A 53,776-nucleotide genomic window follows, 5' to 3' on the forward strand; every position below is an offset into this window, starting at 1 on the left:
CGCTCGCCGATGCGAACGATATCAACGCGCCCGCCGTGCGCCGGCTCTTCAGCCAGTTGATGGTGGTGAACCCGAGCGTCGAAGTCTATCTGCTCGACAACACGGGACGCGTGCGCGCCGACGATGCGCCGCCTGGACATCTGAAGCGCGATCACGTCGATCTTGCGCCGGTGCGCCAGTTTCTTGACGGCGCGCCGTTGCCCATTCTCGGCGACGATCCGCGCAGCGACGACAAGCGCAAGGTCTTCAGCGCCGCGCCGCTCGCCGCGCCCGGCAAGCCACCGTTCGGCTATGTGTACATCGTGCTGCTCGGCGAGGAGCACGATGCACTCGCCGCGAAGGCATCGGCGAGCGCGGTGTTGCGCACCACGCTCGCATCGATGGGGCTCGTCACGTTGCTCGGGCTTGTTGCCGGCGTCTTCGCGTTCGGGCTCGTCACGCGGCCCTTGCGCCGGCTCGCCGAAGCCATGCGCAAGTTCGACGCGCGCGGCGTGCCGGCAGAACCGCCGACTCGTGCCGGAAGCGATACACCCGACGCGCGCGCGACCGAACACGACGAGATCGCGGTGCTCGAAAGCGCGTTCGCGCAGATGGCCGAGCGCATCGGTGAGCAGTGGCGCGCGCTCGGTCAGCAGGATCGCGAACGTCGCGAGATGGTGGCGAATATCTCGCACGATTTGCGCACGCCGCTTTCGTCGCTGCATGGCTATCTGGAGACGCTCTCGCTCAAATCCGACACGCTGCCCGATACGGACCGGCGTCGCTATCTGTCGATCGCGCTTGCGCAGAGTGCAAAGGTGGGCCACCTCGCGCAGTCCTTGTTCGAACTCGCGAAGCTCGAACACGGCATGGTTGCGCCCGAAGCCGAGCCTTTTTCTCTGGCCGATCTCGTGCAGGACGTCTTCGAGAAATTCGAGCTGCCCGCGCAATCGCGAGGCGTGCGCCTGAATGCGCAGATCGCGCCGCGCCTGCCGAACGTAGTGGCGGACCTGGGCATGATCGAGCGTGTGCTGACGAATCTGCTCGACAACGCGATCCGTCATACGCCTGAGAAAGGCATTGTGGAAGTCACGCTGGCACTTGCCAGCGAGCAAACCGACAGAGTCGAAGTCACGATCAGCGATACGGGGCCGGGCATACCGCCCGCCATGCGACAAGCGCTTTTTCTGCGTCCGTTCGCATCGGGCAGCGCGCATCGCGGCGGGCTGGGACTTCTCATCGTTCAGCGCATGCTGCAATTGCACGGTAGCCAGATTCGCCTGATCGATACGCAGGGCACAGGTACTACGTTTCGATTCGACTTGCCCGCCGCCATTGCGCAGGCCGGCAATGGCGCGCAGCACGCGCGCGGCTACCGTGAATAAAAAAAAGCCCGGCATTCCTGCCGGGCTGAATGGGATGGTCGTCGCCTGCGCCTGATCGCGCTGTTGGGATGCGCTTGAGACGTTGCCCGGTCAGACCATCCGCGTGGACGTTCGAATGAAAGCCAATAAGCGACAAACTGGCAGGAGCGGCATTGAGCCGTCATCCTGTCTGTCTATGATGACGTTTTAGTCTCTCAGGCTTAAAACAATCTTAAGGACCGGCTCGCGCATGATGCGGCACGCGCAACCGAGCCAGAACGGGCGAATCTTCGCGCATTCCGTTTAGCGTCATTGCTTAAGCACATTTAGTCGCTTCTTTAGCGCTTGCTTATCATTTGCATCGAACAAAGCGATGATGATAAGGCGGTTCATCCGCCGTGGAAAAATATGCCGAATGACAGCGGCGTGAAAGCGGCGGCACGTCACCGAGTGGAAACTTTTCTTGGTTTCCAGCAATATGTTTGCTAGCATGTAATCGAGTCACAGTCGCCGCTTTACGTTTCAGTCTAAAGAGTCGGCACCGTGGCGTGGCATTCAAACGGACCCTTCGAGGTCGATAATAAACGAAAGCGCACGCACGTCGCGCTTCGCGCTGCATCGCTCGTATCAAGTGTATTTCGCAAGTCATCGCTGCGCTGGCCGCGGTGTAGCTTCGTGCGTCATGTCGCCGGGGCATCGTGCAAGATGCGATAAGCATAGACGTTTTACGCATTTCGTGTTCTTCGCTATTCGCGCTCTTTCTTTCGGCGCGGGAAATACAAATACGTGATTTTCATAAAACCAGTTCAGCCCAGTCTTTGAAGATAGTTCGCTTTAGCGTAGCTGCTTTGCGTGATAGCTTTTAAAGATGCGAGCAAATCGACGTAGCGCCGCGGCGCGCGTCGCGCATAACGCTGGCGTTGCAGGTGATTTCTTTATTGCACCGGTTTCCGTCGTCGATCTTCGAATGACGGTGGGATTGTCACACGCATATGATCCGCGCACCATGCGGGAGGAAACGTGGAAACGGAACTCAGTCAACGGCTTGCGAAAGCAATATGGCGATGTGCGTCACACGGGCAGGTGCTGACCTACCAGCGCTTTCATGCATTATGTGACAAGGGTGTGCCGCTTCCCGAGCGCTATGCCGCACTCGAATCCGCGATCAAGACACTCGGCGACGTGCGCGATATCGACTACGGCGTGCTCATGGCGCTCGACAGCGGCTTGCCCGGCGCGGAGTTTTTCCAGCGCTACTTGCGGCATCGGCATGGTGAATACGTGATGCAGATGGGCGATCCGAAATATCATCGTCAGACACTTGCACGCAAGCGCACGCTCGTCCAGCGCGAGCGGGACCGCGTGTATGCCCATGCACGCATGCTCGAAGAGCAAAGGGCGCAACAGGCAGCGTAATACAGGCCCGGGCTCTAAGCTTCGTTCGCTTCGTCGAGCCCAGCCTTTGCAAGCACCCAGGCACAGAAGCATTTCACTTTCTCGACATCGCGTTCATTCTCGCGATAGCAGAGAAAGTGCGTCTCCCTCGCGAGCGGCGCGAATACACCCGCGCCCAGCTCGATCAGATCACCGCGCGCAAGCTCACGCTCCGCAAGGCGCGTCGTTTCCAGCGCGACGCCCATGCCATCCACTGCCGCCGATATCGCGAGCGCCGCCCGGTCGAATGAAGGGCGCGGCCCGCGCGGCATTTCGAGTCCGTTGAGCGCGAACCAGCCGGGCCACGTCACGCGGCTCAATTGGGAGTCGATCAGGGTCATGTGCCCGATCTGATCCGATGCCGGTACACCTTTTTGCAACAGCAACGGCGAACACATCGGGATGATGCGCTCCATACCCAATGCTCGCGACACGACGCCCGGACGATCATGCGCGAATCCATATGAAATGGCGACATCGACTTCGCGCGCGCGTGCAAGGTCGGCAGGCTCGGCATCCGATGACAGACGTATCGTCACGTTCGGATGCGCCTGCATGAATTCGGGCAGACGCGGCCCGAGCCATTTCGCGGCGAAGCTCGGCGCACAGTGCACCGCAAGCACTTGTGCAAGCGGATCGAGCGTGACCTCGGCGCAGGCGGCCTCGATTACATCGAACACGCGGCCCAGGCTCTCGTGCAGGCGCCGGCCTTCGGAAGTCGTCTCCACGCGCCGGTTGCGCCGATGAAAGAGCGGTCTGCCGAAATACTGTTCGAGCTCCTTGACTTGATGACTGATCGCCGATTGCGTGAGGTGAAGCTCGCTGGCGGCGAGCGTGAAGCTCTCGAGACGCGCAGCCGCTTCGAATGCGCGTAGGAGTACGAAGTTTGGGATGCGCCTCATGGAAACACCTTATGCATGAACGCCTGTCATGGTTGGATGAACAAGCATCGTTTGTCTTTCTCGTTTGAGGTGACGAACATGTGAGCGATCACGATGCATGACATAACCAGGAGACAGAGCATGAGTTCCCACAGTCCGGTCGCTTATCTGGCAGGCGATGAATCGTCCACGTATGCGAAGGTCACATGGCGTCTGTTGCCATTTCTCTTCGTGTGCTATCTCTGCGCGTATCTCGATCGCATCAACGTGAGCTTTGCGAAGCTGCAGATGCTCAACGATCTTCACTTCAGCGAAGCCGTCTATGGCGCGGGTGCGGGCGTGTTCTTCATCGGCTATCTCCTGTTCGAGGTGCCGAGCAATCTCATTCTGCTTCGCGTCGGCGCGCGGCGCTGGATCGCCCGCATCATGGTGACATGGGGCATCATCTCCGCAGGCATGATGTTCGTCACCACACCGACGAGCTTTTACATCATGCGTTTCATGCTCGGCGTGGCCGAAGCGGGCTTCATTCCCGCGATCCTGCTGTATCTCACATACTGGTTTCCCGCGTCGCGCAGAAGCAAGGTCACCGCGCTCTTCATGACCGGCATTCCGATGTCGGGCGTCATCGGCGGGCCGCTCTCGGGATGGATCATGACGCATATGAACGGCGCGCACGGAATCGCAGGCTGGCAATGGCTCTTTCTGCTCGAAGGTATTCCGACGGCAATCTTCGGCGCAATCGCTTACTTCTATCTCGACGATAAAGTCGCCGACGCGAAGTGGCTCAATGATTCGCAGAAGGCCATGCTCGAAGCCAATCTGCTCGACGAAAAGCCCACGCATGCGCTGCATTCCGTGAAGGACGGCTTGCTGCACCCGAAGGTGCTGCTGCTTTCCGTAACTTACTTCTTCTTCACGATGGGCCTCTACGGCGTGAGTTTCTGGCTGCCGACGCTCGTGAAGGCGAGCGGCGTGACTGATCCGCTCGATATAGGCCTGCTTTCGGCCATTCCCTATGCGGCGGGCGCGATCGCGATGCTCGCGGTCAGCCACAGCTCGGACAAGCATGGCGAACGGCGCTGGCATCTGGCGGGCGCGGGTTTCGTCGGCGCGATCGGCCTGTATCTGAGCGTGGTCTATGCGCACTCGACGCTCTTCGGCATGATCGGACTCACGCTCGCGACGATGGGCGTCGTCACGACCATCTCGCAGTTCTGGGTTCTGCCGCCCGCGATTCTCAGCGGCGGTGCGGCCGCCGCGGGTCTCGCACTCGCGAACTCCGTGGGCAGCATCTCGGGCGTCGTGAGTCCGTGGCTCATCGGCGTGATCCAGACGCATTCTGGCTCGACGGGCAGCGGCGTGCTGGGCCTCGCAGCAAGTTGCGTGATCGGCAGCCTGCTCGTGTTCGCGGTGCCCGCCGCGCTCGTGAACAGCCGCCGACGTGCCGATTGACGACCAGGCGTCGCGCGAGGTGGCAGATGTCACGTCGCTTCCGATTCGCGATCGCGCTGTTCGTTCAGCACGAGGCCGAGACGTTCGACGAGATTCTTGCGCGCGTTGGCCGTGTGCAGATCGGTGAGTTCCGCGGCGCGCCGGCCGTCGCCTTCGGCGATGGCGGCCGCGATTGCGGCATGTTCGTCCCAGATCGACTTGCGTTGTCCCGATGCCTGAAGCACGGCGCCCATCACGCGGCGCAGATGAACCCAGTGCATCTGCGCGGTCTCGGCGATCAACGGATTGCCCGAGGCCGTATAGATTGCGTGATGGAAGGCCATGTCGGCATCGATCATCGCTTTGACGTCATCGCTCTTCGACACGCGTCTGCCATTCGCGATGATCGTCTTATCGATCTTCGCGCCACGTTCGGCGGCGAGCCGCGCCGCGAGTGAATCAAGTGCGCCGCGAATTTCATAAAGATGGCTGATCCACGCAGGATCGAGCGGGGTGACGAGCAGGCCGCGACCCGGCGCATCGACCACGAGTCCGTCCTTCTTGAGAAGGCGCAGCGCTTGCAGAACGGGCGAGCGCGAAACCGCAAGCTGTTCCGCGATCTCTTCCTGCGTAATGCGTGTTCCCGGCGCGAGCGAACCGGAACTGATGGCGTCGAGCAGCACCTTGTAGACCTCGTCCACATAGTCGGTGCGAGCCTGAAGCTTGAGAAGTTTGGCGGGCATGATTTCGACCGGAATGTCTGGATACAGAATACGGCAAGAGTACAGCGCGCCCGCGCGGGCCGTCAACGCGAAGCTGTTCCGTGCCTGATCCGGCTCGCGTTTACCCATAGAGACAACGCCAGATTGCATCGCTAATCTTTGTATACAGAGTTCCGAGTTCAGTAACCAGAATTCTGTCCTCGGCATCACACCATCAAATCCCACTCGAAACAGGATTTCCCATGACCATCAAATCGGACAAGCTGGAAGGGCAGAAAAGCAGCGGTGGCGCAGCCGCGACGGTCAAGAAGCTCGTGCCCTACGGCGGCTATTACGTGAACAAGGTGCCTGGCCACGATCCGGAATTGACGGAAACCGGCCCGGGCACGCCGATGGGCGAATACATGCGCGCCTTCTGGCATCCGGTCTGCATGTCGATCGAACTGACCGACACGCCGCGCTTTCTGAAGATCCTCAGCGAGGAACTCGTCGTGTTTCGCGATGGCAGCGGGCGCGTCGGTCTGCTGCATGCGCATTGCGCGCATCGCGGTGCGTCGCTCGAATATGGCTCGATTCAGGAGCGCGGCATCATGTGCTGTTACCACGGCATGGTGTTCGACGTGGACGGCGCGTGCCTGCATGTGCCGTTTCCAAAAGGCGAAGAGAAAGAGGCTGAAAAGTACGCATGTTCCATTCGTCAGGGCGCATATAAGGCGGTCGAACGTCATGGCCTCGTATTCGCCTACATGGGACCGCCCGAAAACGAGCCGCCGTTTCCGGAATGGGAAGGCGATTACACCGTGATGCCCGGCGATGAACTCGTGCCCTACAGCAATTTTCAGCATTGCAACTGGCTGCAAGTGCAGGACAACGCCGCCGACAACTTTCATCCGACCGCATTGCACGCCGCAAAAAACGTAGTGAAAGGCCAATTCCAAGGCACGACCTTCGATGAAGTCGGCGCGGCGTCCATGGAAGTGGCGCCCGACATGCACTTTCAACCGGTGCAGCAAGGACGCAGTCTTGCGTGTGCGGGCGCGCGCCGTGTCAACAAGGATCGCCTCTTCGTGCGCGTGCAGCATCAGGTACTACCGAATCTGAGCCTGCATGCGTATACATCGGAAGATGGTTCGAAGAAGAAGCTCTTTTCGCGCTTCCATATCATTCGCTGGACGGTGCCTGTCGACGATGAGAACAGCAAGATGATCGGCTGGCGTGTGATGGGTCCGGGCATCGATACGCGCGGCATCGGCAAGAAAGAACTCGTGGGCTACGAGTCGATCGACTTCCTCGATGGTCAGGTCGCAATGCGCCGTCCCGAGCGCTTCGGCGCATACGGTATCGAGGACATCGTGCCGATTCCGCCGAATCATCGCGAGCGCGCCAACTACAAGCAGGCGCAATACGCGCCCGGCGATTACGAAGCGATCATCAGTCAGCGACCGATCGCCGTGCATTCGCTCGAGAATCCGACGAAGTTCGACGCGGGCGTGTTCCTGTTCCGCAAGATGCTGCGCGATGCATTGCGCGGCGCGAATCCGGCAGCATCGGCACACAACTTCGCGGAATGGTTTCGCGAAAACGCAGGCGCGCCGAATAGTTTTTGCTCGGGCAATGTATTCGAAATTCCGGAAGGCGAAACCGTCGAGGAAGAAGTGGTGCGACGTCGCAAGGTGACGAAGCAGATCGTCGCGATTCTCGCGGAAAGCGAGAAGTTCAAAGGCGAAGCGCGTGCTGCATTCGTGCGTGAGCGTTTCGAGGAACTCGAACACTCGATGAAGCAATAGGGCGGCCAATGCGAGGGCGCATTGCGTCCTCGCTAAAGCGGATCATCGATTCGAGGAATGTCGATCATGTCAACACAACCCATTTCAACCGAAACGCAGGGGCAGACTTTGAACCTGCTCGTGCGTCAGGTCCGGTTCGAAGGCCGGGGCATCAATTCATATGAACTCGTCGATCCTGACGGCGCGCAATTGCCGCCATTTTCAGCGGGCGCGCATATCGACATACATCTTGCGGGCGGCGTCGTGCGGCAGTATTCGATCAGCAATGCGCCGCGCGAACGACATCGCTATGTGATAGCCGTATTGCGCGATGAACGCGGGCGCGGCGGATCGAAAGCGCTTCACGAGCAATTGCGGGTGCAGGATATCGTGCGCGTGAGCCGGCCGCGTAACAACTTTCATCTCGTCGACGGTGCGCGCCGCGTGTTGCTGATCGCGGGCGGCATCGGCGTGACGCCATTAAAAGCGATGGCGCACGAACTCGACGATGCGGGCATCGACTATGAAATGCATTACTGCGCAAAAGATGCCCGGAGCGCCGCATTCGCCGACGAATTCGAGTCGATGCGCGCGAGCGGACGCCTGCATTTTCATTTCGATGGCGGCGATCCTTCTGCCGGACTCGATATTCGCGACTTGCTGAACGCGCCGGGTGAAGGCCAGCACGTCTATTACTGCGGCCCCGGTGGATTCATGAACGCATGCGCGGCCGCCGCGCAGCATTGGCCGCCAGGCACGGTGCACTTCGAGCATTTCAAGGCGCCTGAACGCAGCCCCGGCGAACACGCTGCCAACGATGCGAACGATAGCTTCATCGTGCGCATCGCGAGGACGGGGCAGGAAATCGAGGTGACGAAGGACGAGAGCATCGCCGAAGCATTGGCGGGAGCGGGCGTGGCGATGGAAACATCGTGTTGCGCGGGTTTGTGCGGGACGTGCAAGGTGCGCTATCTCGAGGGCGAGGTCGAGCACAACGACTGCATCATGAACGATGAAGAGAAGTCAGAATATCTGACCGCATGCGTGTCGCGCGCGACGAGCAAATTACTCGTACTGGATCTTTGATCGACGATGGAGTCTCCATAGATATAGAGGGGCAGATAAGGTGACTTGTCTGCCTTTTGTCCTTGTGCCGGCGAATGTCTCACATGGAAATGAGCGGTAGATAACACAGGCTATGCCTTATGCGCCAATAGCTAGTCTGATCGTACACATTCCCCGGATGAAGCGCGTTATACAGGAGGTGCTTAATATAATCGTCTCATAACCTCGCGATCCCGTATTCGACGGGACGTTGACGGCCGGACATGGCAAGGCAAGACTTCGTGTCATCGCTCTTCGCCTGCCACCAAAGACGAGGACGAAACGAAAATGAGACCGGTTGTATTCGGGAATCGCTTCGGATGGCTGCATGCGGGAAGCGGCAAGCGCGGCGTGGTGCTATGCAACACGTATGGACACGAATACGTGTGGACGTATGGCGGAATGCGCTATCTCGCGGATGCGTTGTCCGCGCGCGGCATATCAGTCCTGCGTTTCGACTATCGGGGCACGGGCGATTCTGCGGGCGTCGATCTCGCACCCGATCAATTCCAATCATCGGTCGACGATGTCAACGCGGCCGTCGATTGGCTTAAATCGTCGGCGGGGATCGAACACGTCACGTTATGCGGCTTTCGCGTGGGCGCGGCGTTCGCACTTACAGCGGCGTTGCGCCAAACTGTCGACGAACTCGTTCTGCTGGCGCCCGTCGCGAGCGGTCGCGTGTATATGCGCGAGTTGAGCATCGTGCGCAAGACGTGGCTCGAATTGCTTGCGCCGCCCTTGCGCGAGATGCAGCAAGACGATGCGCCGCTTAACGTGCTCGGCCAGGTCTATAGCGATCAATTCAAAGACTCGCTAGAAGCTATCGATCTCGTCGCGAGGGTGAAAGGCGCTGCAATTGCGCCGGCGCGGCGTGTCCTGATCATGAATCTCAGGGCGGGCGGCAAGGACCCGTTGCGCGATGCACTTGCGGAAAAAGGCGTCGAAGCACAGGCGCGTCCGTTCGAAGATCTCACTGGCTTTCTTCAGGAAACGGCTTTTAACGCATTGCCGCGCGCCGCGTTCGCCGAGGTCGTCGACTGGATCGCGGGCAGTGCTTCTCCGGTGAAGCAAGCGAAGTCCAATGTCAATGCCGTCGACTGGCCGGCGCTTAAGATAGAAACGCCCGAAGCGATTGAACGTCCGGTGCGCATCGGCCAGGAAAAATTATTCGGCATCTTGTGCGAGCCACGCAAGCGCTCCGCGCAAGGTCCGGTGTTTCTGATTACGAATACTTCTGCAAGCGCGCGTGTTGGCGACAGCCGCTTATCAGTACGCATTGCGCGCGAACTCGCTCGGCGCGGCATCGCATCATTGCGTTTCGACGCGCGGGGCCGAGGCGACAGTCCGGCCGCACCGGGTGCAGTGCAATCCGATACGGCTTTCGGCCGCATCTATAACCCGATCGCAACCGAGGATACCGCAACCGCCGCTCGCTGGCTCGCACGACAGGGCTATAAGTCCATCTTCGCGTTCGGCGTGTGCTCGGGCGCTTACCACGCGCTCAAAGCGGCCGTCGTCGAAAATGCGATCACTGGTGTCATCACGGTGAATCTGCCGACGTTCAAACGACCTGCCGACGTCGCGCCCGATGGATTGCGTCAATCGACCCGCAATTCGATGGCGGGCTATGCCATGTCGATGCTCGATCCGCAGAAATGGAAGGCGATTTTGCGCGGTGAAAAGCAGTTGATGCGCGTAGTGCGCTTCGTACTGGAATATGCGGCGACACGCGCGCGTTCGAGGATCGTCGATGTATTGCGGCTCGATCGTCTGAGCAGCACGCCGCCCGAACTGGCAACCGAGCCCGGCGCGATGATCCGCGCGCTCGACACGAAGGGCGTAAAGACCGTGCTCGTCTATGGCGCATACGATGCAGGCATGGATCTTATCGCCGCGCATTTCGGAAAGCAGGGCGCGCGGTTGTCGCGCTTTCCATCGGTGCGGATGGCTATCTTTTCGGACCTGGATCACGCGCTCTTCATGACGTCCGGTTCGGCTCAGGTCATCGCGTTGTGCGAACGCATTGCCAGGCAAGTTGCTTCACCGATTGCCGATCCGGTCTTTCCGGGCAGGGAATCCGTGGCGCTGTGATGAAGGCAGGGCGTTTCGGCGGTTGTGCATGCGTCAGCGAGTTCACGGCGTCTTGAGTATCCTTCCGTATTGGAACGCGCCCGACGCAGGGCGGAGTCCACCGAAAACCCATGTCAGCGGATTTCGTTCGGCGTGTCTGTGCCGCGAGAGCCGCAAGACGCCATGCACAGGAGTCTGGCGATGTCGATCGAGAACGTTCTATACCGTGCGCATGCTCATGTCACCGGCGGGCGCGATGGCCGCGCAACCGTGCCCGAAAGCAATCTGGATCTCAAACTGACGACGCCGGAAGAACTCGGCGGCGGTGGCGGCGACGGCACCAATCCCGAGCAACTCTTTGCCGCGGGTTATAGCGCATGTTTCATCGGCGCCATCAAATTTGTCGCCGCTCGCGACAAGATCACATTGCCGAAAGATGTCGCGGTCGATGGCAGCGTGGGCATCGGTCAGATTCCGAATGGCTTCGGCATCGAAGTGGAACTGAAGATATCGCTGCCGGGCATGGATCGCACCGAGGCGCAGGCGCTCGTCGACAAGGCGCATATCGTGTGTCCCTATTCAAATGCGACACGCAATAACATCGATGTCAAATTGACGCTTGCGTAAGCAGCGTGGACGTTCGAGTGTCGGATTTCATGACGCTCGAACGTTGTTTGCCACATGCGCGGCCGAATCCTTGAAAATACCCGCAAGAAGGCAGAAAGCGCAGTTGTTTTGACGTCGCGCGTGTTCACGCGGAGGAAACGATGCTGACATCTGGAATCGATCACATAGGTCTCACGGTGCGCAATCTCGACGCAACGCGTGACTTTTTCGTTCAATGTCTCGGCTGGCAGGTTGCCGGCGAGCGGCCCGAATATCCGGCGGTGTTCGTATCCGACGGAAAGTTATTGATCACGTTATGGCAGGTGAAGGACGAAGCTGCGCCAATAGCTTTCGATCGGCGCAAAAATATCGGGCTTCATCATCTCGCGTTGCGCGCGACGGATGAAGCCGCGCTTGCGACCATTCTCGAGCGCGTCTCGACATGGCCCGGCGTGACGGTCGAATTCGTGCCGGAGTTGTTAGGAACAGGTCCGAAGCGGCATATGATGATTTATGAGCCGGGCGGCATACGAATCGAATTCGATTTCGATCCTCGCCTTTAGCCTAAAGCGCGAGCGCAAAGAAAAGGCGGAGTCGCGAACGACCTCCGCCGTATATGGATTCGCTATCAGCCGATTAGAAAAGGCGCGCGGTCTTTCACGGATGCGAGCCATGCAGGTGCACGGCCGCGCCCGCTCCACGTTGCGCCGCTTTGCGGATCGCGATAAAGCGCGGGTTGAGGACCGCGCGGTTGTCCCTTGCGCTTGACTGCGGCGCGCGCCTTTTCCTTGGGCTTGGCTCCTCGCGCGCTCGCACCCACCGCGAACTTGCTGCGGTCCTTAGCGTTCGCGATCCAGCCCGGCGCACGTCCACGGCCGCTCCAGGTTGCGCCGGTCTTGGGGTCCCGATAAGCCACTGTGCCTTGCTTCCTGGCAGAACCCGCGCGGCCTTTCTTCTTGCCTGTACCGGAATACTGTTCGATGTCGGAAACAGTCAATCCATGCTTCGACATCAAATCATGAATCTTTTGCAGCGCGCTCTCGGATTGCTTGGCGACGAGCGCATCGGCCTTCGCCTGAAGTGCTTCTATACGTGCCTGAATACTTTCTAGCGTTGACATGACTTTCCTCTAATAGATTGTCGACCGCACTATGCCATGCACATCTGCAAGGCGCTAGAGGAGATTCGTGCAAATACGTGGCAACCGAGATTATAGAAAGTTTATTAACGCCATTAAGTGGCGAGACGCACACTGCAAATCGAGTTTGCAATCTGGTCGAAAGATGTAATCCAATCGTTGCTTTTGTACAAGCTTGACAGGACTCTATTCCAGAAATGCCGCGAGGCATCTACGGTGCGCCCTTCGGAAGTTATTGTTGTATGAGTGGCCGGGCGCAGGAGGGGAGATCGCGTCATGCCGGCTAGGCCCTCATGCGAATGCGGGCGCAGCCGTTGTCGCTCAAGCGGGAATGACTATTGAATCAACTACCGCGATACGTGCCGAAGCTCCACGGCGAACAGAGCAGCGGCACGTGATAATGCTGTGTCGCGTCCGCGAGTGTGAAACGGACCGGCACGACATCGGCGAACACATCGGGTGTCTTGAAGTAATCTGCGACCCAGAAACGCAATTCGAAACTGCCTGCGCGCGCTTGCGCAGCCGGGAGGATCGGCGAATCGGTGCGCCCGTCGCGATTGGTGCGCGTGCGTGCGAGCAGCGTGGGCGGCTGAGTGCTGATGTCGAATAACTCAATCTGCATCCCGGCGGCGGGTTTGCCGAGCGCGACGTCGAGTACATGCGTGGTGATGCCTGCGGCCATAGTGTCTTCTCCTGATCTCGCGTTCTGTTCGTGTTTTGCTTAACTGCCGCGGTAATAGTTGTAGCTCCACGGCCCGAACAGTACGGGCAGATGAATGCGCTGATTGACGTCGGTGATGCGAAAGCGCAGCGGAATCTTCGAGAGAAACAAGGGTTGCGGGAGGTCCGCCTTGCGCGCGGCGAAGTAATCGTCCGCATGCAGCAACAGCTCATAGGTGCCCGCACGATACATGTCGCCGATAAGAAGCGGCGGCTCGCTGCGACCGCTCGCGGCCAGCGTGATCGTCTGCAAGAGTTTCGAGCGCCCATCTTCGATCGCGAACAGATCGACGCGCATGCCCGCGGCGGGCGTGCCGTGCCATGTGTCGAGTCCGTGCATCGTGAGCCGCGGGCTCAGGCCGTCTTGCTGCACCGGTCCCGTGGTCTGGTTCGGCGCGGGTGCGTCGGCGGACAGCGCGGCTTTCGCCATCAGCATGCTGCCGCCGAGCGCCACCGATTGCAGGGCAAAGCGACGGCGACTGACGTCGAATGCCGGGGATGTGTCTTTATCGCGCATATTAGGCCTCTTGTTTGTTGCCGAGCTTGCGGATGCCGATGAGCACGAGCACCGCTGCGAGCACCTCGATCACCGCCACGAGGTACAGGCCGGTCGTCACTTTGCCCGTCGCGTTCTTGATGAGCCCCATCACATAGGGCGCGCCGAATCCTGCAAGATTGGAGACGGAATTGATGAGTGCCACGCCGATTGCGGCCGCGCTGCCCGCGAGATAGCGATTGGGCAATTGCCAGAACACCGGGATCGCACTCATCGTGCCGACGAGCGATGCCGTCATGGCCAGCAACGCGATGACCGGCGAGATCTTATCGAGGCCCATCAGCACGGCGAGCACCGCCATCGAAACGCCGCCGACGATCGCCGCGCCGCTGAAGTGCCAGCGCACTTCATTGCTGCGGTCCGAGTGGGCACCGTTGATGATCATGCCGGCCGCGCCGCACAGATACGCAACCGCCGCGATCCAGCCGACCGCCATCGGCGTGCCTATGCCTACATCCTTGATGACCGTGGGAATCCAGAACGTGAGCGTGGAGTTCGCGCACAGCAGGCAGAAGAAGATCGCGATCAGCAGCCATACTTTGCGATTCCTGAAGAGCGAGCGCCAGTCGTGACCACGTTCGCCCATCGCGGCGTTATCGCGTTGCAGTGCATCGAGCACGACGCGCTTTTCATCGTCCGACAGCCAGCGTGCCTGCTCGGGCTTGTCCGTCATGTAGAAATACGCGAACACACCGGCGAGCACCGAAGGAATGCCTTCGATGACGAAGAGCCATTGCCATCCGTGCATGCCATGAACGCCACTCATCGACGTCATGATCCAGCCGGCGAGCGGACCGCCGAGCACGCCCGCGATAGCCGATGCAGACATGAACGTGCCGAAAGCGCGCGCACGCCGCTGCGACGGATACCAGTACGTGAGGTAGAGGATCACGCCCGGATAAAACCCTGCTTCGAATGCGCCGAGGAGGAAGCGCAGGACATAGAACTGCGTGGGCGTGCTGACATGCGTTTGCAGCATGCAGATAATGCCCCAGCAGATCGTGATGCGCATGATCGTCTTTTTTGCGCCGATCTTCTGCAGCAGCATGTTCGACGGCACTTCGAAAAGGAAGTAGCCGAGGAAGAAAATGCCTGCGCCGAGGCCATATACCGCTTCGCTGAAATGCAGCGAATCCAGCATCTGCAGCTTGGCGAAGCCGATGTTCACGCGATCCAGCCAGGCGAGCACCCATAGCACGCCGAGAAACGGCAGCAGGCGCCACGAGACCTTTCGATAGACGCTCGCTTCGGCGCTTTCGGCCGCGCTCGCGAAGACCGGCATCTCCTGTTTGATGAGCGACATGGTTTCTCCTTTCCAGTCGGTTTGCGTCGCGCGGCTGCGGCCGTGCGTTCGGTTGGAAGCAAGTATAGAAACGGCCAAAAAATCGGGAACGGGGGATGGGCCAATAGGCCCCATAGCAACGCGTATATGGGTCGAAAAGCCTTGTGTGATGCGGCTCCGCGCGCTTTCTCGCGGCGCCTTTCGCGACCTATGGATTACCCTAGCGCGCCTCGCATGATGCGGTTGCTGCGATGACGGCTGGCAAAATAGCGGCGCGGCCATGCGAACAACGGAGACCTGCAAATCACCATGAATCGCACCGACGATCCATTCGATACCTACCTGCTGCGCGTGCTGTGCACGCTGATCGGCGAGCGCAGCGTGTCGCGCACGGCCATTCGTATGAACCAGTCGCAGCCGGCCATCAGCTCGGCGCTCAAGCGGCTGCGCGCCATCTTCAACGACCCATTGCTCACGCGCGAAAAGAACGTGATGGTGCCGACCGAGCGCGCGCTGCAGCTCGCGCAAAGCGCGCAGGCCGCGTTGAGTGCACTCGATAACCTGCTCGTATCGGACGATCATTTCGATCCCGCAACCACTGAGCAAAGCTTTACCGTGGGAATGCCCGACTATCTGGCTCCGCCCTTTTTTGCGCATGTCGTGCGCGAATTCAGGCGCGCTGCACCGCATGCGCGCATCGTGGCGGTGCCGCTTTCGGCTTCGTTCAACTACGAGCAGGGGCTATCCGAAGGCTCGCCGGATATCGTGATCGGCAACTGGCCCAATCCCCCCGAGCATCTGCACTTGTCGGTGCTGCTCGAGGACGACGTCGTGTGTGTCGTCGCCCGCGATAGCGTGTACGCGCAATCAGGCAAGTTCGATGCCCAGGACTATCTGAGCGCGTCGCATATCGTGCCGACGCCGTATTCGCGCGATCAGCGCGGCGTCGTCGATACCGGACTCAGCACCATGCGCGTGCATCGCGACAACCGCGTGAGCTGCCCGTACTTCAATCTCGCGCCTAGCCTGATTCCCGGCACCGATCTCATTCTCACGACCGGCCGGCACTTCGCCAACTATCACGCGCAGCATCTGCCGCTCGCCGTGCTCGAACCGCCGATCGAATTTCCCTTCATGCGCTTTTATCAGTTGTGGCATCCGTCGCGGCATCGCTCTGCATCGCACGTATGGCTGCGCGGAATGCTGACGGCGGCCGCGCAGGAATTACGTGCGCTGCGCGACATGAATCGCGCGTAGGGTTATTGCGTTCTGTTATGCGGTCAATAGGATCAGGTGTCTCGCCGCTCGATCACGCGCTTCCTATACTCGGCACGAATCGCCATCGATATGCCATAGGAGAGCCGTTCATGTCACAGCCGATCAATCTGGAGCCGGTCAACTCGCTGGATCGCACTGCCTTTGTCGGTGCGTTTGCCAGCGTGTTCGAGCATTTTCCTCAAGCGGCGGAAGGCGCGTGGAGCGTGCGGCCATTCGCTTCCGCCAGCGCGTTGCATGACGCCATGATGGATGTCATCCGCAAGCTCGACGACAAGAGTCAGCGCGCATTTCTCAATCTCCACCCGCTACTTTCCGGCGCGAACATTCGTTCGGGAACGATGACGGCGGATTCGGATGCGGAACAAAAGAGCGCCGGACTCGATGCAATGTCGACGGAGCAGGAAGCTTCTCTCGATCGTCTCAATGCGGCCTATCTGGAGCGCCACGGTTTTCCGTTCATCATCTGCGTGCGGCATTACACGCGTGAGGGGATTTTCAGTGCGCTGGAGCGTCGCATCGGGCGCAGCACGCAGCAGGAACTCGACGAGGCCCTCGCGCAAATCGCGGCGATCACGCGAGCGCGTCTGAATGCGCGACTATCCACATTGAATTGAGTCAACGAGGCTGACGCAATGTCAGCCTCCTCCATTCATTCACTGCGCGGCGCACGCACGCGGCACGCGATGAAAGTTGCGATCGAAATAGATCAGGCCGTCGCCATCGTCGCGTACGCGGATCGCGGTGGTTTCGACGAACATCACCGAGTGCGATCCCACTTCCTTCGCCTCGACGATGGTGCCCTGCAGGCTCGCGAGCGCATCGCGCAAGACGGGTACGCCGTTCGCGCCTTCGTCCCATACGGGCAATGAAAACCGCTCTTCCATCGACAATGGCGTGAGCCCCGCGAAGTGCCGCGCGATCTGTTCGAGATGCCCTGGCAATACATTCACGCATACATTGCGATTGTTCACGAATGCGGCATGCATCGCGCTCGAACGGTTGATGCAGACGAGCAACGTGGGCGGCGCATCCGTGACCGAGCACACCGCGCTGGCGGTGATGCCGCAGCGGCCATGCGTGCCGGTCGTGGTGATGACGTTCACTGCGGCGCCCAGATGGGCCATGGCCTGGCGGAACATCTTGCGCGCCTGATCGATATCGGAAAGGTCGGGACGGGGCAGCGCGGACATGGGAGCGTCTCCTGTTCGTTTCATGTTCATGTTGTGTATAGCAAATCGTGAATCAAGCGTACGCGCTGAAACGCACAAAAAAAATCGGCATGATCAGCCAGCCTGTCCGGTGTGGTTACCGAGCGCACTAAAGCTTTTACCTATCTGACGCAATCGAGGTAAAGAAGGGACTTTCGCGGTGAATTTCGGCTGGTTATCATTGTTCTTCCAATAAACGAGGCTTTGCGATGAGACAGCCGAATCCCCCGGCGCGCATGGCCCCTGATGCGCGCATCGAAAGAGCAATCGCAATGAATTCTCCGGCTCCTGTGGTGTATATCGTCGACGACGACAATGGCATGCGCACCTCGCTTGCATGGCTGCTCGATTCCGTCGGCGTGAAGTCGGAAGGCTTCGCGAACGCGGCCGAGTTTTTGCGTGCGTTCGATATGAGCCGCCCCGCGTGCCTCGTGCTCGATGTGCGCATGCCGGAGACGAGTGGCTTCGACGTCCAAGCCGAACTCAATCGCCGTGGCGCGACCTTGCCGATCATCTTCGTGAGCGGACACGGCGACATTCCGATGTCCGTGCGTGCGCTTCAGCATGGCGCGATCGATTTCGTCGAGAAGCCCTATAACTCGCAGCAAATGCTCGATCGTGTGCAGCGTGCGATGAAACTCGCGACACAGCGTCATGCGAAAGATCAGCGCAAGCGCGAGTTGCGCGAACGCGTCGAGTCTCTGACGACGCGCGAGAAGGAAGTCCTGCGCGGCGTGATCGAAGGCAAGGCGAGCAAACGCATTGCCGCCGATCTCTCCATCAGCGTAAAGACCGTCGACGTGCATCGCGCGAGCATCAAGGACAAGCTCGGCGCGGCTTCGATCGCCACGCTCGTGCGTGACGTGCTCGAAGTATGGAGCCCGCCCGACGACGAGCCCGCATAACCCGCGCGCTAACGCATGTAGAGGCCGCCGTTCACATCCCAGCATGCGCCATTGGCGAAATAGGCATCGGGTGATGCAAGCAGCACCGCGACATCGGCGATGTATTCGGCCGAACCGAGACGTCCGACGGGAATGCCTGCAATCACCTTGTCGAGCTTATCGGCGGGCACGCTTTCATGCACGATCGGCAGATCGAGCGGGCCAGGCGATATCGCGTTCACGGTCACGCCGTGCGCGGCGAGATCGCGCGCGAAGACTTTGGTCAATGTAATCGCACCGCCTTTGGCCGCCGCGTAATGCGCGCCGGTGGCCGATCCGCCATTCTGTCCCGCGAGCGATGCGATATTGACGATGCGCCCCGCGCCGCGATCCGCGAAATAGCGGCCGAAGACCTGACAGCCGAAAAGCACGCTGCGCAGGTTGACATCGATGACCTGATCGAACTGCTCGGCGGTGATGTCCATGACAGGCACGACCTTGGACGCGCCCGCATTGTTGACGAGTACATCGATACGGCCCCAGCGTTCATGCACCGCGTCGCGCGCACGTTCGAAGTGCGTCTTCGACGTGACGTCCAACTCGACCGCGAATGCACTGCTTTGGTCAGCGCTCAACTCACGTGCGAGCGCGTGCGTTGCATCGGTTGCGATATCGGCCAGGGCGACTTTGTAGCCCGCAGCACGAAGGCGGCGCGCGACGACCGCGCCGAGGCCGCGCGCGGCGCCCGTAATGAGCGCAATTCTATTCGACATCTTCAGTTCCTTTTATTGAGCGAACGCGGCTGCGACATGCGCCGCGACCGCGCAGACTTGCTCATCCGCGCCTTTGCGCCCGACGATCTGCAAGCCGGCCTTGAGCGATGAACCTAGCACCGGAAGAGGCAAGCTCAGTGCAGGATGTCCGCTGAGATTGAATGGCCTGATCAACGACGACATAGCAATCACCGATGTTCCCGCGCGCGCCGCTTCGAGCGTGATCGGAAACGCGGGCAGGGTCGGGAGCGCGAGCACATCGACGTCTTCTAGTGAGCGATTCACAGCGGCCGTGAAGATGCGCCTCACGTTCTCCGCGGCTTCGAGATCAGCAGTAGTGGTGTTCGATGCCATGCGCAGACGTGCATCGAGATCCGCGCCTATCTTTCCGGTCTCGACGAGATGACCGAACGCATGCCATGTCTCCGCGTTGATGACGGCGAGACCGGCGGCGAAGGCATCGGCCATCGATGCCAGTTCGACATCGCCTGATGCGAGTCCTGCACGATGCACGGCCTGTCCGACCGCTTTAACGATATCTTCATCCGCAACCACGGAAACAATGCCGACGCGAACCGTCGCTGCATCGCGCCGTGCAATGCGCGCATCGAACGATGGATCGATCGCGGACATGGCGTCGATCAAGATGCGCATTTCGCGCGCGAACGGGCCGACGCAATCGAGCGTCGTTTCGACCGGTGCCACGCCGCGTCGCGATACGCGTCCGAAGGTCGGCTTCAATCCGATCACGCCGCAGCATGCAGCAGGGCCGCGCACGGAGCCGCCCGTATCGGTGCCGAGCGCGGCATCGACGAGCCCGAGTCCGACAGCCGAAGCCGACCCGCTCGACGATCCGCCCGGAATGCGCGTCGCGTCCTGAGGGTTCAGCGGTGTGCCGGTGAAGTCATTGATGCCGGTCATGCCGAACGCAAGCTCGTGCATGTTGGCCTTGCCCTTGATGCGCCAGCCCGCATCGAGCAGACGCTGCACGACATCGGCATGCTCGATTGCAGCCGGTGCATCGGAGAGCGCGCGACTGGCTGCCGTGGTCGGATAACCTGCAACATCGATGCTGTCCTTGATCGCGATGGTCGGACCATCGGCATCGTCTCGCGCGCGCAAATCGAACTCGCTGATAAAGGCGCTCATGCGTTCGTCTCCTTGCGAACGTTGACTTGCCACGGCGCGTTGAAAAGGCGCTCGGTGCGGAAATGCCGAATCAGCCATGCGTAATTTCCATTGCGCTGGATCGGCACGAAATCGATTTCCAGGCGCGCGGCGATAAGCTCGGCCTTCGCATCGACATAACCCGATGCCTGTAACATGATCCATCGTCCTTTGGCGATATTGCCATCGACATGGATATGCTCCGACGTCAGGAAATGCACGTTGGTCGTGAAATGCGGTGACGGCGGCAGATAACGTTGCAGCATTTCGACGATCGCCGCGCGTCCTTGCAGACGCCCAAATTTTTGCGCATAGTGCGGGCCGATACCTTCCCAGATAGCGTCATCGGTGAAAAGCGCGGATAGCGATTCCCCTTCGAGTGGCGCACAAGGCACGTCGCATAGCGCCATATAACGCGCGATGGTCTTGCGCACTTCGTTCTGTGCTTCGAGTGCGTGAAGTCTTGCGAGTAACGCATCGATGGTGATTTGCGTCATAACGTCATGCGTTATTGGTTGCAGCGGCCGGAACCGTCAATGCACGCCCCACGCGCGCTTCGATCTTTCCATAACGCCAGAGGTTATAGTCGCCAACGGGCGTCGTGCGATAGAGATTGCACACGGCGACGGCCGTGTCGAAATCGGCGACGTCGGCCATGATGTAGAACGTCCACGGCGCGCCATCGGACTGACCGACGACGAGACGATCGTCGTCCATGACGCCTAGCACGCGCACGTTTTCCATCGCTTCGATGGCGGCAAGCATCTTGCCGTAGGCTTGCCATACATCGCCGATCTCCTCGCGTGGCAGATCGAAGAAGTTCTGGGTCACGCCGCAGCAAAAGAGCACGCGCAAAGGGAGATTTCGGTTATCGGTCATGTAGCGTTGCTCCTGTCGTTATTCGATGAAAGTGATCAGAGATAGCCGGGAATCGGCGGCACGCCGACGAACACGGCACCGGCGCCGTCGTAATTGCCTTCGCCGAGGAATGCGTGTTGCGTGACGACCATCGCGTCGCGCATGAGTCGTTGCAACGGATGCGTTCGATAAATCGCCATCGTGCCGCCCAGCCGATAGGCGCGATTCACGACGTCCGCGCCTTCGCGTGCAATCTGCGTGGCGGAAAGGCGCAACAGGCTGACTTGTTCCGGGGTGACTTCATTGCCCGCGAGAATCGATTGCCAGACGCTGTACGTCGATTCATAGAAGAACGCGCGCGCGGAACGCAATTGCGCCTCGGCTTTTGCAAGCTCGATTCGGTAATACGCGCGATCCGCGAGTTGGGGCGCGCCGGTCGTGGTCTTCCTGCCGCCCGCCATATGATTGGCGACATCGAGGGCCGCGCGCGCGAGACCCAGATTTACGACAGCGAGCACTTGCGCCGCGTAAGCGATGGTCGGATAGCGATAGAGCGGTTCATCGACAGTCGATGCGCCGCCGCGCACGAAGGTCCAGTCTTCATCCACGAACTGATCCGTCACGCGCAAGTCGTGACTGCCGGTGCCCTGCATGCCGACGACGTTCCAGTTCTCGACGATCTCCACCTGTGACGGCCGGAACACCGCGGTGCGCGGCTTGCCCGGCGCTTCGCCCGGTTTGCCCGTGCCGATGCCTACACCGAGCCAGTCTGCGCCTTTGCAACCGCTTGCGAACTTCCACGTGCCGTTCACGCGATATCCGCCCGGCGCGGCTTGTGCGTTCTGCACGGGGAACAGTCCGCCGGCAAACACCTGATCGGGGCCATCGGCATAAATCTGTTCCTGAGTCGCGAGCGGCAACGCGGCGAGATAGAGATTCGCGGAGCCGAAACTCGCGACCCACGCGGCAGAGCCGTCGGCGACTGCAATGCGTTCGATCATCCCGAGGAATTCGCCAGGTGCGCGCGCATCGCCGCCGAAGCGTTTGGGCGTAGCCGCGCGATAGATCCCGACGCGCTTCAACTTTTCGATGACATCGCGCGGCACGTGTGACAGCCGGTCGAATTCGTCGCGACGTGCGGCGATTTCGGTGATGACGTCGTCGAGCGTCACGTCATCGAATTGATCGCGTATAGCGACGGCAGTCGCGGATGCTGACATGGGGACGTCTCCTTTTCGTTTGTATGGCGCATGAAAATAAATGGAAGTGCGTTGACGCCGCACAGATTGATGCCAGTCTAGAAACGCAAAAAGATGGAAACAATTGGGAAGGCGAGCGCCGGGATCGGTGATGCATCCCGGTCGGATAAAGAAATCTTTAGGGACGTCCAAGGCGCGCCGATGTTATGGTTATCGTTGCAGCCCTGTTTCCCCGCGCCAATATGAACTTCCCCGCTGAAGACGATTTTCGACGCCTGCTCGACGCACTGACTCAATGCGTGTTGCTGCATGACGCGCGGACGAAGGCGATCGTCTGGGCCAATCGCGCGGCGTGCATCGCACTCGGCTTTTCGGTGGAGGAATTGCTTCCGCTCAAGGCGCACGACATGACGCGCGACGACATCCGATATCGCCGCGAAATAGCCGTGAACGCGATGGACCGTTCCATCACCGAAGGGCCGCAAAGCTACGAATGGTGCTATCGCTCGCGCGCGGGCGTCGACATGTTGTCCGAGGCGATCGCCACCTACGTGCCGCTCTCCGGGAACGAAGTGGTGATGGTGCAGTTCCGTGACATCAGCGCGGAAGACGCGATGCGTCAGAAGTTGCGTCGCTATGAATCGCGCTTGCGGGAGTACATGCAGGATCTGGGCGAGGGCGTCGCAGTGCTGACGCCGCGCGGCAAGGTAAGTTTCATTAGCGAGTCGGGCAGGCGCGTGCTCGGCGTCGCGAGCGATGCAGCGCTCGGCGTCGCGCTCGACTATTGCACGAGAGAGGACCGCGAGCGGCTGGTCGCTCAGTTGCGCAGCGCGACGCGACAGCATTCGACGCCCGCCCAACGCTATGCGATCACGCGGCGTGACGGCGCGAAGCGATGGCTGCGTATCACGTGCAGGCGCATCGATATCGAAGACGGCACGCTGGTGCATTTCCGCGATATCAGCGATGAAGTGGCGATAGAAGAAGCACGCCGCAACGAAGCGCGCATGCTCGAATACGCGGGGCGCTATAACGCGATGGGCGAAATGGCCACGGCGATCGCGCACGAGTTGAGTCAGCCACTCGCCGCCGTTCGCAACTTCATCGAGGGCGCGATACAGCGGCTTGCACAACCGGATTCCATCGATAGCGCGATCTGGGGTCTGCGAGCAGCGGACCGGCAAGCCGAGCACGCGGCACACATCATCAAGAGCGTGCGCGAGTTCATCGTGAAGCGCGAGCCTGTGGAAGCTCAGGCGGATCTTCGCGACGTGCTCGCGGATGTCGCGTACTTCATTCAATTGCGCGCGCGCGATGAAGGCGTAACGGTCATGATCGAACAATCGCGCGAGCCATTGCCGATACGCTGCGAGCGCGTGCTCATCGGTCAAGTCGTTCTCAATCTCGCATTCAATGCCGTCGAAGCGTTGAGTGGCGGGAAGGCGTCGACGGGCATCGTCACGCTCGCCACGATGATGAAGGGCGACACGGCCGAACTTCATGTCATCGATAACGGACCGGGCGTTCCAGACGATGCGCTCGAACGCCTGTTCGACGGCTTTTCTTCGGCCAAGGCAGGCGGCAACGGCATCGGCTTGTCGTTGTGCAAGAACATCGTGTCGCGGCACGAAGGGCGTATCTGGGCGCAACGCGCGGCAAGCGGTGGGCTCGAGTGCTGCGTCGCGTTGCCCTTGTCCCATCGCGCGGATTGACACGATGTTCCGCATTTCAAAGCAGAAAGCCGATTGCGCTCAACGCTTCGGTCGAATCGATCAGGCGAATAACCTTTTCGATCAGCTTCGGTTCGCCGCTCGCCAAACTGATCTTATGCGTGAGATCGGCGGCGAAGATCGTCGATACGCCGCGCTTGTAGGCAACGATCACCTGCGCCGATTTCACTTCCACGATGTCCGCGCTGTCGCTCGACAAGGTGAAGCGCGAAACGGTACGCACCGTGCGCGCCGCGTCGGATGCGGACGCGGAATAGCCCGACGTCATGCGTTGCACGCGCAACTCGCGCATGTGCTGATCATCGTAGGCATAGTTCAGGGTCGCGGCGAAGTCGGTCGCGTTCGGATCGATCGGCACCACATAGAAGCCTTGCGGGTCCCACATGTCGAGCCACGCACGATAGTCACGCCGATCGAGCAACTCGGCTTCACGCCAGATGAATTCGATCGCGCGCGCGAACGTCTGTTGAGAGAAGAGTGCGTTGCGATCGTCCATCATGCCTGCTCCATCATTGCGCGCCATTGCCTGTACGCTTCACGCATGCCGGTTTCGTCCGTGGCGTGCGCGGTCTTTTCGCCGTTCGCTGCAGTCGTTTCGCGGTTCAGGCCGCGATTGACGAGAATCGGCACATCAGGGCCCGCATGCGAGCCGCGTTGCACGCGTTCCCATGCTTCGGCATCGTCGGGGCTGCCAAAGCCGAACGGGCCCTGGAAGTGTTCGTGTATGCGCAGGCGCACGCGATTCGCTTCCTCGGGTCCGCCATCCATCGCGAGTGCGACGTGGCGAATTTCCGTTTCCTCTGCGGAAATGGGACGCAAGACACGGAAGAACGCCATCGAGAGCGCGAGATTCGGAAAGAGATTCAGATTGAAGCCCACGCCCATCAGCGAGCGCACGATGCGGCGCACTTCCTCCGGCGTGTGTTTCTCGGCGAGCTTTGCGGCGAGATCGTTGAAACGCTCCGGCAACGGCGCGCCGTCGTCCTTGTCGAGATCGACGAGTTCGGGAACCAGCACCGCAAGGCTATGGCCATTTCCGAGCGAGCGGCAGAAGGCATCGTCGCTCGTCATGAAACTCGTGATGGCGGCCGCGGTTTCGTCGTCGATCGATTTCATCCACGATTTATGCACGACCGGAAAATGATAAAGATCGGTCGTGTTTTCGAGTTGGATCTTCCAGTTGCCTTTGAACTTGAACTTGTGCTCGCCGTTGGCCTTGATCGGATAGCCTGCGCCTTGCTTCATGAAGAGGTCGATCCACGGTTTGGCTCCGCCGAGAAAGTCTTCCAGTGGTTCGGTTGCTTCGTTGAAGCTCGCGAAGATCAAGCCCTGATAGATCCCGACGCGCAATTTCTTGAGCGGCAGATCGCCTTTTTCGCAGACGCCTTCATAACCGTCGCCATAAGGCAATGCGCGCAGCGCGCCATCGAGCGCATAGGACCAGCTGTGATACGGACACGTGAAGCCTTTTGCATTGCCTTTGTGCTCTTCACATACGGTGGCGCCGCGATGACGGCAGCGGTTTTGCAGCACGTGTACGGCGCCGCTCTTGTCGCGCACGACGATCACCGGCTGGCGGCCGATGGTCGTCGTCACGAAATCGCCTGGCTTCGGCAACTCGCTTTCATGTGCGACCCAGATCCACGTCTTATAGAAGATGCGTTCGAGTTCGGCTTCGAAGAGATCGCTATCGTAGTAAAGCGACGGCTCGATGCGATCCGCTTGCGCGCGGCGGCCGAGCGCGCTTGTGTCGATGATTTGGGTGGTCGGCGTACTCATCGGTTCGATATAGGGTGAAGTTGATCGGCTAACACGGGAATAGCGATGTTGATCGGCACATCCTCTCGTTGACATCAGTCTCGCTTTGCGAAGATCATGCGTCAAATCGATTAAAAAACGGGTGCTGGATCAATCCGGCCGATATCTTGAGAGTTCCCGATGACATCCCTCGACCATGTCGATCTCAATCTGCTGCGTGTATTTCAGGCGATCGTCGAAGAGCGCAGCCTCACCAAAGCCGGTGAACGGCTCGCGCTTTCTCAGCCAGCGGTGAGCTACTCGCTGGGCCGCCTGCGCACGCTTTTCGATGACACGCTCTTCATCCGGACGCGCGCGGGCATGCAGCCAACGCCTGTTGCGCTGGAACTTGCCGAGATCGTCGGTCGCGCGCTCGATACCGTGCGCGAGGCATTGCGCTTTGCCGAGCGCTTCGATGCATCGACGAGCAATCGCACCTTTCGGCTCTCGCTTTCCGATGCCGGAGAAATGGCGTATCTGCCCGCGATATGCCAGGCGCTGCATGAAGCCGCGCCGCGCGTGAAGCTGCTCGTGGAGCCGTTACCTGTAGAGGAAATCGAGGAGGCAATGCGGTCGAGCCGGCTCGACTTCGCAATCGGCAATCTGCCTTCGCTATTGCCGCGCACGCGTCACGCGCTGCTGTTCGAGGAAGCCTATGTGTGCATGACGAGAAAGCGCACAGGCCTTCCCGCAGGGGAGACGTTGAGTCTCGATCAGTTTCTGTCGGCGTCGCACGTTCAGGTTCGCTCGCTCGAACACAGCCATCACGCACTCGACGACGCCCTGCGCTCGCAAGGCGTCGGACGCAATATAGCGCTCGCACTGCCGCATTTCGTCGCCGTGCCCGGCGTGCTTGCGGTTACGGATCTCTTTGCGACATTGCCCGAGCGGCTCGCGCATATCCTCAATCGAAACGATGCGTTTCGCATTTATGCATTGCCCGTTCAACTGCCCAAGGCAGCCGTGACGATGCACTGGCACGAGCACTTTCACGAGGATGAAGGCATCGCGTGGATGCGCGGCCTCATGACCGACATCCTTGCGGGCTTCGAGAGGTTATGAAGTCAGAGGTCGAGCACGAGCACAGGCGAGCGAGAACGGGACACACAGCAACAGATCACGCTATTGCTCGCGCGCTCGGCCTTGCTCAGGCAATGATCGCGATGCTCGGGTTCGCCGCTCACGACATCGACCATGCAGGTACCGCAGACACCTTCACCGCATGACGTATCCACTTCGATGCCGATCGACGCGAGCGCGTCGACGATGGACGTCGAGGCATCGACGCGCACGGTTTGCCCGGTGCTGGCGAGTTGAACGTCGAAGGTATCGAGCGATGTTTCCGTGTCCGCTTGCGGCTCCGCCTTGAAACGTTCGAGATGAACGGCATTGGCAGGCAGGCGCTTTTGTGCGGCGTTCACGACCACGTCCATGAATGGCGACGGGCCGCAGGTATAGACGTGCGCGTTCTCGTCCGCATCCTGCAGACAGGCATCGAGCTCATCGAAGAGTGCATCGGGCTCGACGCCGAAATGGAGCTTGACGTGCTTATCGAATGGCGCGCGCGCGAGGAGCGGCAGAAACGCCGCATGTGCTTCACTGCGCGCGAAATAATGCAGCGCGAAGGGTGCGCCGATTGCGACGAGGCGATACGCCATCGAAAGCAAGGGTGTAATGCCGATGCCCGCGCCGATCAGAATATGCTCGCTGACACCTTCTTCGAGACGAAACAGATTGCGCGGCGCCCCAATCGATAACTCGCTGCCGATGCTCACTTCGTCATGCAGGGAACGCGAGCCGCCACGGGATTGCTCTTCTTTTTTAACGGCGAAGAGATGCGAGTCGCGGCAAGCCGGATCGCCGCACAATGAGTATTGCCGTGTGATGCCCGATGGACTCGTCACATCGATATGTGCGCCCGGTTCATAGGCTTCGAAGGGCAGGCCATCGACACGCGAGATGCTGAACGAGCGCACGCCGTGGGCTTCCTCGCGCAGGGCGTCGACGCGAACCTTGAAGGTTTGAGCTTGCATGATGCTGCCTTTTCAGTGTGTTCCAGAGAACGATGCGTCGAGCGTAACGCCACTCATCGAATAAGCAAAATAGATTAAAAAGCGCGATTCATATCAATCGTGCGGATATTGCTTTCGGCCGAAACTACGCTCACGGTTGATTCAGTCGTATCGTGGATCACGCGTGCTTCACGCGTTTCGTGCTCCAGACTCGATCGATAAGGTCGGCATCCGGCGAAGAGCAGCACGGCAGCCAGCACAATCGCCACGGCGTTCATGATGGCCATCGATTGGCCGACCGCGAGCGGCGAACCAAACACCTTGTCGGTGATGAGCGCGACGAGCGTCGTGCCGAGACCCAGACCGATGAGGTTCGATACGAGCAGAAACATCGCGGAGATCTGCGCACGCATCTGATTGGGCGCAAGTGCCTGCATCGCGGCGGCGGAAGTCGGAAGAGGGAACGACGCAAAGAACATCGCTGCAACGAGCCATGCGAGCGATGCGTTGAGGCTCGTCGTCTGCGTGAATGCAATTGCAGGAACGAGCATGCAGGCCGCGCCGATCCATGCGGCGCGCAGCGGCGCATCGGTGCGTCCGCGGCGCAGCAGCCAGTCGTTGAGCCAGCCCCCGCAGAACACACCTGTCGTGTTGGCGACGAGCATCACGATGCCGAGCATATAGCCCGTCTCGACTGGCGTGAGACCGAAGCGGCGCATGTAAAAGGCGGGTGTCCAGCCCATCAGACAATAAAGGCCCATCGCGTAGAACGAAAAGCCGAGGTAGTGGCAGAAGAACGTCTTGCGATGACTGGCGATGAAGCGCAGCGCATCCCCCATCGCGACGCGTTTCACTTTGCCCGCGCCATCTTGCGCAAGACCTTTTCGCTCAGGATCGCGCACGGTCAACATGAAAACGAACGCGATCAGAAGTCCCGGCAACCCGACGATAAAGAACGTCAACTGCCATGCACGCAATTCGCCGACGATCGGCAATGTGAACAACGTTGCGTGCTTGAGCAGTGCAATGACATAACCGCCCACGAGAAAGGCTATACCGCCACCGATGAACGATCCGAGCGAATAAATGCCGATCGCACGGCCCATCTTTTCCTTCGGAAAGAAATCCGCGAGCATCGAATAGGTTCCCGGCGAAAGGGCGGCTTCCCCTACACCCACGCTCATGCGCGAGACGAACATGTGCACGAAGCTCTGACTCAGACCGCATGCGGCCGTCGCGATGCTCCACAGGGCAATGCCGGCTGCGATGATGCGCGGGCGGGCAAAGCGGTCCGCGAGATATGCGATCGGCATACCCATGACCGCGTAGAAGAGCGAGAATGCGAAGCCATGCAGCAGACTGAATTGCGTGTCAGTCAGATGCAGGTCGCGCTTGATCGGCTCGATCATCAACGCCAGCACCTGCCGGTCGATGAAGGAAAACACATAAGCCAGCATGCAGATGACGACGACATACCACTCGTATGAATAGCGTTTTCGGTTGGGCTTCGTGGTGCTTGGCGAATGCATCGTGTGTCTCCGTAGCTGGGCTCGGACGGCAGTGTCGATGCGACAGTTGTCCGCGTCAAATTCGCCGAAAAGGGACGCCGATATCAGCGCGGCAAATTTAAATGGGCATAAGTGAGCTTTATCGATGGACGCGCTTTTGACTGATTTGCCGCGTCCGGAGGAAAAACACAGACTTCAATTCATAAGAAACGCGATATCAGGGCTGGATCGACGCTGACTATTAGCTTTCGAAGAAGAGAACAGCTTCTGAAGTAAATCCTGAAATAGGTACGAGCGCCTATACATGCTCGCGGGCGTTTTTCAATCGTGCATTCCTAGAATTGCGCGGCGGTCACGATACGAGAAGAATTAGAAAGCTTGACGCCAAAAAATCAAAAACCTATAAGCAGTCGCATCGATGGCGACGCAAGTACGTAGCAGGAGGAGGGCATGTACGCCAATTACGAAACCTTCGAAGACGCCGACCACCACGCGCATTCGCTGGCAGGTTGGGATCAACGATACGACCAGGTGGGCGAAGGCGCGTTTCGCAGCACGGTGAAGCAGGTTTCAGTGGCGGGCGTGCAGGTTTTTCAGGAATCCGCGAACGTTCGTATCGTTCAGCGCGGGCAATTGCCAGCGGGATTCGTCACGTTCGGGCTCGCGCTCGGCGGCGGCGCTCCGTTTTCCTTTCAGGGCGTGCGCGTGGATGAAAACGCGCTCGTCGTCGCACCGGGTGCGAAGGAATTTCTGCTGCATTCACCGCCCGATATGTCGATGCTCGGCGTCGCAATCGATTCGACATTGCTTGCTTCCGCAGCCGATGCGGCTGGCGTCGATGTCCAGGACGAAATTCTCAATCGGCACGTGCTGAGCATTCCTGGCGCGGCTGGCGCGCGTGCAGGAAAGCGCATCATTGCGGCCGTTGAAACGGTGTTGGCGGACCCCGATCCCTTTCTGTCGGGCGATGGCGCGCATCGCTTCACACACACGGTAACGGAAAGCATTCTGGATCTTCTGACGTTTCACGTGCCGACGCGCGAGGACCGGCTCACGTATGCATGCCGGGCCGATGTCGTGCGGCGCGCGCACGATCTCGTGCTGGCGCGCCCCGAGCAACCGATATCGGTGCTGGATCTATGCGAGAAGTTGCGCGTGAGCCGACGCACCATTCAAAATAGCTTTCAATCGGTCACGCAGATGAATCCGGTAAGCTATCTGCGCGCAGTGCGTCTTGCACAAGTGAGGCGGCTCCTGACCACGACATCGCCAGGTGAGATACCGGTCCGCGAAGCCGCAATGCGCTGGGGATTCTCCAATCTCGGTCACTTCGCGAGCGATTACAAAAGCCTGTTCGGCGAACTTCCCTCTCAAACGCCGCGCGCTCGTTGAATAAGGCGTAAAAGCATGGTTCTCTTGCCGATAGCAGGCCGCATCGCCGCGGCTTGCCATCGGCGTTTGTCTTTTCAAAGCGTGCTCGAGATGCTGCGCTGAGCGCGCATCTCTGTCGGCTCCCTTTCGAATGCTCCATTTCGGCACGCACGCGCTGCCGGTTCCGAAGTGCTCTTTTTTATTGTCATCTTTAGAGTCAGTTCGACGATAAACAAGGAGACGCACAGATGGAGATGAGACGGCTAGCCACCGCCATGGGGGCTTTATTGTATGGACTGCTTGCGTGTCAGCCGCACGCGGGCGCGGCCGAAAAGCCGGAAGAGCTGACGGTAGCGAAGGTTCCGCCGTACAGCCCGCATCGCATATTCGTGACGGATGTCTCGTTCGCGAGCATGACCGACGCGCGCGTGCACGTCTTCGACGGCGACACGAAGCGCTTCGTCGGCGAGATCGACGGCGGATTCGCGCCGGGCTTCACGATTTCGCCCGATCACAAGACGAGCTATGTCGCGACGACGTACTTCGCCCGCGGCAGCCACGGCGCGCGCACGGACGTGGTCGAGATGATCGATAACACGACGCTCGACGTGACCGGCGAAATCGTGATTCCGGCCAAACACGGTCAAACGGTGCCCACGCCCTACAGCACGATTCTTTCGGAAGACGGCAGCCGTCTGTATGTGTCGAACATCACGCCGTCGACGTCGGTCACCGTAGTGGATACGGCCGCGAAGAAGGTGCTCGGCGAAATCGACACAGACGGGTGCGTGCTCGCATATCCCAGTGGCAATGACCGCTTTTCCGCGCTGTGCGAGAGCGGCAAAGCCCTCACCGTGAAGCTCGATGCGACCGGCAAGGAAGCGAGCCGCAAGCTCTCTGACGCCTTCATCGACGTCGACAAGGACCCCGCGTTCATCAACGCCGTGCGCGACGGCAATACCTATCTGTTCACGACGTTCCACGGCAGCGTGCGCTCGGCCGATTTCTCGGGCGATGCACCGGTGCTCGGCACGGCGTGGTCGTTGCTGAGCGATCAGGAGCGCAAGGCAGGCTGGCGTCCGGGTGGTTTGCAGCAGACCGCTTTGAATACGGCGAGTCATCGTCTCTACGTGGCCATGCACAAAGGCGCGGACGGCTCGCACAAGGATCCGGGCACGGAGATCTGGGTCTACGACACGCAGAGCAAAAAGCGCGTGGCGCGCTGGGAGTTGGCCAAGCAGAAGATCGATCCGCTGCTCGCGATTCAGGTCAGCACCGACGATAAGCCGCTTTTCTACGGCCTCACGCCGACGTCCGATCTCGTCGTGATGGACGCGACGACCGGCAAGCGCATGCATGTAGAAAAGCAGCTCGGCACGACGTCGACGTTGCTGCTCAATCCTTGAGGTGACGCGATGATCGATCCCGTCATTCTCATGGTGTGCATCGCGAGTGCGACGATTATCGCGCTTGCGAGTGCGGTGCCGAAGTGGCGCGAGCTGTCGCGCTATCGCGCATCGCTCGAAGCCTTCGCGTTGCTGCCGTCGTTCACGGTGACGCCTTTGTCGTTCGTCTTTCCGGCGCTCGAAACCGCTGGCGCGATCGGCTTGTTGTTCGCCGATACGCGCATGGTCAGCGCAATCGTGCTGGCCGCGCTCTTCGCGCTCTTCGGCGTGGCGCTTGCAGTCAACGTGTTGCGCGGTCATACCGACATCGATTGCGGCTGCTCGGGCTTTATCGCTGCAAACGCATCGGAGCGTGCGCCGAAGTCGATCGGATGGTGGCACGTCGCACGCGCGCTGATGCTGGCCGTCCTCGCCGCCGCTGCACTCGTTCCCGCAAGCGGCCGCGCGCTCATGGCGTTCGACTATCTGAGCGCAGGCGCCTGCACGCTTTTCGCCGTCGCCGCGTGGTTCACGCTCGACGTGCTGCTGGTCAATCTTCCCAAGCTCGATTCTCTGAGGAATTCATGATGCAAACCGCCCTGATGATTTCGGCCGCACTGTCGTGGGCCGCTTTGCTCGCGCTCGGCGCGATCTGTCTCGCACTCGTTCGCCAAGTCGGCATTCTCTATGAACGCATGATGCCCGCGGGCGCGCTCATGATCGACAAGGGCCCGGCAGTCGGCGCCATTGCACCGGTGTTCGAGCTCGGCGATATCGCCGGCCGCGCGGTGAAGGTCGGCGGCCTGTCGAACTCGAAGCGCAACACACTCGTGTTCTTCCTCTCGCCGACGTGCCCCGTGTGCAAGAAGCTGCTGCCGTTGCTTCCGTCGCTCCAGGCGCGCGAAGGCTCCGTCGATATCGTGCTCGCCAGCGACGGCGAATTCGAGGAACACGCCGCGTTCTATCGCAAGTCCGGTCTTTCGCAATATCCGTATGTGCTGTCGCAGGAACTCGGTCTTTCTTATCAGATCGGCAAGCTGCCTTATGCCGTATTGCTCGATGAGGAAGGCAAGGTCCGCGCGAAGGGTCTCGTGAACACGCGCGAACATCTGGAAAGCCTGTTCGAAGCAAAGGAACGGGGGGTCGCGTCGCTGCAGGAATTCGTGCACGGCAAGCACGACGATCACGCGCATCACGACCATGAAGGGCAAGTCGGACGGCACGCCTGAAGACGCCGATAACTTATTCATTCATACAGGTGAGCGTCCATGAAATGGCTGGATTCATTCTTCGAACATAAGGCGCGCGGCGTCGCGCAGCGCAGCTCGCGGCGCAGTGCGATGGCGAAGCTCGGAAAGGTGCTGGTGGGGTCGGCAATGGTGCCGCTGTTGCCGGTGGATCGCACCGCGTATGCGACGGAGCCGAAGAAGCCGGGTTCATCGGCAAGCGACGATCCGACGAGCTGCGACTACTGGAAGTATTGCGCGATCGACGGCTGGCTTTGCAGTTGCTGCGGCGGTACGTCGAGCAGTTGCCCCCCGGGCACGACGCCTTCGCCGATCACGTGGATCGGTACGTGCCGCAATCCGCACGACGGCTCGGATTACATCGTGTCGTACAACGACTGCTGCGGCAAGACGAGTTGCGGACGCTGCTTCTGCAATCGCAATGAACGCGAAAAGCCGCTCTATAAGCTGTCGCTGAATAACGATATCAACTGGTGTATGGCGAACGGTAATTCGAATTACCACTGCTCGGTATCGGTTCTGTTGGGAGCGGCAACGCAATGAAGACTGCAAGTGTTGTGATGGCGGCGCTCGCCGCCGGCGTGATGAGCCTCGCTTCGGGCGCATTCGCACAGACGGTGCATTACCCCGGCGGCAAATCCACGTTCGATGGCAAGTGCGCCGTCTGTCATCAGGCGGGCGGCAAGGGCATGGACGGACTCGCGCCGCCGCTCGTCGAGTATCCGGGCAAGTATGCAGGATCGCCCGATGGCCGCGCCCAATTAGGGCATACCGTGCTCTATGGCATGTTCGGCCCGATCAAGGTCAAGGAGAAGAGCTACAACTTCAAGATGCCGAGCTTCGCGTCGCTCTCCGATGAAGAGATCGCCGATGTGCTGAACTACGTCGTGTTCGATCTGAACGCACAGCATGGATCGGCGAAGCCCTTTGACGTCGCCGAGGTCAAGGCATGGCGTGCGGGACCGCTCGATCAGACCGCCGTGCATCAGCATCGCGAAGCAGTCTTGAAGGGCCTCGGGCTATGAAGCCGCGCGCGGTCCTCGCCGCTGCGATGCTGGCCGCGCTTTCGACGGCGGCGGCAGCGCAGACGTACGATGCGGCGCGCGCGCGCCAGGACTGGGTGCTCAATTGCATGGGATGCCACACGGCCAATGGCTCGGGCATTCCCGGCAAGGTGCCCGCCTTGCGCAACTCGCTCGGTCATTTCGTCTCGCTTCCCGAGGGCCGCCAGTTTGTCATGCGCGTGCCAGGCGCGGCCAATTCCGCATTGAACGATGCGGAGCTCGCGAACGTCCTGAACTGGCTGCTCAGGACGATGAACGAGCAATCGCGGCCCGCATCGTTCAAGCCTTATACGGCCGAAGAAATCGCGGCGCATCGCAGGCCCGCGCTCACCGATGTCGCGCGCACCCGCATGAAGCTCGTGAAGGAATTGCAGGAGAACGGCGTGAACGCCGTCCCGGAACATTACTAGGAGACATCTCAATGAATAGCAATCAGCATCCCGCGATGCTCGATTCGACGCGCGCGTTTCTCGCGTCGGCGAAGAAAATGCTGATCGATGGCGCATGGGTCGATAGCGCAAGCGGCGCGACGCTCGACGTGATCGATCCCGCCGATGGCGAACTGCTCGCACGCGTACCGAGCGCCGATGAAACCGACGTGGATCGCGCAGTACAAGCCGCGCGCCGCGCCTTCGACGATTCCGCGTGGTCGCGCATGAAGCCGACCGATCGCGAGCGCCTCTTGTTGCGCGTCGCCGATCTCATCGAAGCGAACGCACGCGAGCTCGCGGAAATCGAATCGCTCGACAACGGCAAGCCGGTGACGGTCGCGCAAGGTCTTGATGTGTCGATGGCCGCGCAATGCTTCCGCTATATGGCCGGCTGGGCGACGAAGATCGAAGGCAGCACGCTCGATGCGGCGATTCCGTATAGCCCGTCGAACGATTACTTCGGTTATACGCGCAAGGAAGCGGTGGGCGTCGTCGGCGCCATCATTCCGTGGAATTTCCCGTTGCTGATGGCATCGTGGAAACTGGCGCCCGCGCTCGCGACGGGCTGCACTGTCGTGCTGAAGCCCGCGGAAGACACGCCGCTTTCCGCATTGCGCCTCGCGATGCTGATCGAAGAAGCGGGCGCGGAGAAGGGCGTCGTGAATGTCGTGACCGGTCTGGGCCGCACGGCGGGCGCCGCGCTCGCGCGTCATCCGGGCATCGACAAGATCGCCTTCACCGGTTCGACGCCGACGGGCAAGGCAATCGGCCACGCGGCGCTCGACAACATGACGCGCATGTCGCTCGAACTCGGCGGAAAATCGCCCGTGATCGTGCTGCCCGATGTGGATATCGACAGGGCCGCTCAAGGCGTCGCGAATGCGATCTTCTTCAACTCGGGGCAAGTGTGTACTGCCGGTTCGCGCGTGTACGTGCACGATAAAGTCTTCGATCGCGTGATGGAACGTGTTGCCTCGATCGCTCAATCTCTGCCGATGGGACCGGGCCTCGATGCATCGACGCAGATCGGCCCGCTCGTTTCCGCGCGGCAGATGGATCGCGTGCTGGGCTATATCGAAGCGGGCCGCGATGAAGGTGCGCGTGCGATCGCGGGCGGTGCGCGCAAGGAAGGCGCGGGCTTTTTCGTGAAGCCGACTGTGCTCGTCGATACCGATCATTCGATGAAGGTCGTGCGTGAGGAGATCTTCGGACCGGTGCTCGTTGCAATGCCGTTCAACGATATCGACAGCGTGGTCGCGAAGGCGAACGACACGCCTTATGGACTCGGCGCGAGCATCTGGTCGAACGACCTCTCTGCCATTCATAAGCTCGTGCCGCGCATCAAGGCGGGCACGGTGTGGGTCAATTGCCACTCGCTGCTCGATAACGCGATGCCGTTCGGCGGCTTCAAGCAATCGGGTTTCGGGCGCGAACTCGGACGCGCGGTGATCGACATGTACACGGAAACCAAGTCCGTGCTGATCAACTACGCGTGAGGACGCTCGCATGACAACTAAAACAATCGCGCGGCAACTCGTTTCGACGGCGGCGCTCGCCGTGTGCGCGAGTGCATCGGCGCAAAGCAACGTGACGCTGTACGGGACCGTCGATGCAGGGTTGACCTATACGAGCAATCAGCAAGTCACGAATGCGGACGGCAGCGTCAGCTCGGGGCATAACTTCGCGTTCTCCGGCGGCAATCTTGTGCCTTCGCGCTTCGGCTTGCTCGGCGTGGAAGATCTGGGCGGTGGCTTGCAGGCGAAGTTCAACGTAGAAAATAGCTTTTATACGGGGACGGGAAGCTTTGTTCAGGGCGGGGCGCTCTTCAATCGTCAGGCCTGGGTGGGACTCGCGCACGAGCAATTCGGTACGTTGTCGTTCGGGCGTCAATACGATTCGTATTCCGATTTCCTCGGGCCGTATGTGTCGAGCAATTCGTGGGCGACGCTCTATGGTTCGCATATCGGCGACGTCGATAACCTCAACGAAGCGTTCAACTTCAATAACGCGATCAAGTACACGAGCCCGGACTGGAACGGCTTCTCGTTAGGTGGCACGTATAGCCTGGGCGGTGTGGCGGGCGATTTCGCGCAACGACGCGGTTATTCGATTGCGGCGACTTATACGCACTTGCCGGTTTCCATCAGCGCGGGCTATCTGAACCTGCACAATCCGCTCGATGCGGCTCTGGGCGGCGCCAATGGCTATATCGGCGATTTCGCCTGCTCGAATCCGTCGGCGCTTTATTGTCAGCTGCAGAATGCGGAAGCGTTGAAGGCCTATGGGGCGGGCGCATCGTATGCAATCGGGCCAGCGACCATCGCGCTGACTTATACGCATAGCCTTCTCGAACGTAGCCAGTACTTCGCCGACAGCGCCAATCCGCAAGGCCGTAACATTGCGTTCGATATCGGCGAAGTGAATCTGACTTACGCCGCGACGCCGTTCCTGCAACTGGGACTGGCTTATATCTATAACAATGCGAAGCCGGACGGCGGTTCGTCGACGCGCTTTCATCAAGTGAACCTCGGCGCGAACTACGCGTTGTCCAAGCGCACGGCGCTGTATGGCGTCGCGATCATGCAGAAGGCGGTGGGAGCGGGACTCGGCATCGATCCCGCAACGGGCGGCCCGGCGAACTACGCGCAGATTCCCAATCTGCCGAATTCCAACAGCGATCGTCAGTTGTCGGTGACGCTCGGCATACGGCATAACTTCTAAGTCCTTCCGAGGGCGTGCTTTGACCCGGCCGGGATGATTCCCCGCCGGGTTTTTTTGCTTGCGTCACCGTCCGTCTTTATCAATCTTATGGATGCATGTCGCCACATATGATTGATTTGACCGATATAGTCGGGTCGCTTAATTTCGATGAGAGGCACCCACCTATATCGAATCACGGAGACATCGACAATGAACAGAGAAGCCATCGACAGCCTGCTGCAAAAGATCAACGACAGCGCCACGAGCGAAGGCAATGCGCGGACGAAGACCATCGTCAATCGCATCGTGCGCGATCTTTTCTACACGATCGACGATCTCGACGTGACGCCGACGGAGTTCTGGACGGCGCTCAACTACCTCGGCGAAACAGGCCAGAGCGGCGAATTCGGATTGATCGCGGCAGGCCTCGGCTTCGAGCATTTCCTCGATGCCCGTCTCGACGAAAAGGAAGCGAAAGCGGGTATCGAAGGCGGCACGCCGCGTACGATCGAGGGTCCCCTCTATGTCGCGGGTGCGCCGGAATCCGTTGGACATGCACGGCTCGACGATGGCGCGAGTCCCGGAGAAACGCTCGTGATGCGCGGCCGTGTGTTGACGAAGGAGGGACAGCCGCTCGCGAATGCGTTGGTCGAAGTGTGGCACGCCAATCATCTCGGCAATTACTCGTACTTCGACAAGTCGCAGTCCGCGTTCAACCTGCGTCGCTCGATCCGCACCGATAACGAAGGCAACTATGCGTTCACGAGCGTCGTTCCGGTCGGCTATAGCGTGCCGCCTGGCGGCAAGACGCAGCAATTGCTCGATCAACTCGGGCGACACGGTCATCGTCCGGCGCATATTCATTTCTTTGTTTCGGCGCCGGGCTATCGCAAGTTGACGACGCAGATCAACATCGACGGCGATCCGTATCTGTGGGACGACTTCGCGTTCGCGACGCGCGATGGTCTCGTTCCGGAAGTGAAGAAAGCCGAAGGCGCCGAGGGCAAACCGTATGGCGTGGAAGGGCGCTTTGCGCTGATCGACTTCGACTTCACGTTGTGCAGCGAACGTGACGATGTGCCGGGCACTGAAGTAGAACGTGTGCGCGCCGCTGTCTGAGTTTTCGATCGTTGGTACGATCGCGGCATGAACAATGAGCGCGATATTCATGCCGATCTATTCGGCGTCGATGGCTGCAAGGCGGGCTGGTTCGTCGTGAAGCAATGCGGGCGCACCGCAGCAATCACGACGAGCGTTATCGCTCACTTTCAGGACTTACTCGACTGCAAACGCGCGAATGCCATTGTGGCCGTGGATATGCCGATCGGTCTTTCGGAGAATGGCATTCGCGCGTGCGACACGCTTGCTCGCAAAATGCTCGGGCGTCCGCGCGGAAGCTCCGTCTTTGCTCCGCCGATACGCGCGGCATTGGCCGCATCGAGCTATGAAGAAGCGTGCGCGATCAATCATGCCGAATCCGGAAAACGGATATCCATTCAGGCATTCCATATCCGCAAAAAGATTGCGGAAGTCGATGATGTAATGCACACGCATAACATTAATGCCACACGCGTTTTCGAAGTGCATCCGGAGTTGAGCTTCATGCATGTGCGAATGGAGCAGGGCGGACCGGCGCATGGCCTTCGCGAAAGCAAAGCGCATGCGCCTGGATTCGCATTGCGTCACGCACTGCTCGTGAAATGCTTTGGCAGCGCGATCGATTCGGCGCTTGCCACGCGCAAACCGTCGCAAGCATCGCGAGACGACGTGCTCGACGCGTTCGCTGTGTTATGGACCGCTCGCCGAATCGCATCGGGAAAAGCGTTCCATCTGCCCGAAGAGATCGCGATCGATGCGAACGGCATACCAATGGCGATTTATTGCTGAGAGCGGGTTTGCCTGCGAAAGTGCGCTACATGGAGCGCTTTTACGCGTTCGGCGAATTCCTCGACGGGACCGTCGACTGTCGTATCGTCGATAACTTCCTGTATCGCTAACGGACGAACGCGCCCCTGTTTTGCGCCGAGCTCAGCACGCCAGCGCGTGAATTGCTCGCTCGACGCCGCATACACGATCCGGCCCAGCCCGCCCCACGCGTGCGCCGCCGAGCACATCGGACAATGCTCGCCGGACGTGTAGACGACCGCGTTTCTGCGCTCGGATTCCGGCAGATTTTCCGCAGCCCACTTCGCAATCGCGAATTCCGGGTGTCGCGTATGGTCGCCGCCACTCACGCGATTCCGGTCCTCGAAAAGCACGCGCCCGTCGTTTGCGACGAGCATCGAACCGAAAGGCTCATCGCCATCGTCGAGCGCTTCCTGCGCCAATTCGATGCAGCGGATCAGATACTTCTTGTCTGTATCGTCGATCATGACGCCTCCTAGAATAACGGCCGGACCACGATGTTAGCCGACAAGCGAACCGTGAGAGGCGCAATTGTGAAGCGCGTTTTCGGCGGACTTTCAGCGGTCGAAATGGCGCTACGACGATGGGCAGGGCGGTATAAAATTGTGATGTACTTGTCTTGCGCTCGAATGCGCCCGCCGCCATGGAAACTCCTTCGGGCAAAGAAGCCTCCCGCAAGCAGATCTCGCCGCGCATGCTCAACGTGCTGACGGCGCTCATTGGTCTTGCCACGCTCGCACTCGGCGTGGCCTGGCTGATCTACACGTGGGTTGTCCATCTGGAAGTGCCGTACTTTGCGATTCCGCTCGTGCTCACGGTGCCGGTGATCGTTGCGGTGGCATTCCGGAATTGCTGGGACTGACGCGTTTCCGAAATGCAGTCAAAGCGACGCGCAAAAGAAAACGCACCGTGGCGATGCGATCGCGACGGTGCGTCTGAATGTCGTTGGTAGGCTCGATTGGACTCGAACCAACGACCCCCACCATGTCAAGGTGGTGCTCTAACCAGCTGAGCTACGAGCCTACGGAAGCCGCGAATTATAGGGGAAAGTTTCGCGTCGTGGGGAATTTTGGGCGAAAATTTTTGATTCGGTGTTTTTGGGCGTGTTTGTGGTTGTCAGTGCGGTGAGCCGGCGTGAAGTTGAGGGCCGGCGGCAGGCCTTCACGATATTAATCGACTCGGATCATTTATTTGACATAACATAAATTCTTGCACTGTGCCCGCCTTCCCCCGTAGTGCCCGTATTACCAGATGCCTGCGCCTGAGACGTGGGGGTTACCGCCGCCGACAAGCCAACCGCGCACACTATCGACGCCTTCGCGATAACCCCCGCCGCTTTTCCCCAAATGGACTCCCAGACAGCGCGCGCGTGCTCGTCTTTGCTGCGCTCGAACTGAGAAGCGGCGATAACCTCTATCGGCTCAATGCCAAGAGCCTCCGCAATCCGCGCGCACGTCAATTCGTCCGGAGCGGAACGGCCAACGCGCCACGAACTGACCGCCGCACGCGTCACGCCTAGCGCCTTCGCGGCGGCGTAGTCGGACGGAAGTTCGAGTTTTTCCCGAACTTCGTCCAAGTATTGAACAGTCGATTTCACACTTCCCCCGTTTGTCAAGCGATCTCAAACCCGAATGTACGTCAAGCGTCAACAACGCACAACGTACTGCGCGCTTGACTAGTATTGCGCGCTTGACGTATTGTTCCGTTCGTCGGGCCGCACAAACGGGCTGAACCCCCCCGTGGCGACTGATCCTCGCCTTTAGGCGGTCCGACATTCCACACATGCAGGGGTTCAACCGGGGGGCTTACATGCGTCACTCATCGTTACAAATTCAACGGTCTTCACTCGGCGGTTTCGCAGTCCTAAGCGGCTACGCCAAGCGCGCGCGCGTTCGCGCTGCTGTGCGTCGGGTCATTGATTGGGTGGTGATCGCATGACTGAGGCTCTTTTCTTCGTGGCGGGCGCGGTTTTCACCTTCTTTGCGGTCGGCGTCGGCGTGCTCGGCGCGCTGGCCTACACGGGGATGATCGATGAAAACGGAACAGCAACCCGAAAGCTGTGAGGACGTTTCGCATGCAGTGGTGCCCGGCTCAATAGGTCGCGCTCTACTGTGCAGCGTGCCATGGGCACCGCGCGCAACGCCCGCCAGTGACAAGGCAAGGGCCGAAGCGATGACAGCGTTAAACAGAATTCTTTCGAAGTACCGCGAGCGGCCACGAAGCGCGCCGGTTAGCAAAGCGGATTTTCAACAGGCGCGCGAAAACTTTTGGAGTAAAGGCAATGCAACCTTGGGATTCGATTCTGGTGCTCGCTACGGCGCAAAGCCCCTACGCGGGCACGGCGGGCAGCATCACGGCAGTGACGAAGGGCGCGGACGGCTCGCTCATCAGCGTGACGGCGCGCATGGACAAGGACGGGACCGAAGAAACGTTCCCGGTCGCTGAAGTGCAGCGCTTGGGCTAAATCATGCTCATCAACACGTTCCGCGAAGGTGAGCGCGTCATGGTGACGGCAAAAGATGACTTCTACGCTTACATCGACGGCTGGCGCGGTCGTGTTGGCTCGTTCGAAGGCATCCCCGGCGGGCATGTGCGTGTCGAAGTGCCGGACGAAGGCGTGACGAAGCTTTTCATCGTGCCGGTGGATCAAGTCGTGCGCTGCGGTGAGCGGCTGGTGGTGGTGCGCTGATGATCCGCGAATCAAACGAAGCTTGGGCCGTTCGCCAAGTTGTCGACCTTCCCCCGCGCTGGCGCGGGCGGCTGCTCGGCAACTGGCGCGCGGCCTGCGCTTCGTTTGATCGCTCGAAAGTGACGGGTGAGGGTGACGCGCTGAGGCGCGCGAATGCCGGTTTGTTGATGGCGCTCGCGAGTCTGAGCACGGCACCTTTGGCGCTCGATGCGTCGGATATCGACGTGTGCGCGGCGGCGGAAAAGTACGCGGAGCAATGCCGCAAGACGGCAGAGGAAACGCAGCATATCGGGCGCGACGCGACGCGCGCGGAGCTGGAGCGTTTCTGTATTACGGCGGGCATCAACGCGCCGGGCGCGGACATGGAGCAAGAACCGGCCATCCTGCGCATGCAATGCCACTTGTGGTGGCGTCGGCAACTGCGTCGCGCCATGTCGCGCGCCGTCGAAGGATCGGCCATCGGCCTCGGCTACGTCCACAAGGGCGGCGATTGCTACGTGTCCGACGAGTCGGTGATGCACCGCCTACAGCAAAACGCGCGCAACGCGGAAATGCTCGAATCGACCATCGCGCGCAATGAACTAGGGCAGGAATTCACGCTGGCGGAACTCGCGGCGAAGTCGCCCGCGAATAAGTCGGTGCGGCGCGCGGAACTGATGACGCGCATCAACGGGTTTGAGCGTATCGCCATCGACATGAAGCACGCGGGCGTGTTCTTCACGCTCACGGCACCGTCGCGCATGCACGCGTACCGGACCATCAACGGCAAGCCCGTGCGCAATCGCAAATATGACGGCACCAAGCCCAATGAGGCGCAAGCGCATCACACGAAAACGTGGGCGCGCATCCGTGCGGCGCTCGCGCGTCGCGGGGTGAGGATTTACGGGTTTCGCATTGCCGAACCGAATCACGATGGCACGCCGCATTGGCATGTGCTGGTTTTCTGCAAGCCCGATGAACTCGCGATCCTTAAGAGCACGGTCTATAAGTACGCGCTCGCCGTCGATGGTGACGAAGCGGGCGCGCGCAAGCATCGCGTGGACTGGAAGCCGATGGACCCGGCCAAGGGCACGGCGGCGGGCTACATCGCGAAGTACGTCGCGAAAAACATCGACGGCTATCGGCTCGATAAGGACATGTATGGCAACGATGCAATCCAAACGTCGCAGCGCGTCGAGGCGTGGGCGACACGTTGGCGCATTCGACAGTTTCAGCAGATCGGCGGGCCTCCGGTTACGGTCTGGCGTGAATTGCGCCGCGTTCAAAGCGTACCGGCTGACGCTCCGGGATTTGTCGTCTCGGCTCACAACGCCGTCAACAAAATCGCCGTTATTGAAGGGCGTGAAAACGCGTCCGTCGCGTGGGATAGGTATGTGGCGGCGCAAGGTGGTGTGTTCTGCGGACGCGGTTATCGCGTGCGTCTTGCGACGGTCGCGGCTGAGGGCGCGACGCGCTATGGCGAAGAGCGCGCGCCCAAGGTAATCGGCATCACGTTCAACGAGGAATACAAGGTGCGCGACGCGCGGGGCAACTGGACCGACGTGCGCGAAATGCAAACCATCGTGGAGAGCAAGAGGTTCGAATGGGAAATCCTGCGTCCGGCAAGTTCCAACGCTTTCGCTGTGTCGTATGCGGGCAGCGATTCGACACCTACGACTGTCCGCGATGCGGAGGGTTTTTCGGGTTTCGAGCGCGCGCAGCGCGCGTCTTGGACCTGTGTCAATAACTGTACGGAGTCGGGGGAATTCAAGCCTGAGGGCATCCCGACAACCTTTGGGCGGTTGTCGGAAGCGGCTTATGAGGCGTGTTCCGGTGCGGTGGTGGCGGCATTTAACGAATGGGTGAGGCGGAATGGACGGGAAGGTGGCGGAATTGAAAGCGCTGGCGGAGCAGGCACGGGAGGAAGTCAGGCAGCTTCCGCCGTTCGTCCGGATGGCCGGGCAAAAACAGATGGCATTGCTTCAAAACATCATTGAAAAAATCGAGGCTCTATGAAAACGCGCGCAAAAAAAACGGTCATCGGCACCATCAAGTGCCACTGCTGCGAGCGGGACATTCCCGCCAAGGAAAACGAGCATGGCACGCTCGATGTTTCGTGCCAGTGGTGCGAAATGCCGGTCTATGCGAAGAAGGGCACCGACGCGCACAAGCGCCTGTCGGCGCGCGTCGTCCGTTTCCCGGTGCCGCACGATGCGACGCCCGCGAGCGTGGCGGAGCCGTTCATACCGCCTTCGCCGGAAAAGCCCGCCGCGCGTGCCGCGCGCGGTGTGTTTGACGTATTCACGGGAGCCTAAGCATGGGCGATATGGCGGAAGCGCAAGCAATGGACGCAATGCCGGGCCTTGATTCGCTCGGCGGCATGGCGGCGGGCATCGACGCGGAAGCGGCGGGCGCGCTCAATCCGGAAATGTCCGGTGCGATGCCAGGGCAACCGGTCCCGACCGGCCCGGACTACGAGCGCGGCGCGCGCGGCATCGTGGACATGACGCGCGCGATGATCGGCGGCTATGCGCCGGGCGCGGAGTGGGACGAAGCAACGAGCGGACGCATGGCGGCATCGCTCGCGCCCGTGTTCGAAAAATACGGGTGGGACATGGAAGCGGCTATGCCGTGCGAACTGGTCGCGCTGGTGGTGTGCGGCCCGGTGCTCTACCAGTCGGCGCGCGCCGTGGCGCTCAAGATCAAACAGGACCGCTACGCGCTGGAAAACGCGCGGCCCGGCATGGCGGACCCTAACACGGTGAAGGGCGCGGAGCGGGATTCTGCGCCGGCCGATTCGGCGGAGGCGCTCGCGGCGGCGGTGCGCAACGCGAAAGTCTTTCCGGACATGTGATGGTGACGCGCGCAAAGAAAGCGGCGCCAGAAAAAGCCGCGCCCGCCTATGGCGTCGAAGCGAAGGCGCATATTGAGGCGGTGCTCGGCGCGTCCGGCTCGGGCAAGTCGAGTTACGTTAAGCGCCTGATGGAGCGGGCGCGGCCCGCGCGGCTGATCGTGTTCGATCCTGAGGGCGAATGGTCCGCCTTCGGCAAGGCAACGAGCAACGTCGCGGACGTGCTCGCGGGTTTCCGGGCCGCTGGCACCGATGGCGCGTGCCGGGTGGTGTTTGTGCCGTCGCCGGTGCCGGAAATCGCCGTACGGCAGTTTGACGCGGTGTGCCGGATCGCGTTTCACGCGGAGCGCCTGACCTTCATTGTCGATGAACTCAAAAGCGTTACCACGCCGTCCCGGTCGCCGGTCGGCTGGGGCATGCTCACCGGGCGCGGGCGCAAGCGCGGGATTGTGATGTACGGCCTCTCGCAACGCCCGGCCAGCATCGACAAAGACTTTCTAGGCAACTGCAACTATGTCCGCTCGGGGCGGCTCACCTATGACGAGGACGTGCGCACGGTCGCCAAGGTGCTACGCGTGCCACAAGATGACGTGGCAAGCCTGCCTGACCTCGGCTGGATACGGCGCGACATGGCCACGGGGCAGACTGATCGCGGGTAGTGCGATCGCGGCGCGGAGCGTTACGAAATGGGAAGACAACGAAAGTACTACTCCAACGCGGAGCGGCAGCGCGCGTATCGGGCACGAGCCGCGCGGACGCGTGACATAGAGCGCGAATATGTGAAGGAAAAGCGCGAGCGCGAAAAGAGGGCGGTACAGGATCGTCTATTAGGACGCGATCTAGTAGAACCCCGCTTCGGCGGGGTTTTTTTATGGCTTGGCGCGGCGCGCGGGTGTGGCTAGGTCGCGACACAGCTAAAAATATTTTCGGGCCGATGGCGGGCGTTTTGGCGCGTTCCTATAGGTCGCGCTCTAGGTCGCGTTCCTATAGGTCGCGGATTCGCCTTTTCAGGGGAGGGCGGCGACACTCCGAACCATTCAAACGGGCCGCATGGTGCGGCGTCTATCGGAGTCGAACCATGAACGCAAAAGCATTGCTCAAGGCCTATCTGGCCTATCTCGCCTTCAACGCAGTGACGAAGATCGTCGTGCGTCCGGTCGCCACGTCGCTGAACGTGCCGCTGATCACCACGATCGTTTCCTAAAGGAGGGCGCGTCAATGCTGCTCGTTAAAAACACGCCTTTCACGAACGTTGTCGCCTCGGGCGTCGCCACGGTGAACCTGCCTATCGGCATGTCGTACAACAAGATCATTCTCGCGCTCGGCGGCACGACCTTTACGCCGTCGATGATCACCAACATCAACCTGAAGGTGAACGGCAAGATCATCTACAACGCGATTGGCTCGCGTCTGTCGCTGATCAACGCGTACCGTCAGGTGGTGGGCAGCGCAACCTGCCTCACGCTCGATTTCACCGAGCCGCGCGCCAAGTCGATGATCGAACAGTACGTGGGCAACATCAACACGGCCTCGGGCGTGTCGTCGGTGACCATCGAAGTGACCATTGCGGGCGCAACGGCCCCGACGCTGGACAGCTATTCCGAACTGGGCCCGCCCGCCGCGCTCGGCGTGATCGCGAAGCACATTCCCTTTACGGCCTCGTTCGCTGGCTCGGGCAAGTTCCCGATGAAGCTGATCGATATCACGAACCGCGGCGGCATCATCAAGCGCGTCCACTTCGCGCACGGCGGCAACCTGTCGCAGCTCGAAGTCAAGAAAAACGGCATCGTCATCTGGGACAACATCCCGACCGCGATCAACACGAGTTGGCAGGCGGAGTACGCCAAGACCGCGCAGACCAACCTGTACACGTATGACCCGTGTGCGGACAACAACTACGCCAACGGTGTGAAGACGGCAGACGCAACCGCGCTCGAATTCAACCCGACCTTCACGGCGGCGGATACGGTCACGGCGGTGGTTGAAGTGCTGGACGTGCTCGGCAACATGTAACGGCTCAGGGTGGGAGTGCAGCGGCCCGGCCCGATTGAATTCGATGCGTCGGGCCGCTCTTTTTTTAACCATCGGGGAATTACATGGACGGCTTTGACCTTTCCTCGCTCGGTCTCGACACGAGCAACCAGTACGGCTTTTCCATCGGCCCGCAATCGGACGGCACCTACAACGTGCCATCGACGGCGGTCGCGGTCACGGGATCGGACACGGGCGGCGCTGGCTACAACTACGCGCCGGGCGTGTTCAATCTGCTCAATAACGGCCTCTCGGCTTTCACGTCGATCTACAACAATCAGCAAAGTCTGGACTACAAGCGCTACGAGGCCACGCAAGCGGGGCTGGTCGCGCAAGGTCAGGCGGCGGGCGCACTGGCGACGGCGCAACTGTCGGCGGTGAACTCAAACAAGATGCTGATGATCCTCGGCGCAATCGCCGTGGTGATGCTCGCGATCCACAAGGGATAAGCCATGAACGGCACGACCGGCAATATCGCAACGGGCGTCGCCATGTCGAACCCGTACAGCGCGGCGGCAATGGCAGCAATGCAAATGTCGTCGGCGCTGTTCGCCAGTCCGACCGGCCCGCAAATGTCGAGCGCGGGCGGCTTCGATCCGTTCACGGTCGATAACTCGGGGTGGTCCGTCAACTTCGGCAGCGGCAGCGCGAGCGCGACGGCGAACCCCGTTTCGAATCTCGCGCAAGGGCTGGCGAACGCGGCCAGCGGCGCGGCGGGCGGCATCAACCTGAACAACCCGTTTGTGCTGCTCGGCCTCGCGGCCATCGTCATCGTCATCGTGAAGCACGGCAAATGATCCACATTCGACCCGAACCGGTTACGGACGCGGTACGCGATGAAGTCGCGGCGGCGTTCGATGCCAACCCGCTTCAGCGTGCCAAGACGGACACGAGCGCGGGCATGGTGGACGCGGTGCGGTGTCTCGATAACGCGGTGTTTTGCCGGGTGTTCGCGAGCGGTGTGCCGGTGGCGTTTTTCGCGCTGCGCATCGAACAGAAGGGCACGCGGCGTGAAGCGGAAGTGACCATTGCGCACGGTCGCGCGGCGTTCGATCTGACGGCTGAAATTCTGCCGATGATCGAGCGCGCGGCGGCGGACCTCGGCGCGCATGGACTCACGGTCGTGACGCGGCGCGGCGGGCTGGTTAAAAAATTGAAGTCGGCGGGCTACGGCACGGCGGCGGTGCGACTGAGAAAGGAACTCGCGCGATGATTCGCAACCCTCGGCAATTGCATTTGATGCGGATGGGCCTTCCGGCCACGCCCGCTAATCGCTCGGATTCGTCGTCGTCGTCCGACTCCACGACGAACAACTACGCCGACAAGCGCAACGCGGTGCAAGGCGGCGTCGGCGTGTCGGGCGACAACAACATGGTGTTCAACTCGTCCACCACGACCGATTACGGCGCGATTCAAAACGCGCTCAATGCGATGGTGGGCGCGACGCAAGCGGCGACCTACAACAACTCGGTGGTGAGCGCGGGCGCGATCCAAGGCAACACGGACGTGGCGAAAGCGGCCATCAACGGCAACTCGGGCGTCGCATCGACGGCGATCACAAGCACCGTCGCGGCGTCGAACCATCTAGAGGACGTGGGGCTGTCGATGCTACAGGCCAATACCGCGCTCGCGAATTCGCTGATGGGCGGCGTCCAGCAAAGCACGCAAGCGGTCACGGGCATCGCGTCGCAACTCGCGCAAACGCAGATTGCCTCGCAAAACGACAATCGCTATCTGATCGCGGCGGGTCTCGCGGTCGTCTGCATCGTCGGCGTGATGGCGTTTAACCATAAGGCATAACGATCATGCAGATTTTCGATATCACGGTTCCGGCTAATTCGGCGTTCGTCGTGCACGCGCCGGGCAAGTACATCAAGTATCTGTCGGGCAACAACGGCGGCGGCGATACACGGCTGGCGGTGACGCCCGGCATGCAGGGCAGCACGAAAATTACGCTGATTCCGGGACAGGCCTATCGCGTGTCCGACGAAGCGAAAAAGCCGGATTCGTGGACGCTCTCGAACTATGCCAACGGCGCGGCGATTATCGGTCAAGTGGTCGTCGGTGACGGCAAGATAGATGACAACAGCATTGCGGGCACCGTGCAGGTCATCGACGGCGGCAAGGCGCGCACGCTGAACAATAGCGCCTTCACGTGTTGGGGCGGTGGTTCATCCGTCGCGTCGCAGTGGTGCCGCGTCCAACTCTGGAACCCGGCAAACAATCCGAATCGGGTGGTTCTCGAAACGATATTCAGCCTCGCGGCGAGCGGCAACACGGCGGCGATTCTGACCGGTGGGAGTACGCAACTAGGAACGCTCCTGCAAGTCGGGCAACCGAAGCGCGTGGGCGGAACGCCTAGCCTAGCGGGCCTCTACACAGATAACACGGCGGTGCAGCCTAGCGCCTATCCATCGCTCGCCCTTTTCGGCGCGCTGAATGTATCGACGGTCGCGGCGGGATATAGCCCGAAAGAGCCGTTTGTCATTCCGCCGGGATACGGGTTGATGCTGGCGGCCAACGCGGCGGCAACAAGTATTTCCGCAGACTTCGAGTGGTACGAAGAGCCGAACGTATGAAAACGCCCGGTGCGCTCTACCTCATTGCGGCGGGCACGCTCGCGGCAGCGGCCTACGTGTGGTGGGCCAATGGTGGCGTGCCGGACCCGATGCAGAATCCCGACGATTCAATTGATCCGCTCGCGCCGCTCGGTGACGCGATGGACGAAGCAACCGCAACGGTGTGGAACATGATTAGCCCGAACCCGGCAGCAAGCATGCAACCCAGTGACGCGCTGGTATCGCGCCTGAAGCAAAGCGAAGGACTGCGCCTGACGCGTTACAACCTCGGCGACGGCGGCTGGACGATTGGCTACGGCCACTACTCCACGAACCTCGCGGACATTCCCGCAACCTGCACGCAAGCGCAAGCCGATGCGTGGTTTGCGTCGGACCTGCAAGCGAAGGCGGTCAAGTGGGTGCAGCTTTACGTGTCGGTGCCGCTCACGCAAAACCAGTTTGATGCGCTCGTGGACGTCGCGTTCAACCTCTCGCCGCGCGGCTTCAAGCGCTTTGCCGATGCGGTCAACGCGGGACAGGGCATTGACGACATCGCGCAAGCGTCGGTGTCGTGGGTCTCGCCCGCATTGCAGAACGGCATCCAGAATCGGCGGAACTCCGAAATGGCGATGTTCGATAACGGGGATTACACAGCATGAAACTCGATAAAAGCGGCCTGTTGATGGTCGGCGCGGCGGCGGCGGTGCTGCTGCTGGTGGTGAAGAAAACGACGCCTTCGGGCACGCCCGCGAAAAGCGGACAAGCGGCCATCGGCTCGAACGCGGCTTCGTGGTTGTCGAACGCCATCAGCAACATGGGCGGCAACCCGGTCGCGACAACCAGCACGAACAGCCTTGGATCAACGATCGGCGGCCTGACGCTGTTCGGCAACGGCACCTTCGACGCGGGCGGAATCTATGTCGATCCCGGTCAGGTGACGGTCAACAACAACACCGGGCAGGTGACTGAATCGCCGTTCTCCGGCATGTACAACGTGCTGTCCCCCGCTACCTACGGATTCTGATCATGAGCACAAAAGAATTTCTGTTCCTCGGCGCGGTGATCTACATCGGCTGGCGCTATCAGCGCTCGCACCAGTCGCGCAGCGCGGTCGATCAGGCGTATCTGCAAGACGCGCAGACCTTCGCGAGCATGGCGGGCAGCAACTTCACGCAAAGCAATTGGGATCCGGTCAGCGGTCAACCCACCTACATGTGGGGCGCGACGCCCGTGGCGCTGCAAGGCGGGCTGTCGGTGCAAGCCAATAGCGGCGTCGGCTCAATTTTCGGGCACATCGCATGAAGCGCGCCGAACTCGCGATCCTCGCGGGCGTGGTGCTGCTCGTCGGCTATGCCGCGTACAAGGTGAAAACGGCCGGCAGCGCGCTGGCGAACAGCGCGGCGGCGGCGGCGTCGGCGGGCTGGAACCTCGCGAATTATCCGGTGCTGCCCGCGTCGATTCCGGGCGCGAGCGTCGGCAACGCGATTGTGTCGGCGCCCGCGTCGGCGCTCGATGCGCTCTCATTCGGGACCATCGGCGGCACCACAACGCCCGCGTCAAGCTGGTATGACGCGCTCAAGGCGGGGCCGCTCGGCGGGCTGGTGGGCATCGTCAGCGGCGAAGGCAACACGAACATTTTTGGACCGGCACCAAGCGCGGGGCTGGACTTTGGCAAAGGCGACAACTGGAACTAGGGGAGAAAACCCATGAAAGCATTTTTTGCACGCTTGCAAGAACCCTCCACGCATGCCGCGCTCGCGGGCCTCGCGGCCATCGCGGCACAAGGCGCGGTGAGTCTCGGCGCTGATCCGCATGTGGTGGGCGCGGTCGGCACGGCGGCGGCGGGCCTGTTTGGTCTGCTCGGCGTGCTGATGCCGGAAAAGGCGGGCGCGTAATGGAATCCAGCCTGCTGATGAACGTCGGTGGAATGGTGCTCGCGGCGGGCGTCACGTATGGCGCGATCCGCGCGGACCTGAAAAACCTGCATGAGCGGATTGCGCTGCTCGAAAAGATCGTTTTCAAACCTCTCACGAAGGGAGCCTGACATGGCCACGCGTAAGAAGGCGGCGCACAAGCCGCGCAAGAAGTCGCATCACAAGACCCCGGCACGCAGCAAGGTGACGGGCCGGTTCCTCAAGAAATAAGGGAGAAAGACATGCCTAAGATCGAATGGAAGAGCGCGGCGATTGGTGCCGTCGCTGTCTACGCGTTCCTGTGGTATCGCGCCAAAAAGGCGTCCACCACGTCGAGCTAAAAGCCGAAGCGCTGAAGCAAGGACGCCCGCCGCGCGCGGGCGTTTTCTATGGTGGCGTCGAAGGTGCCCGCCAGTTTGGCGGCGGCGACTTTATCGGCGACCTGCCACGCGTGGACGTAGTGCAGGAAGGCGCGCTCGGACGAACAGTAGGCGGGCGCGACCGCTTCCACCCATTGCCGGACCTCATCGAGCGTCACGGGCACCTGTCCGAACAGATCGTGCTGAGGGTGGTGGCGGCGCATAAAAAAAGCTCCGATCCCAATTTCTGGAAAAGGAGCATTTGTGGTGCCTTAATCGGCGCTTAGGCGGCGAGGGGAAACCCGTATGCTTTCTCTGCCCGCCGGTTCCGGCGGAAAGTTGACATAACATAAATTATCGAAGTTTTACCTGTCAGGGCTTTTTAGTAATGTCCGGTTTGGGCTCATTAGAAATGTCGCATTCAAGCCCACGCCCAAACATCTGTATCTGCCTACGACAAAGGCCTCCAGAGCGACGCATCACATTCCCCAACGCAATCCCGCCGTATGCACCGGACTGTCCCAGTGCCGCATCATTTCGTCGTCGAGCGTGCAGAGCGTGATCGACGCGCCCGCCATCTCCAGCGATGTCGTCAATGCGCCCACTTGCGAGCGCGCGACGCTCAATCCGCGCCCGTCGAGCCACGTCCGCGCCGCGTTGTAGAGCAGATAAAGCTCCGACAACGCCGTACCGCCCAGTCCGTTCACGAGCACGAGCAAGCGCGCATCGGCCGCCGGTTTCAGGTCCTCGACGATCGCCGAAAGCAGTTCATCCGCGATTGCGTTGGCCGTCTCGAACTTCGCGCGCCGGCGCCCCGGCTCGCCGTGAATGCCCACACCGATCTCGATTTCATCGTCGCCGAGCGTGAAGGTCGGCTTGCCCGCCGCGGGCACCGTGCAACTCGAAAACGCGACGCCCATCGACGCGATGCGCGCCACTACGCGCTCACCGAACGCCCGGCACGCCTGCAGATCGGCGCCCGTTTCCGCGAAACTGCCGACCAGCTTTTCGACGATCACCGTGCCTGCGACGCCGCGCCGTCCCGTCGTGAAGCTGGAGTTCTCGACCGCGACATCGTCGTTGACGATCACCGATGCATTCGGCATCTCGCACAATTCCGACGCCATCTCGAAGTTCATCAGGTCTCCGGAATAATTCTTCACGATGAACAGCACACCCGCCCCCGTGTCCGCTGCCTGGGCCGCGGCCATCATCTGATCCGGCGTCGGTGATGTGAACACCTGTCCGGGGCACGCGGCATCGAGCATGCCATGTCCGACAAAGCCGCCATGCAGCGGCTCGTGGCCCGATCCGCCGCCCGAGATGATCGCGACCTTTCCCGGCTTGAGCGTCTTGCGCACGATGTAGAGCGGATCGAAACTGACCGTGACGATTTCTGCATGCGCCGCCGCAAAACCCGCGAGGCTTTCGGTCAAATAGTCATCGACGCGATTGATGAATTTCTTCATGTCCCCTGCTCCATTTTTGTGTTCAGGCGTCGTCTTGCGCGATGCGCGCGCAGACGGCTTCGATCATGAGCTGACTCGACCGCGCGCCCGGATCGATATGGCCGCGCGAGCGCTCGCCCAGAAACGATGCGCGGCCCTTGGTGGCGAGCATGTCGCGTGTCGCGAGCATGTTGTCTTCCGCGATGCGCGGCAGTTCCTTCAGGACATCGTGCTTCGATGCGCCCGCATCGGCCATCGCGGTGAAACGTTGCGCAACGGGGATCAGCACGTCCATCATCGTCTTGCTGCCGGTGCCCGTCTTGCCGCGCTGACCCACCGCTTCGACCCCAGCCGCGAACGCGCGCGCGAACT

Annotated in this window: 66 protein-coding genes and 1 tRNA gene (2 of these 67 only partly in view); 45 read left to right on the forward strand and 22 right to left on the reverse strand. The window is 60.6% G+C overall.

Annotation, left to right across the window (positions count from 1 at the left end):
• Nucleotides 1-1,364, forward strand: partial view of a sensor histidine kinase gene (locus AWB76_RS19710; protein WP_061161821.1) — the 3' portion only. The gene continues 166 nt to the left of window position 1, outside the view; 1,364 of the gene's 1,530 nt are visible here — the last part of the coding sequence; its start codon lies beyond the left edge, outside the window; its stop codon occupies nt 1,362-1,364.
• A gap of 999 nt (nt 1,365-2,363) precedes the next feature.
• A complete protein-coding gene (locus tag AWB76_RS19715) occupies nt 2,364-2,759 on the forward strand; it encodes a hypothetical protein (RefSeq protein ID WP_061161822.1) in 396 nt (131 codons plus the stop codon).
• Between the two features lie 14 nt (nt 2,760-2,773).
• On the opposite strand, the gene AWB76_RS19720 is transcribed toward AWB76_RS19715, so the two are convergent.
• Nucleotides 2,774-3,679, reverse strand: a complete 906-nt coding sequence (locus AWB76_RS19720) for a LysR substrate-binding domain-containing protein (protein ID WP_061161823.1) — start codon at nt 3,677-3,679, stop codon at nt 2,774-2,776.
• A gap of 120 nt (nt 3,680-3,799) precedes the next feature.
• On the opposite strand from AWB76_RS19720, the gene AWB76_RS19725 reads away from it, so the two are divergent.
• Nucleotides 3,800-5,113, forward strand: coding sequence for an MFS transporter (locus AWB76_RS19725; protein WP_061161824.1), 1,314 nt, complete (start codon nt 3,800-3,802; stop codon nt 5,111-5,113).
• 29 nt (nt 5,114-5,142) lie between these two features.
• Here the strand turns inward: AWB76_RS19725 and AWB76_RS19730 are convergent, their stop codons facing one another.
• Entirely contained in the window at nt 5,143-5,835 is a 693-nt protein-coding gene (locus AWB76_RS19730) for a GntR family transcriptional regulator (RefSeq protein WP_061161938.1), read from the reverse strand.
• A 221-nt stretch (nt 5,836-6,056) separates the two neighbouring features.
• Here AWB76_RS19730 and AWB76_RS19735 point away from each other — a divergent pair, with 221 nt between their 5' ends.
• From AWB76_RS19735 to AWB76_RS19755, 5 genes are all read left to right on the forward strand, one after another.
• Nucleotides 6,057-7,601: a Rieske 2Fe-2S domain-containing protein gene (locus AWB76_RS19735; protein WP_061161825.1), complete on the forward strand. Its 1,545-nt coding sequence runs from the start codon at nt 6,057-6,059 to the stop codon at nt 7,599-7,601.
• A 66-nt stretch (nt 7,602-7,667) separates the two neighbouring features.
• Complete coding sequence (locus AWB76_RS19740) at nt 7,668-8,666, forward strand: PDR/VanB family oxidoreductase (protein WP_061161939.1); 999 nt, start codon at nt 7,668-7,670, stop codon at nt 8,664-8,666.
• Nucleotides 8,667-8,972: 306 nt separating this feature from the next.
• Nucleotides 8,973-10,778, forward strand: coding sequence for an alpha/beta fold hydrolase (locus tag AWB76_RS19745; RefSeq protein ID WP_063936365.1), 1,806 nt, complete (start codon nt 8,973-8,975; stop codon nt 10,776-10,778).
• 180 nt (nt 10,779-10,958) lie between these two features.
• Nucleotides 10,959-11,384, forward strand: a complete 426-nt coding sequence (locus tag AWB76_RS19750) for an organic hydroperoxide resistance protein (protein WP_061161941.1) — start codon at nt 10,959-10,961, stop codon at nt 11,382-11,384.
• A 140-nt stretch (nt 11,385-11,524) separates the two neighbouring features.
• Nucleotides 11,525-11,926: a VOC family protein gene (locus AWB76_RS19755; RefSeq protein WP_061161826.1), complete on the forward strand. Its 402-nt coding sequence runs from the start codon at nt 11,525-11,527 to the stop codon at nt 11,924-11,926.
• 65 nt (nt 11,927-11,991) lie between these two features.
• Here AWB76_RS19755 and AWB76_RS19760 read toward each other — a convergent pair whose 3' ends face one another.
• The 4 genes from AWB76_RS19760 to AWB76_RS19775 all read right to left on the reverse strand — a co-directional run bounded on the left by AWB76_RS19760 (nt 11,992) and on the right by AWB76_RS19775 (nt 15,080).
• A complete protein-coding gene (locus AWB76_RS19760; protein ID WP_061161827.1) occupies nt 11,992-12,483 on the reverse strand; it encodes an H-NS family nucleoid-associated regulatory protein in 492 nt (163 codons plus the stop codon).
• A 361-nt stretch (nt 12,484-12,844) separates the two neighbouring features.
• Complete coding sequence (gene uraH / locus AWB76_RS19765; protein WP_061161828.1) at nt 12,845-13,183, reverse strand: hydroxyisourate hydrolase; 339 nt, start codon at nt 13,181-13,183, stop codon at nt 12,845-12,847.
• A gap of 39 nt (nt 13,184-13,222) precedes the next feature.
• Entirely contained in the window at nt 13,223-13,738 is a 516-nt protein-coding gene (locus AWB76_RS19770; protein WP_061161829.1) for a hydroxyisourate hydrolase, read from the reverse strand.
• Between the two features lies 1 nt (nt 13,739).
• Nucleotides 13,740-15,080, reverse strand: a complete 1,341-nt coding sequence (locus AWB76_RS19775; RefSeq protein ID WP_061161830.1) for an MFS transporter — start codon at nt 15,078-15,080, stop codon at nt 13,740-13,742.
• A gap of 288 nt (nt 15,081-15,368) precedes the next feature.
• Here AWB76_RS19775 and AWB76_RS19780 point away from each other — a divergent pair, with 288 nt between their 5' ends.
• Together AWB76_RS19780 and uraD are read left to right on the forward strand one after the other, a co-directional pair.
• Nucleotides 15,369-16,316, forward strand: a complete 948-nt coding sequence (locus AWB76_RS19780; protein WP_061161831.1) for a LysR family transcriptional regulator — start codon at nt 15,369-15,371, stop codon at nt 16,314-16,316.
• Between the two features lie 110 nt (nt 16,317-16,426).
• Nucleotides 16,427-16,951, forward strand: a complete 525-nt coding sequence (uraD, locus tag AWB76_RS19785; protein ID WP_061161832.1) for a 2-oxo-4-hydroxy-4-carboxy-5-ureidoimidazoline decarboxylase — start codon at nt 16,427-16,429, stop codon at nt 16,949-16,951.
• A 39-nt stretch (nt 16,952-16,990) separates the two neighbouring features.
• On the opposite strand, the gene hpaC is transcribed toward uraD, so the two are convergent.
• The gene (gene hpaC, locus AWB76_RS19790; RefSeq protein WP_061161833.1) at nt 16,991-17,527 is read right to left on the reverse strand and encodes a 4-hydroxyphenylacetate 3-monooxygenase, reductase component; all 537 of its coding nucleotides are present in this window, start codon (nt 17,525-17,527) and stop codon (nt 16,991-16,993) included.
• A gap of 290 nt (nt 17,528-17,817) precedes the next feature.
• Between hpaC and AWB76_RS19795 the strand changes: the two genes are divergently transcribed.
• Nucleotides 17,818-18,450 (forward strand): response regulator transcription factor, encoded by a 633-nt coding sequence (locus tag AWB76_RS19795; protein WP_061161834.1) that lies wholly within the window; start codon nt 17,818-17,820, stop codon nt 18,448-18,450.
• A gap of 8 nt (nt 18,451-18,458) precedes the next feature.
• Here AWB76_RS19795 and AWB76_RS19800 read toward each other — a convergent pair whose 3' ends face one another.
• Genes AWB76_RS19800 through AWB76_RS19820 form a run of 5 tightly spaced genes read right to left on the reverse strand, consistent with a single transcriptional unit; the run spans nt 18,459 to nt 22,447 of the window.
• A complete protein-coding gene (locus tag AWB76_RS19800; protein ID WP_061161835.1) occupies nt 18,459-19,202 on the reverse strand; it encodes an SDR family NAD(P)-dependent oxidoreductase in 744 nt (247 codons plus the stop codon).
• A gap of 12 nt (nt 19,203-19,214) precedes the next feature.
• Nucleotides 19,215-20,351, reverse strand: a complete 1,137-nt coding sequence (locus AWB76_RS19805) for an amidase (RefSeq protein WP_061161836.1) — start codon at nt 20,349-20,351, stop codon at nt 19,215-19,217.
• Nucleotides 20,348-20,866 carry a nuclear transport factor 2 family protein gene (locus AWB76_RS19810; protein ID WP_061161837.1) on the reverse strand — a complete coding sequence of 173 codons (519 nt, stop codon included), beginning with the start codon at nt 20,864-20,866 and terminating at the stop codon, nt 20,348-20,350. Before AWB76_RS19810 ends, AWB76_RS19805 begins: the two co-directional genes overlap by 4 nt.
• Before the next feature lie 4 nt (nt 20,867-20,870).
• Complete coding sequence (locus AWB76_RS19815) at nt 20,871-21,248, reverse strand: hypothetical protein (RefSeq protein ID WP_061161838.1); 378 nt, start codon at nt 21,246-21,248, stop codon at nt 20,871-20,873.
• A gap of 35 nt (nt 21,249-21,283) precedes the next feature.
• Nucleotides 21,284-22,447, reverse strand: coding sequence for an acyl-CoA dehydrogenase family protein (locus AWB76_RS19820; protein WP_061161839.1), 1,164 nt, complete (start codon nt 22,445-22,447; stop codon nt 21,284-21,286).
• 221 nt (nt 22,448-22,668) lie between these two features.
• On the opposite strand from AWB76_RS19820, the gene AWB76_RS19825 reads away from it, so the two are divergent.
• Nucleotides 22,669-24,138, forward strand: a complete 1,470-nt coding sequence (locus AWB76_RS19825) for a PAS domain-containing sensor histidine kinase (RefSeq protein ID WP_061161840.1) — start codon at nt 22,669-22,671, stop codon at nt 24,136-24,138.
• A gap of 16 nt (nt 24,139-24,154) precedes the next feature.
• On the opposite strand, the gene AWB76_RS19830 is transcribed toward AWB76_RS19825, so the two are convergent.
• Together AWB76_RS19830 and AWB76_RS19835 are read right to left on the reverse strand one after the other, a co-directional pair.
• On the reverse strand, nt 24,155-24,655 hold the full coding sequence (locus AWB76_RS19830; protein WP_061161841.1) for an aromatic-ring-hydroxylating dioxygenase subunit beta: 501 nt from the start codon (nt 24,653-24,655) through the stop codon (nt 24,155-24,157).
• A complete protein-coding gene (locus AWB76_RS19835) occupies nt 24,652-25,935 on the reverse strand; it encodes an aromatic ring-hydroxylating oxygenase subunit alpha (RefSeq protein ID WP_061161842.1) in 1,284 nt (427 codons plus the stop codon). Before AWB76_RS19835 ends, AWB76_RS19830 begins: the two co-directional genes overlap by 4 nt.
• Nucleotides 25,936-26,094: 159 nt before the next feature.
• Here AWB76_RS19835 and AWB76_RS19840 point away from each other — a divergent pair, with 159 nt between their 5' ends.
• Entirely contained in the window at nt 26,095-27,015 is a 921-nt protein-coding gene (locus tag AWB76_RS19840; RefSeq protein WP_061161843.1) for a LysR family transcriptional regulator, read from the forward strand.
• Between the two features lie 2 nt (nt 27,016-27,017).
• Here AWB76_RS19840 and AWB76_RS19845 read toward each other — a convergent pair whose 3' ends face one another.
• Both AWB76_RS19845 and AWB76_RS19850 read right to left on the reverse strand, forming a co-directional pair.
• Nucleotides 27,018-27,986, reverse strand: a complete 969-nt coding sequence (locus AWB76_RS19845; RefSeq protein WP_061161844.1) for a PDR/VanB family oxidoreductase — start codon at nt 27,984-27,986, stop codon at nt 27,018-27,020.
• A 74-nt stretch (nt 27,987-28,060) separates the two neighbouring features.
• Nucleotides 28,061-29,494, reverse strand: coding sequence for a spinster family MFS transporter (locus AWB76_RS19850; RefSeq protein WP_061161845.1), 1,434 nt, complete (start codon nt 29,492-29,494; stop codon nt 28,061-28,063).
• 429 nt (nt 29,495-29,923) lie between these two features.
• On the opposite strand from AWB76_RS19850, the gene AWB76_RS19855 reads away from it, so the two are divergent.
• From AWB76_RS19855 to AWB76_RS19905, 11 genes are all read left to right on the forward strand, one after another.
• Nucleotides 29,924-30,865 carry a helix-turn-helix domain-containing protein gene (locus AWB76_RS19855; protein WP_061161846.1) on the forward strand — a complete coding sequence of 314 codons (942 nt, stop codon included), beginning with the start codon at nt 29,924-29,926 and terminating at the stop codon, nt 30,863-30,865.
• Between the two features lie 254 nt (nt 30,866-31,119).
• Nucleotides 31,120-32,250 (forward strand): amine dehydrogenase large subunit, encoded by a 1,131-nt coding sequence (locus tag AWB76_RS19860; RefSeq protein WP_061161847.1) that lies wholly within the window; start codon nt 31,120-31,122, stop codon nt 32,248-32,250.
• A 9-nt stretch (nt 32,251-32,259) separates the two neighbouring features.
• The gene (locus AWB76_RS19865) at nt 32,260-32,817 is read left to right on the forward strand and encodes a MauE/DoxX family redox-associated membrane protein (protein ID WP_061161848.1); all 558 of its coding nucleotides are present in this window, start codon (nt 32,260-32,262) and stop codon (nt 32,815-32,817) included.
• Complete coding sequence (mauD, locus tag AWB76_RS19870; RefSeq protein ID WP_061161849.1) at nt 32,814-33,458, forward strand: methylamine dehydrogenase accessory protein MauD; 645 nt, start codon at nt 32,814-32,816, stop codon at nt 33,456-33,458. The genes AWB76_RS19865 and mauD overlap by 4 nt, the downstream gene beginning before the upstream one ends.
• 39 nt (nt 33,459-33,497) lie before the next feature.
• Entirely contained in the window at nt 33,498-34,019 is a 522-nt protein-coding gene (locus AWB76_RS19875; RefSeq protein WP_008353338.1) for a methylamine dehydrogenase light chain, read from the forward strand.
• Nucleotides 34,016-34,501, forward strand: a complete 486-nt coding sequence (locus AWB76_RS19880; RefSeq protein WP_061161850.1) for a c-type cytochrome — start codon at nt 34,016-34,018, stop codon at nt 34,499-34,501. Before AWB76_RS19875 ends, AWB76_RS19880 begins: the two co-directional genes overlap by 4 nt.
• Nucleotides 34,498-34,950: a c-type cytochrome gene (locus AWB76_RS19885; RefSeq protein ID WP_061161851.1), complete on the forward strand. Its 453-nt coding sequence runs from the start codon at nt 34,498-34,500 to the stop codon at nt 34,948-34,950. Before AWB76_RS19880 ends, AWB76_RS19885 begins: the two co-directional genes overlap by 4 nt.
• Nucleotides 34,951-34,961: 11 nt before the next feature.
• A complete protein-coding gene (locus AWB76_RS19890; protein ID WP_061161852.1) occupies nt 34,962-36,467 on the forward strand; it encodes an aldehyde dehydrogenase family protein in 1,506 nt (501 codons plus the stop codon).
• A gap of 10 nt (nt 36,468-36,477) precedes the next feature.
• Complete coding sequence (locus tag AWB76_RS19895; protein WP_096031335.1) at nt 36,478-37,692, forward strand: porin; 1,215 nt, start codon at nt 36,478-36,480, stop codon at nt 37,690-37,692.
• 189 nt (nt 37,693-37,881) lie between these two features.
• Nucleotides 37,882-38,790, forward strand: a complete 909-nt coding sequence (gene catA / locus AWB76_RS19900) for a catechol 1,2-dioxygenase (RefSeq protein ID WP_061161853.1) — start codon at nt 37,882-37,884, stop codon at nt 38,788-38,790.
• Between the two features lie 27 nt (nt 38,791-38,817).
• Entirely contained in the window at nt 38,818-39,558 is a 741-nt protein-coding gene (locus AWB76_RS19905) for a DUF429 domain-containing protein (RefSeq protein ID WP_061161854.1), read from the forward strand.
• Here AWB76_RS19905 and AWB76_RS19910 read toward each other — a convergent pair.
• Nucleotides 39,549-40,043, reverse strand: coding sequence for a nucleoside deaminase (locus tag AWB76_RS19910; RefSeq protein ID WP_061161855.1), 495 nt, complete (start codon nt 40,041-40,043; stop codon nt 39,549-39,551). The genes AWB76_RS19905 and AWB76_RS19910 overlap by 10 nt on opposite strands.
• Before the next feature lie 176 nt (nt 40,044-40,219).
• Here AWB76_RS19910 and AWB76_RS19915 point away from each other — a divergent pair, with 176 nt between their 5' ends.
• The gene (locus AWB76_RS19915) at nt 40,220-40,438 is read left to right on the forward strand and encodes a hypothetical protein (RefSeq protein ID WP_061161943.1); all 219 of its coding nucleotides are present in this window, start codon (nt 40,220-40,222) and stop codon (nt 40,436-40,438) included.
• 84 nt (nt 40,439-40,522) lie between these two features.
• Here the strand turns inward: AWB76_RS19915 and AWB76_RS19920 are convergent.
• Nucleotides 40,523-40,599: transfer RNA gene (locus AWB76_RS19920), tRNA-Val, on the reverse strand.
• Nucleotides 40,600-40,759: 160 nt separating this feature from the next.
• Complete coding sequence (locus tag AWB76_RS19925) at nt 40,760-41,173, reverse strand: helix-turn-helix domain-containing protein (RefSeq protein ID WP_082864473.1); 414 nt, start codon at nt 41,171-41,173, stop codon at nt 40,760-40,762.
• Nucleotides 41,174-41,510: 337 nt separating this feature from the next.
• On the opposite strand from AWB76_RS19925, the gene AWB76_RS42730 reads away from it, so the two are divergent.
• The 20 genes from AWB76_RS42730 to AWB76_RS41010 all read left to right on the forward strand — a co-directional run bounded on the left by AWB76_RS42730 (nt 41,511) and on the right by AWB76_RS41010 (nt 51,728).
• Nucleotides 41,511-41,639, forward strand: coding sequence for a hypothetical protein (locus AWB76_RS42730; RefSeq protein ID WP_279616427.1), 129 nt, complete (start codon nt 41,511-41,513; stop codon nt 41,637-41,639).
• 218 nt (nt 41,640-41,857) lie between these two features.
• Entirely contained in the window at nt 41,858-42,040 is a 183-nt protein-coding gene (locus AWB76_RS19930; protein WP_061161856.1) for a hypothetical protein, read from the forward strand.
• A gap of 3 nt (nt 42,041-42,043) precedes the next feature.
• Entirely contained in the window at nt 42,044-42,265 is a 222-nt protein-coding gene (locus AWB76_RS19935; RefSeq protein ID WP_061161857.1) for an SH3 domain-containing protein, read from the forward strand.
• The gene (locus AWB76_RS19940) at nt 42,265-44,241 is read left to right on the forward strand and encodes a replication endonuclease (protein ID WP_061161858.1); all 1,977 of its coding nucleotides are present in this window, start codon (nt 42,265-42,267) and stop codon (nt 44,239-44,241) included. The genes AWB76_RS19935 and AWB76_RS19940 overlap by 1 nt, the downstream gene beginning before the upstream one ends.
• A 15-nt stretch (nt 44,242-44,256) precedes the next feature.
• The gene (locus AWB76_RS19945; protein WP_061161859.1) at nt 44,257-44,559 is read left to right on the forward strand and encodes a hypothetical protein; all 303 of its coding nucleotides are present in this window, start codon (nt 44,257-44,259) and stop codon (nt 44,557-44,559) included.
• Between the two features lie 2 nt (nt 44,560-44,561).
• Entirely contained in the window at nt 44,562-45,098 is a 537-nt protein-coding gene (locus AWB76_RS19950) for a hypothetical protein (RefSeq protein ID WP_074171376.1), read from the forward strand.
• A complete protein-coding gene (locus AWB76_RS19955) occupies nt 45,098-45,754 on the forward strand; it encodes a helicase HerA domain-containing protein (RefSeq protein ID WP_061161860.1) in 657 nt (218 codons plus the stop codon). Before AWB76_RS19950 ends, AWB76_RS19955 begins: the two co-directional genes overlap by 1 nt.
• A 419-nt stretch (nt 45,755-46,173) precedes the next feature.
• Nucleotides 46,174-46,299, forward strand: a complete 126-nt coding sequence (locus AWB76_RS42735) for a hypothetical protein (RefSeq protein WP_279616428.1) — start codon at nt 46,174-46,176, stop codon at nt 46,297-46,299.
• A gap of 14 nt (nt 46,300-46,313) precedes the next feature.
• The gene (locus tag AWB76_RS19960) at nt 46,314-47,108 is read left to right on the forward strand and encodes a major capsid protein P2 (protein WP_061161861.1); all 795 of its coding nucleotides are present in this window, start codon (nt 46,314-46,316) and stop codon (nt 47,106-47,108) included.
• An 83-nt stretch (nt 47,109-47,191) separates the two neighbouring features.
• Nucleotides 47,192-47,575 (forward strand): hypothetical protein, encoded by a 384-nt coding sequence (locus tag AWB76_RS19965; protein ID WP_061161862.1) that lies wholly within the window; start codon nt 47,192-47,194, stop codon nt 47,573-47,575.
• Between the two features lie 3 nt (nt 47,576-47,578).
• The gene (locus AWB76_RS19970; protein WP_061161863.1) at nt 47,579-47,923 is read left to right on the forward strand and encodes a hypothetical protein; all 345 of its coding nucleotides are present in this window, start codon (nt 47,579-47,581) and stop codon (nt 47,921-47,923) included.
• Entirely contained in the window at nt 47,920-48,339 is a 420-nt protein-coding gene (locus AWB76_RS19975) for a hypothetical protein (protein WP_061161864.1), read from the forward strand. Before AWB76_RS19970 ends, AWB76_RS19975 begins: the two co-directional genes overlap by 4 nt.
• Nucleotides 48,336-48,926, forward strand: a complete 591-nt coding sequence (locus tag AWB76_RS19980) for a hypothetical protein (protein ID WP_061161865.1) — start codon at nt 48,336-48,338, stop codon at nt 48,924-48,926. Before AWB76_RS19975 ends, AWB76_RS19980 begins: the two co-directional genes overlap by 4 nt.
• A 5-nt stretch (nt 48,927-48,931) precedes the next feature.
• Nucleotides 48,932-49,705 (forward strand): hypothetical protein, encoded by a 774-nt coding sequence (locus tag AWB76_RS19985; RefSeq protein ID WP_061161866.1) that lies wholly within the window; start codon nt 48,932-48,934, stop codon nt 49,703-49,705.
• Nucleotides 49,702-50,343 (forward strand): lysozyme, encoded by a 642-nt coding sequence (locus AWB76_RS19990; RefSeq protein ID WP_061161867.1) that lies wholly within the window; start codon nt 49,702-49,704, stop codon nt 50,341-50,343. The genes AWB76_RS19985 and AWB76_RS19990 overlap by 4 nt, the downstream gene beginning before the upstream one ends.
• The gene (locus tag AWB76_RS19995; protein ID WP_061161868.1) at nt 50,340-50,708 is read left to right on the forward strand and encodes a hypothetical protein; all 369 of its coding nucleotides are present in this window, start codon (nt 50,340-50,342) and stop codon (nt 50,706-50,708) included. Before AWB76_RS19990 ends, AWB76_RS19995 begins: the two co-directional genes overlap by 4 nt.
• 2 nt (nt 50,709-50,710) lie before the next feature.
• Entirely contained in the window at nt 50,711-50,986 is a 276-nt protein-coding gene (locus AWB76_RS20000) for a hypothetical protein (RefSeq protein WP_061161869.1), read from the forward strand.
• Nucleotides 50,983-51,378, forward strand: a complete 396-nt coding sequence (locus AWB76_RS20005) for a hypothetical protein (protein ID WP_061161870.1) — start codon at nt 50,983-50,985, stop codon at nt 51,376-51,378. The genes AWB76_RS20000 and AWB76_RS20005 overlap by 4 nt, the downstream gene beginning before the upstream one ends.
• A 12-nt stretch (nt 51,379-51,390) precedes the next feature.
• The gene (locus AWB76_RS20010) at nt 51,391-51,579 is read left to right on the forward strand and encodes a hypothetical protein (RefSeq protein WP_061161871.1); all 189 of its coding nucleotides are present in this window, start codon (nt 51,391-51,393) and stop codon (nt 51,577-51,579) included.
• Nucleotides 51,579-51,728 (forward strand): hypothetical protein, encoded by a 150-nt coding sequence (locus AWB76_RS41010; RefSeq protein WP_157696166.1) that lies wholly within the window; start codon nt 51,579-51,581, stop codon nt 51,726-51,728. Before AWB76_RS20010 ends, AWB76_RS41010 begins: the two co-directional genes overlap by 1 nt.
• A gap of 206 nt (nt 51,729-51,934) precedes the next feature.
• Here AWB76_RS41010 and AWB76_RS20015 read toward each other — a convergent pair whose 3' ends face one another.
• The 3 genes from AWB76_RS20015 to dhaL all read right to left on the reverse strand — a co-directional run.
• Nucleotides 51,935-52,180, reverse strand: a complete 246-nt coding sequence (locus AWB76_RS20015; protein WP_061161872.1) for a hypothetical protein — start codon at nt 52,178-52,180, stop codon at nt 51,935-51,937.
• Between the two features lie 255 nt (nt 52,181-52,435).
• Nucleotides 52,436-53,425 (reverse strand): dihydroxyacetone kinase subunit DhaK, encoded by a 990-nt coding sequence (gene dhaK / locus AWB76_RS20020; protein ID WP_061161873.1) that lies wholly within the window; start codon nt 53,423-53,425, stop codon nt 52,436-52,438.
• Between the two features lie 22 nt (nt 53,426-53,447).
• Nucleotides 53,448-53,776, reverse strand: the 3' portion of a protein-coding gene (gene dhaL, locus AWB76_RS20025; RefSeq protein WP_061161874.1) for a dihydroxyacetone kinase subunit DhaL. The gene runs 301 nt beyond the window's last position; the window shows 329 of its 630 coding nt (coding positions 302-630); its start codon lies beyond the right edge, outside the window; its stop codon occupies nt 53,448-53,450.

The organism is Caballeronia temeraria (assembly GCF_001544795.2).
In the GTDB taxonomy this organism is placed as follows: domain Bacteria; phylum Pseudomonadota; class Gammaproteobacteria; order Burkholderiales; family Burkholderiaceae; genus Caballeronia; species Caballeronia temeraria.

Bases quoted from the DNA above. Each gene is read 5' to 3' on its own strand.
- AWB76_RS19720 (WP_061161823.1), bottom strand. From the start codon at position 3,679: ATGAGGCGCATCCCAAACTTCGTACTCCTACGCGCATTCGAAGCGGCT.
- AWB76_RS19725 (WP_061161824.1), top strand. From the start codon at position 3,800: ATGAGTTCCCACAGTCCGGTCGCTTATCTGGCAGGCGATGAATCGTCC.
- AWB76_RS19730 (WP_061161938.1), bottom strand. From the start codon at position 5,835: ATGCCCGCCAAACTTCTCAAGCTTCAGGCTCGCACCGACTATGTGGAC.
- AWB76_RS19735 (WP_061161825.1), top strand. From the start codon at position 6,057: ATGACCATCAAATCGGACAAGCTGGAAGGGCAGAAAAGCAGCGGTGGC.
- AWB76_RS19740 (WP_061161939.1), top strand. From the start codon at position 7,668: ATGTCAACACAACCCATTTCAACCGAAACGCAGGGGCAGACTTTGAAC.
- AWB76_RS19745 (WP_063936365.1), top strand. From the start codon at position 8,973: ATGAGACCGGTTGTATTCGGGAATCGCTTCGGATGGCTGCATGCGGGA.
- AWB76_RS19750 (WP_061161941.1), top strand. From the start codon at position 10,959: ATGTCGATCGAGAACGTTCTATACCGTGCGCATGCTCATGTCACCGGC.
- AWB76_RS19755 (WP_061161826.1), top strand. From the start codon at position 11,525: ATGCTGACATCTGGAATCGATCACATAGGTCTCACGGTGCGCAATCTC.
- AWB76_RS19760 (WP_061161827.1), bottom strand. From the start codon at position 12,483: ATGTCAACGCTAGAAAGTATTCAGGCACGTATAGAAGCACTTCAGGCG.
- uraH (WP_061161828.1), bottom strand. From the start codon at position 13,183: ATGGCCGCAGGCATCACCACGCATGTACTCGACGTCGCGCTCGGCAAA.
- AWB76_RS19770 (WP_061161829.1), bottom strand. From the start codon at position 13,738: ATGCGCGATAAAGACACATCCCCGGCATTCGACGTCAGTCGCCGTCGC.
- AWB76_RS19775 (WP_061161830.1), bottom strand. From the start codon at position 15,080: ATGTCGCTCATCAAACAGGAGATGCCGGTCTTCGCGAGCGCGGCCGAA.
- AWB76_RS19780 (WP_061161831.1), top strand. From the start codon at position 15,369: ATGAATCGCACCGACGATCCATTCGATACCTACCTGCTGCGCGTGCTG.
- uraD (WP_061161832.1), top strand. From the start codon at position 16,427: ATGTCACAGCCGATCAATCTGGAGCCGGTCAACTCGCTGGATCGCACT.
- hpaC (WP_061161833.1), bottom strand. From the start codon at position 17,527: ATGTCCGCGCTGCCCCGTCCCGACCTTTCCGATATCGATCAGGCGCGC.
- AWB76_RS19795 (WP_061161834.1), top strand. From the start codon at position 17,818: ATGAATTCTCCGGCTCCTGTGGTGTATATCGTCGACGACGACAATGGC.
- AWB76_RS19800 (WP_061161835.1), bottom strand. From the start codon at position 19,202: ATGTCGAATAGAATTGCGCTCATTACGGGCGCCGCGCGCGGCCTCGGC.
- AWB76_RS19805 (WP_061161836.1), bottom strand. From the start codon at position 20,351: ATGAGCGCCTTTATCAGCGAGTTCGATTTGCGCGCGCGAGACGATGCC.
- AWB76_RS19810 (WP_061161837.1), bottom strand. From the start codon at position 20,866: ATGACGCAAATCACCATCGATGCGTTACTCGCAAGACTTCACGCACTC.
- AWB76_RS19815 (WP_061161838.1), bottom strand. From the start codon at position 21,248: ATGACCGATAACCGAAATCTCCCTTTGCGCGTGCTCTTTTGCTGCGGC.
- AWB76_RS19820 (WP_061161839.1), bottom strand. From the start codon at position 22,447: ATGTCAGCATCCGCGACTGCCGTCGCTATACGCGATCAATTCGATGAC.
- AWB76_RS19825 (WP_061161840.1), top strand. From the start codon at position 22,669: ATGAACTTCCCCGCTGAAGACGATTTTCGACGCCTGCTCGACGCACTG.
- AWB76_RS19830 (WP_061161841.1), bottom strand. From the start codon at position 24,655: ATGATGGACGATCGCAACGCACTCTTCTCTCAACAGACGTTCGCGCGC.
- AWB76_RS19835 (WP_061161842.1), bottom strand. From the start codon at position 25,935: ATGAGTACGCCGACCACCCAAATCATCGACACAAGCGCGCTCGGCCGC.
- AWB76_RS19840 (WP_061161843.1), top strand. From the start codon at position 26,095: ATGACATCCCTCGACCATGTCGATCTCAATCTGCTGCGTGTATTTCAG.
- AWB76_RS19845 (WP_061161844.1), bottom strand. From the start codon at position 27,986: ATGCAAGCTCAAACCTTCAAGGTTCGCGTCGACGCCCTGCGCGAGGAA.
- AWB76_RS19850 (WP_061161845.1), bottom strand. From the start codon at position 29,494: ATGCATTCGCCAAGCACCACGAAGCCCAACCGAAAACGCTATTCATAC.
- AWB76_RS19855 (WP_061161846.1), top strand. From the start codon at position 29,924: ATGTACGCCAATTACGAAACCTTCGAAGACGCCGACCACCACGCGCAT.
- AWB76_RS19860 (WP_061161847.1), top strand. From the start codon at position 31,120: ATGGGGGCTTTATTGTATGGACTGCTTGCGTGTCAGCCGCACGCGGGC.
- AWB76_RS19865 (WP_061161848.1), top strand. From the start codon at position 32,260: ATGATCGATCCCGTCATTCTCATGGTGTGCATCGCGAGTGCGACGATT.
- mauD (WP_061161849.1), top strand. From the start codon at position 32,814: ATGATGCAAACCGCCCTGATGATTTCGGCCGCACTGTCGTGGGCCGCT.
- AWB76_RS19875 (WP_008353338.1), top strand. From the start codon at position 33,498: ATGAAATGGCTGGATTCATTCTTCGAACATAAGGCGCGCGGCGTCGCG.
- AWB76_RS19880 (WP_061161850.1), top strand. From the start codon at position 34,016: ATGAAGACTGCAAGTGTTGTGATGGCGGCGCTCGCCGCCGGCGTGATG.
- AWB76_RS19885 (WP_061161851.1), top strand. From the start codon at position 34,498: ATGAAGCCGCGCGCGGTCCTCGCCGCTGCGATGCTGGCCGCGCTTTCG.
- AWB76_RS19890 (WP_061161852.1), top strand. From the start codon at position 34,962: ATGAATAGCAATCAGCATCCCGCGATGCTCGATTCGACGCGCGCGTTT.
- AWB76_RS19895 (WP_096031335.1), top strand. From the start codon at position 36,478: ATGACAACTAAAACAATCGCGCGGCAACTCGTTTCGACGGCGGCGCTC.
- catA (WP_061161853.1), top strand. From the start codon at position 37,882: ATGAACAGAGAAGCCATCGACAGCCTGCTGCAAAAGATCAACGACAGC.
- AWB76_RS19905 (WP_061161854.1), top strand. From the start codon at position 38,818: ATGAACAATGAGCGCGATATTCATGCCGATCTATTCGGCGTCGATGGC.
- AWB76_RS19910 (WP_061161855.1), bottom strand. From the start codon at position 40,043: ATGATCGACGATACAGACAAGAAGTATCTGATCCGCTGCATCGAATTG.
- AWB76_RS19915 (WP_061161943.1), top strand. From the start codon at position 40,220: ATGGAAACTCCTTCGGGCAAAGAAGCCTCCCGCAAGCAGATCTCGCCG.
- AWB76_RS42730 (WP_279616427.1), top strand. From the start codon at position 41,511: ATGACTGAGGCTCTTTTCTTCGTGGCGGGCGCGGTTTTCACCTTCTTT.
- AWB76_RS19930 (WP_061161856.1), top strand. From the start codon at position 41,858: ATGCAACCTTGGGATTCGATTCTGGTGCTCGCTACGGCGCAAAGCCCC.
- AWB76_RS19935 (WP_061161857.1), top strand. From the start codon at position 42,044: ATGCTCATCAACACGTTCCGCGAAGGTGAGCGCGTCATGGTGACGGCA.
- AWB76_RS19940 (WP_061161858.1), top strand. From the start codon at position 42,265: ATGATCCGCGAATCAAACGAAGCTTGGGCCGTTCGCCAAGTTGTCGAC.
- AWB76_RS19945 (WP_061161859.1), top strand. From the start codon at position 44,257: ATGAAAACGCGCGCAAAAAAAACGGTCATCGGCACCATCAAGTGCCAC.
- AWB76_RS19950 (WP_074171376.1), top strand. From the start codon at position 44,562: ATGGGCGATATGGCGGAAGCGCAAGCAATGGACGCAATGCCGGGCCTT.
- AWB76_RS19955 (WP_061161860.1), top strand. From the start codon at position 45,098: ATGGTGACGCGCGCAAAGAAAGCGGCGCCAGAAAAAGCCGCGCCCGCC.
- AWB76_RS42735 (WP_279616428.1), top strand. From the start codon at position 46,174: ATGAACGCAAAAGCATTGCTCAAGGCCTATCTGGCCTATCTCGCCTTC.
- AWB76_RS19960 (WP_061161861.1), top strand. From the start codon at position 46,314: ATGCTGCTCGTTAAAAACACGCCTTTCACGAACGTTGTCGCCTCGGGC.
- AWB76_RS19965 (WP_061161862.1), top strand. From the start codon at position 47,192: ATGGACGGCTTTGACCTTTCCTCGCTCGGTCTCGACACGAGCAACCAG.
- AWB76_RS19970 (WP_061161863.1), top strand. From the start codon at position 47,579: ATGAACGGCACGACCGGCAATATCGCAACGGGCGTCGCCATGTCGAAC.
- AWB76_RS19975 (WP_061161864.1), top strand. From the start codon at position 47,920: ATGATCCACATTCGACCCGAACCGGTTACGGACGCGGTACGCGATGAA.
- AWB76_RS19980 (WP_061161865.1), top strand. From the start codon at position 48,336: ATGATTCGCAACCCTCGGCAATTGCATTTGATGCGGATGGGCCTTCCG.
- AWB76_RS19985 (WP_061161866.1), top strand. From the start codon at position 48,932: ATGCAGATTTTCGATATCACGGTTCCGGCTAATTCGGCGTTCGTCGTG.
- AWB76_RS19990 (WP_061161867.1), top strand. From the start codon at position 49,702: ATGAAAACGCCCGGTGCGCTCTACCTCATTGCGGCGGGCACGCTCGCG.
- AWB76_RS19995 (WP_061161868.1), top strand. From the start codon at position 50,340: ATGAAACTCGATAAAAGCGGCCTGTTGATGGTCGGCGCGGCGGCGGCG.
- AWB76_RS20000 (WP_061161869.1), top strand. From the start codon at position 50,711: ATGAGCACAAAAGAATTTCTGTTCCTCGGCGCGGTGATCTACATCGGC.
- AWB76_RS20005 (WP_061161870.1), top strand. From the start codon at position 50,983: ATGAAGCGCGCCGAACTCGCGATCCTCGCGGGCGTGGTGCTGCTCGTC.
- AWB76_RS20010 (WP_061161871.1), top strand. From the start codon at position 51,391: ATGAAAGCATTTTTTGCACGCTTGCAAGAACCCTCCACGCATGCCGCG.
- AWB76_RS41010 (WP_157696166.1), top strand. From the start codon at position 51,579: ATGGAATCCAGCCTGCTGATGAACGTCGGTGGAATGGTGCTCGCGGCG.
- AWB76_RS20015 (WP_061161872.1), bottom strand. From the start codon at position 52,180: ATGCGCCGCCACCACCCTCAGCACGATCTGTTCGGACAGGTGCCCGTG.
- dhaK (WP_061161873.1), bottom strand. From the start codon at position 53,425: ATGAAGAAATTCATCAATCGCGTCGATGACTATTTGACCGAAAGCCTC.